This is a genomic window from Janibacter sp. Y6, from assembly GCF_040900765.1.
GTDB classification, from domain to species: domain Bacteria; phylum Actinomycetota; class Actinomycetes; order Actinomycetales; family Dermatophilaceae; genus Marihabitans; species Marihabitans melonis.
The window spans coordinates 393,197-449,011 of sequence record NZ_JAKLYZ010000003.1 but is presented as its reverse complement, the minus strand read 5'-3'; the positions used below and the strand labels follow the sequence as shown (position 1 = coordinate 449,011).

General features: G+C 72.9%; 55 protein-coding genes (2 of these 55 only partly in view). 23 read left to right on the top strand and 32 right to left on the bottom strand.

The features are described 5' to 3' along the window. The 3 genes in view from L6241_RS09735 to L6241_RS09725 are tightly spaced (each overlapping or abutting the next) and all read left to right on the top strand, a layout consistent with a single transcriptional unit that may run on beyond the window. Nucleotides 1-460 carry the 3' portion of a metal ABC transporter ATP-binding protein gene (locus tag L6241_RS09735; RefSeq protein WP_368245961.1) on the top strand. It extends 344 nt beyond the left edge of the window, so the window shows 460 of its 804 coding nt (coding positions 345-804); its start codon lies beyond the left edge, outside the window; it ends in the stop codon at nucleotides 458-460. Further along, nucleotides 457-1,497 (top strand): metal ABC transporter permease, encoded by a 1,041-nt coding sequence (locus tag L6241_RS09730; protein ID WP_368245960.1) that lies wholly within the window; start codon nucleotides 457-459, stop codon nucleotides 1,495-1,497. Before L6241_RS09735 ends, L6241_RS09730 begins: the two co-directional genes overlap by 4 nt. Beyond that, nucleotides 1,494-1,889 (top strand): Fur family transcriptional regulator, encoded by a 396-nt coding sequence (locus L6241_RS09725; RefSeq protein WP_123090836.1) that lies wholly within the window; start codon nucleotides 1,494-1,496, stop codon nucleotides 1,887-1,889. Before L6241_RS09730 ends, L6241_RS09725 begins: the two co-directional genes overlap by 4 nt. Nucleotides 1,890-1,898: 9 nt before the next feature. On the opposite strand, the gene L6241_RS09720 is transcribed toward L6241_RS09725, so the two are convergent. Together L6241_RS09720 and recO are read right to left on the bottom strand one after the other, a co-directional pair. After that, complete coding sequence (locus L6241_RS09720) at nucleotides 1,899-2,684, bottom strand: isoprenyl transferase (RefSeq protein ID WP_068274039.1); 786 nt, start codon at nucleotides 2,682-2,684, stop codon at nucleotides 1,899-1,901. Continuing rightward, nucleotides 2,681-3,460 carry a DNA repair protein RecO gene (gene recO, locus L6241_RS09715; protein WP_368245959.1) on the bottom strand — a complete coding sequence of 260 codons (780 nt, stop codon included), beginning with the start codon at nucleotides 3,458-3,460 and terminating at the stop codon, nucleotides 2,681-2,683. Before recO ends, L6241_RS09720 begins: the two co-directional genes overlap by 4 nt. A gap of 176 nt (nucleotides 3,461-3,636) precedes the next feature. On the opposite strand from recO, the gene L6241_RS09710 reads away from it, so the two are divergent. After that, entirely contained in the window at nucleotides 3,637-4,248 is a 612-nt protein-coding gene (locus L6241_RS09710; RefSeq protein ID WP_224766814.1) for an alpha-ketoglutarate-dependent dioxygenase AlkB, read from the top strand. A 61-nt stretch (nucleotides 4,249-4,309) separates the two neighbouring features. Here the strand turns inward: L6241_RS09710 and leuA are convergent, their stop codons facing one another. The 10 genes from leuA to hrcA all read right to left on the bottom strand — a co-directional run bounded on the left by leuA (nucleotide 4,310) and on the right by hrcA (nucleotide 16,273). After that, on the bottom strand, nucleotides 4,310-6,046 hold the full coding sequence (gene leuA / locus L6241_RS09705; protein ID WP_368245958.1) for a 2-isopropylmalate synthase: 1,737 nt from the start codon (nucleotides 6,044-6,046) through the stop codon (nucleotides 4,310-4,312). Between the two features lie 234 nt (nucleotides 6,047-6,280). Then, entirely contained in the window at nucleotides 6,281-7,315 is a 1,035-nt protein-coding gene (locus L6241_RS09700; RefSeq protein ID WP_368245956.1) for an aspartate-semialdehyde dehydrogenase, read from the bottom strand. Between the two features lie 43 nt (nucleotides 7,316-7,358). Further along, nucleotides 7,359-9,128, bottom strand: a complete 1,770-nt coding sequence (locus tag L6241_RS09695; RefSeq protein ID WP_368246078.1) for a BCCT family transporter — start codon at nucleotides 9,126-9,128, stop codon at nucleotides 7,359-7,361. 362 nt (nucleotides 9,129-9,490) lie between these two features. Further along, nucleotides 9,491-10,432 (bottom strand): GTPase Era, encoded by a 942-nt coding sequence (gene era / locus L6241_RS09690; protein WP_191563476.1) that lies wholly within the window; start codon nucleotides 10,430-10,432, stop codon nucleotides 9,491-9,493. Continuing rightward, entirely contained in the window at nucleotides 10,429-11,718 is a 1,290-nt protein-coding gene (locus L6241_RS09685; protein ID WP_191563477.1) for a hemolysin family protein, read from the bottom strand. Before L6241_RS09685 ends, era begins: the two co-directional genes overlap by 4 nt. Continuing rightward, on the bottom strand, nucleotides 11,715-12,197 hold the full coding sequence (gene ybeY, locus L6241_RS09680; RefSeq protein ID WP_068274024.1) for an rRNA maturation RNase YbeY: 483 nt from the start codon (nucleotides 12,195-12,197) through the stop codon (nucleotides 11,715-11,717). Before ybeY ends, L6241_RS09685 begins: the two co-directional genes overlap by 4 nt. Then, a complete protein-coding gene (locus L6241_RS09675; protein ID WP_368245954.1) occupies nucleotides 12,194-13,264 on the bottom strand; it encodes a PhoH family protein in 1,071 nt (356 codons plus the stop codon). The genes ybeY and L6241_RS09675 overlap by 4 nt, the downstream gene beginning before the upstream one ends. A gap of 54 nt (nucleotides 13,265-13,318) precedes the next feature. Continuing rightward, nucleotides 13,319-14,062 carry a 16S rRNA (uracil(1498)-N(3))-methyltransferase gene (locus tag L6241_RS09670; RefSeq protein ID WP_368245952.1) on the bottom strand — a complete coding sequence of 248 codons (744 nt, stop codon included), beginning with the start codon at nucleotides 14,060-14,062 and terminating at the stop codon, nucleotides 13,319-13,321. A 4-nt stretch (nucleotides 14,063-14,066) separates the two neighbouring features. Continuing rightward, a complete protein-coding gene (gene dnaJ, locus L6241_RS09665; RefSeq protein ID WP_354587909.1) occupies nucleotides 14,067-15,188 on the bottom strand; it encodes a molecular chaperone DnaJ in 1,122 nt (373 codons plus the stop codon). Between the two features lie 53 nt (nucleotides 15,189-15,241). Next, nucleotides 15,242-16,273, bottom strand: coding sequence for a heat-inducible transcriptional repressor HrcA (hrcA, locus tag L6241_RS09660; protein WP_201466372.1), 1,032 nt, complete (start codon nucleotides 16,271-16,273; stop codon nucleotides 15,242-15,244). A 171-nt stretch (nucleotides 16,274-16,444) separates the two neighbouring features. Here hrcA and L6241_RS09655 point away from each other — a divergent pair, with 171 nt between their 5' ends. After that, entirely contained in the window at nucleotides 16,445-17,323 is an 879-nt protein-coding gene (locus L6241_RS09655; protein WP_123090847.1) for a DUF3097 domain-containing protein, read from the top strand. A gap of 101 nt (nucleotides 17,324-17,424) precedes the next feature. Here the strand turns inward: L6241_RS09655 and fabG are convergent, their stop codons facing one another. From fabG to hemW, 3 genes are all read right to left on the bottom strand, one after another. Beyond that, complete coding sequence (gene fabG, locus L6241_RS09650) at nucleotides 17,425-18,180, bottom strand: 3-oxoacyl-ACP reductase FabG (protein WP_123090848.1); 756 nt, start codon at nucleotides 18,178-18,180, stop codon at nucleotides 17,425-17,427. A 92-nt stretch (nucleotides 18,181-18,272) separates the two neighbouring features. After that, nucleotides 18,273-18,950 carry a trimeric intracellular cation channel family protein gene (locus L6241_RS09645; protein ID WP_240341633.1) on the bottom strand — a complete coding sequence of 226 codons (678 nt, stop codon included), beginning with the start codon at nucleotides 18,948-18,950 and terminating at the stop codon, nucleotides 18,273-18,275. Then, on the bottom strand, nucleotides 18,947-20,194 hold the full coding sequence (gene hemW, locus L6241_RS09640) for a radical SAM family heme chaperone HemW (protein ID WP_251719460.1): 1,248 nt from the start codon (nucleotides 20,192-20,194) through the stop codon (nucleotides 18,947-18,949). Before hemW ends, L6241_RS09645 begins: the two co-directional genes overlap by 4 nt. Nucleotides 20,195-20,288: 94 nt before the next feature. Here hemW and L6241_RS09635 point away from each other — a divergent pair, with 94 nt between their 5' ends. Beyond that, on the top strand, nucleotides 20,289-20,735 hold the full coding sequence (locus tag L6241_RS09635) for an SRPBCC family protein (RefSeq protein WP_251719459.1): 447 nt from the start codon (nucleotides 20,289-20,291) through the stop codon (nucleotides 20,733-20,735). A 68-nt stretch (nucleotides 20,736-20,803) separates the two neighbouring features. Then, nucleotides 20,804-21,562, top strand: a complete 759-nt coding sequence (locus L6241_RS09630) for a tyrosine-protein phosphatase (RefSeq protein WP_368245949.1) — start codon at nucleotides 20,804-20,806, stop codon at nucleotides 21,560-21,562. Between the two features lie 21 nt (nucleotides 21,563-21,583). Here the strand turns inward: L6241_RS09630 and L6241_RS09625 are convergent, their stop codons facing one another. After that, entirely contained in the window at nucleotides 21,584-22,060 is a 477-nt protein-coding gene (locus L6241_RS09625; RefSeq protein WP_368245948.1) for a hotdog fold domain-containing protein, read from the bottom strand. Nucleotides 22,061-22,088: 28 nt separating this feature from the next. Next, on the bottom strand, nucleotides 22,089-23,936 hold the full coding sequence (gene lepA, locus L6241_RS09620) for a translation elongation factor 4 (protein ID WP_191563488.1): 1,848 nt from the start codon (nucleotides 23,934-23,936) through the stop codon (nucleotides 22,089-22,091). A 105-nt stretch (nucleotides 23,937-24,041) separates the two neighbouring features. Here lepA and L6241_RS09615 point away from each other — a divergent pair, with 105 nt between their 5' ends. From L6241_RS09615 to L6241_RS09605, 3 genes are read left to right on the top strand one after another with little or no spacing between them, the layout of a single operon-like run. Beyond that, on the top strand, nucleotides 24,042-24,836 hold the full coding sequence (locus L6241_RS09615; RefSeq protein WP_368245946.1) for a CPBP family intramembrane glutamic endopeptidase: 795 nt from the start codon (nucleotides 24,042-24,044) through the stop codon (nucleotides 24,834-24,836). A gap of 49 nt (nucleotides 24,837-24,885) precedes the next feature. Continuing rightward, nucleotides 24,886-26,043 carry a M48 family metalloprotease gene (locus tag L6241_RS09610; protein WP_368245945.1) on the top strand — a complete coding sequence of 386 codons (1,158 nt, stop codon included), beginning with the start codon at nucleotides 24,886-24,888 and terminating at the stop codon, nucleotides 26,041-26,043. A 10-nt stretch (nucleotides 26,044-26,053) separates the two neighbouring features. Further along, the gene (locus L6241_RS09605) at nucleotides 26,054-26,593 is read left to right on the top strand and encodes a type II toxin-antitoxin system PemK/MazF family toxin (protein ID WP_368245944.1); all 540 of its coding nucleotides are present in this window, start codon (nucleotides 26,054-26,056) and stop codon (nucleotides 26,591-26,593) included. Nucleotides 26,594-26,678: 85 nt separating this feature from the next. Here the strand turns inward: L6241_RS09605 and rpsT are convergent, their stop codons facing one another. The 3 genes from rpsT to L6241_RS09590 form a co-directional block, all read right to left on the bottom strand. Further along, nucleotides 26,679-26,945, bottom strand: a complete 267-nt coding sequence (gene rpsT / locus L6241_RS09600; RefSeq protein WP_068273994.1) for a 30S ribosomal protein S20 — start codon at nucleotides 26,943-26,945, stop codon at nucleotides 26,679-26,681. Nucleotides 26,946-27,120: 175 nt separating this feature from the next. Continuing rightward, nucleotides 27,121-28,101, bottom strand: a complete 981-nt coding sequence (gene holA / locus L6241_RS09595; RefSeq protein WP_368245943.1) for a DNA polymerase III subunit delta — start codon at nucleotides 28,099-28,101, stop codon at nucleotides 27,121-27,123. Beyond that, nucleotides 28,098-30,254, bottom strand: a complete 2,157-nt coding sequence (locus L6241_RS09590; protein ID WP_368245942.1) for an ATP-dependent DNA helicase — start codon at nucleotides 30,252-30,254, stop codon at nucleotides 28,098-28,100. Before L6241_RS09590 ends, holA begins: the two co-directional genes overlap by 4 nt. Between L6241_RS09590 and L6241_RS09585 the strand changes: the two genes are divergently transcribed. Then, a complete protein-coding gene (locus L6241_RS09585) occupies nucleotides 30,241-30,756 on the top strand; it encodes an N-acetyltransferase family protein (protein WP_368245940.1) in 516 nt (171 codons plus the stop codon). The two genes, L6241_RS09590 and L6241_RS09585, sit on opposite strands and share 14 nt — an antisense overlap. A 3-nt stretch (nucleotides 30,757-30,759) precedes the next feature. Here L6241_RS09585 and L6241_RS09580 read toward each other — a convergent pair whose 3' ends face one another. From L6241_RS09580 to L6241_RS09570, 3 genes are read right to left on the bottom strand one after another with little or no spacing between them, the layout of a single operon-like run. Beyond that, nucleotides 30,760-31,569, bottom strand: a complete 810-nt coding sequence (locus L6241_RS09580) for an SDR family oxidoreductase (RefSeq protein ID WP_368245939.1) — start codon at nucleotides 31,567-31,569, stop codon at nucleotides 30,760-30,762. Continuing rightward, nucleotides 31,566-32,927, bottom strand: coding sequence for a uracil-xanthine permease family protein (locus L6241_RS09575; RefSeq protein WP_368245938.1), 1,362 nt, complete (start codon nucleotides 32,925-32,927; stop codon nucleotides 31,566-31,568). The genes L6241_RS09580 and L6241_RS09575 overlap by 4 nt, the downstream gene beginning before the upstream one ends. 11 nt (nucleotides 32,928-32,938) lie before the next feature. Continuing rightward, nucleotides 32,939-33,961, bottom strand: coding sequence for a GNAT family N-acetyltransferase (locus L6241_RS09570; protein ID WP_368245937.1), 1,023 nt, complete (start codon nucleotides 33,959-33,961; stop codon nucleotides 32,939-32,941). Between the two features lie 167 nt (nucleotides 33,962-34,128). Between L6241_RS09570 and L6241_RS09565 the strand changes: the two genes are divergently transcribed. The 4 genes from L6241_RS09565 to L6241_RS09550 all read left to right on the top strand — a co-directional run bounded on the left by L6241_RS09565 (nucleotide 34,129) and on the right by L6241_RS09550 (nucleotide 39,391). Further along, complete coding sequence (locus L6241_RS09565; protein ID WP_368245936.1) at nucleotides 34,129-36,738, top strand: DEAD/DEAH box helicase; 2,610 nt, start codon at nucleotides 34,129-34,131, stop codon at nucleotides 36,736-36,738. A gap of 74 nt (nucleotides 36,739-36,812) precedes the next feature. Beyond that, nucleotides 36,813-38,321, top strand: a complete 1,509-nt coding sequence (locus L6241_RS09560) for an ABC transporter substrate-binding protein/permease (protein ID WP_368245935.1) — start codon at nucleotides 36,813-36,815, stop codon at nucleotides 38,319-38,321. Then, a complete protein-coding gene (locus L6241_RS09555) occupies nucleotides 38,308-39,111 on the top strand; it encodes an amino acid ABC transporter ATP-binding protein (protein WP_368245934.1) in 804 nt (267 codons plus the stop codon). Before L6241_RS09560 ends, L6241_RS09555 begins: the two co-directional genes overlap by 14 nt. 4 nt (nucleotides 39,112-39,115) lie before the next feature. Further along, a complete protein-coding gene (locus tag L6241_RS09550; RefSeq protein ID WP_068273982.1) occupies nucleotides 39,116-39,391 on the top strand; it encodes a DUF4031 domain-containing protein in 276 nt (91 codons plus the stop codon). Here the strand turns inward: L6241_RS09550 and L6241_RS09545 are convergent. Then, complete coding sequence (locus L6241_RS09545; protein WP_368245933.1) at nucleotides 39,357-40,007, bottom strand: hypothetical protein; 651 nt, start codon at nucleotides 40,005-40,007, stop codon at nucleotides 39,357-39,359. The genes L6241_RS09550 and L6241_RS09545 overlap by 35 nt on opposite strands. 112 nt (nucleotides 40,008-40,119) lie before the next feature. Between L6241_RS09545 and L6241_RS09540 the strand changes: the two genes are divergently transcribed. The 3 genes from L6241_RS09540 (at nucleotide 40,120) to L6241_RS09530 (ending at nucleotide 43,527) form a co-directional block, all read left to right on the top strand. After that, entirely contained in the window at nucleotides 40,120-41,349 is a 1,230-nt protein-coding gene (locus tag L6241_RS09540) for a hypothetical protein (protein WP_368245932.1), read from the top strand. A 94-nt stretch (nucleotides 41,350-41,443) separates the two neighbouring features. Next, nucleotides 41,444-42,952, top strand: coding sequence for a cytosine permease (locus L6241_RS09535; RefSeq protein ID WP_368245931.1), 1,509 nt, complete (start codon nucleotides 41,444-41,446; stop codon nucleotides 42,950-42,952). Next, the gene (locus tag L6241_RS09530; protein ID WP_191681933.1) at nucleotides 42,949-43,527 is read left to right on the top strand and encodes an isochorismatase family protein; all 579 of its coding nucleotides are present in this window, start codon (nucleotides 42,949-42,951) and stop codon (nucleotides 43,525-43,527) included. The genes L6241_RS09535 and L6241_RS09530 overlap by 4 nt, the downstream gene beginning before the upstream one ends. 27 nt (nucleotides 43,528-43,554) lie before the next feature. On the opposite strand, the gene L6241_RS09525 is transcribed toward L6241_RS09530, so the two are convergent. The 3 genes from L6241_RS09525 to L6241_RS09515 form a co-directional block, all read right to left on the bottom strand. Beyond that, nucleotides 43,555-43,938 carry a hypothetical protein gene (locus tag L6241_RS09525; RefSeq protein ID WP_368245930.1) on the bottom strand — a complete coding sequence of 128 codons (384 nt, stop codon included), beginning with the start codon at nucleotides 43,936-43,938 and terminating at the stop codon, nucleotides 43,555-43,557. A 1-nt stretch (nucleotide 43,939) separates the two neighbouring features. Then, nucleotides 43,940-45,409: a GTPase HflX gene (gene hflX / locus L6241_RS09520; RefSeq protein WP_191564640.1), complete on the bottom strand. Its 1,470-nt coding sequence runs from the start codon at nucleotides 45,407-45,409 to the stop codon at nucleotides 43,940-43,942. Nucleotides 45,410-45,666: 257 nt separating this feature from the next. Further along, entirely contained in the window at nucleotides 45,667-47,373 is a 1,707-nt protein-coding gene (locus L6241_RS09515; protein ID WP_123090865.1) for a glycerol-3-phosphate dehydrogenase/oxidase, read from the bottom strand. Between the two features lie 44 nt (nucleotides 47,374-47,417). On the opposite strand from L6241_RS09515, the gene glpK reads away from it, so the two are divergent. From glpK to L6241_RS09500, 3 genes are all read left to right on the top strand, one after another. Next, the gene (glpK, locus tag L6241_RS09510; protein WP_368245929.1) at nucleotides 47,418-48,950 is read left to right on the top strand and encodes a glycerol kinase GlpK; all 1,533 of its coding nucleotides are present in this window, start codon (nucleotides 47,418-47,420) and stop codon (nucleotides 48,948-48,950) included. Between the two features lie 4 nt (nucleotides 48,951-48,954). Further along, complete coding sequence (locus tag L6241_RS09505; protein WP_368245927.1) at nucleotides 48,955-49,554, top strand: class I SAM-dependent methyltransferase; 600 nt, start codon at nucleotides 48,955-48,957, stop codon at nucleotides 49,552-49,554. Nucleotides 49,555-49,778: 224 nt separating this feature from the next. Continuing rightward, on the top strand, nucleotides 49,779-50,600 hold the full coding sequence (locus L6241_RS09500; protein WP_368245925.1) for a type IV toxin-antitoxin system AbiEi family antitoxin domain-containing protein: 822 nt from the start codon (nucleotides 49,779-49,781) through the stop codon (nucleotides 50,598-50,600). 315 nt (nucleotides 50,601-50,915) lie between these two features. On the opposite strand, the gene L6241_RS09495 is transcribed toward L6241_RS09500, so the two are convergent. The 5 genes from L6241_RS09495 to L6241_RS09475 all read right to left on the bottom strand — a co-directional run bounded on the left by L6241_RS09495 (nucleotide 50,916) and on the right by L6241_RS09475 (nucleotide 55,006). After that, complete coding sequence (locus L6241_RS09495; RefSeq protein WP_368245924.1) at nucleotides 50,916-51,977, bottom strand: FUSC family protein; 1,062 nt, start codon at nucleotides 51,975-51,977, stop codon at nucleotides 50,916-50,918. Nucleotide 51,978: 1 nt separating this feature from the next. Then, on the bottom strand, nucleotides 51,979-52,857 hold the full coding sequence (gene dapF / locus L6241_RS09490; RefSeq protein ID WP_368245923.1) for a diaminopimelate epimerase: 879 nt from the start codon (nucleotides 52,855-52,857) through the stop codon (nucleotides 51,979-51,981). A 21-nt stretch (nucleotides 52,858-52,878) separates the two neighbouring features. Further along, nucleotides 52,879-53,814, bottom strand: coding sequence for a tRNA (adenosine(37)-N6)-dimethylallyltransferase MiaA (gene miaA / locus L6241_RS09485; RefSeq protein WP_368245922.1), 936 nt, complete (start codon nucleotides 53,812-53,814; stop codon nucleotides 52,879-52,881). Further along, a complete protein-coding gene (gene def, locus L6241_RS09480) occupies nucleotides 53,811-54,395 on the bottom strand; it encodes a peptide deformylase (protein WP_123090871.1) in 585 nt (194 codons plus the stop codon). The genes miaA and def overlap by 4 nt, the downstream gene beginning before the upstream one ends. 68 nt (nucleotides 54,396-54,463) lie before the next feature. Then, the gene (locus L6241_RS09475) at nucleotides 54,464-55,006 is read right to left on the bottom strand and encodes a YceI family protein (RefSeq protein WP_368245920.1); all 543 of its coding nucleotides are present in this window, start codon (nucleotides 55,004-55,006) and stop codon (nucleotides 54,464-54,466) included. A 219-nt stretch (nucleotides 55,007-55,225) separates the two neighbouring features. On the opposite strand from L6241_RS09475, the gene L6241_RS09470 reads away from it, so the two are divergent. Together L6241_RS09470 and L6241_RS09465 are read left to right on the top strand one after the other, a co-directional pair. Beyond that, nucleotides 55,226-55,411, top strand: coding sequence for an antitoxin (locus tag L6241_RS09470; protein WP_068273955.1), 186 nt, complete (start codon nucleotides 55,226-55,228; stop codon nucleotides 55,409-55,411). Nucleotides 55,412-55,492: 81 nt separating this feature from the next. Then, nucleotides 55,493-55,815, top strand: partial view of a hypothetical protein gene (locus tag L6241_RS09465; protein ID WP_368245919.1) — the 5' portion only. Its footprint extends 301 nt past the window's final position; the window shows 323 of its 624 coding nt (coding positions 1-323); it begins with the start codon at nucleotides 55,493-55,495; its stop codon lies off the right edge, out of view.

Genomic DNA, 55,815 nt, shown 5'->3' with positions numbered 1-55,815 from the left:
GCCGTGGCGGGCCCTGGCTCCCGAGCACCGCACGGCCGTCCGCGAGGCGATCGAGGTCGTCGGCCTGAGCGAGCAGCGCACCCACGAGGTCTCGACCCTCTCGGGCGGCCAGCAGCGCCGGGTGCTCATCGCCCGGGCTCTCGCCGCCGGACCCGAGCTCTTCGTCCTCGACGAGCCGACCGCCGGCGTCGACGTCGGCAACCAGCGGGTGCTCGCCGCCGTGCTGCGACGCCTCGTCGAGCGGGGCGCGACCCTCGTCGTCGTCACGCACGAGCTCGACGCCCTGCGCGACCTGGTCACCCGGGCCGTCGTCGTGCGCGACGGCGCGATCGCCTACGACGGGCCACCCTCGGCGCTCGACGACCTCGGCCACGTGCACCACCACCACGACGACGAGCTCGACCACGAGCCCGACCCCTCGCTCACCGGCGAGATCATCGCCCCCAGGAGGCGTGCATGAGCGACCTGCTCTCCCTGGACTTCATGCGCAACGCGCTGCTCGCGGCGCTGCTCGTCGGCGCTGCCGCGCCGCTCGTCGGGGTCTTCCTCGTCCAGCGGCGCATGTCGCTCATCGGCGACGGCCTGGGCCACATGGCCCTGGCCGGTGTCGGGGTCGGCGTGGTCACCTCGACCTCCCCCGTGTGGACCGCGCTCGTCGTCGCCCTCGTCGCGGCGGTGCTCATCGAGCTGCTGCGCTCGTACGCGCGCACGGGCGGCGACCTCGCGCTCGCCGTGATGTTCTACGGCGGCATCGCCGCCGGCGTCGTGCTCATCGCGCGTGCGCCGGCGGGTGCCCCGGTCAACCTCAACGGCTACCTCTTCGGCGCGATCAACACGGTCTCGCGCGCCGACCTCGTCGCCTTCGCCGTGCTCTCCGCCGTCGTCGTCCTCGTGACGACGGTGCTGCGCGGCCGCTTCTTCGCCGTGGCGCAGGACGAGGAGTACGCACGGGCCGTCGGCCTGCCGGTCGTCGGCACCAACGTCTTGCTCGCCGCGCTCACCGCCCTCACCGTCGTCGTCTCGATGCGCGTCGTCGGCCTGCTGCTCATCAGCGCGCTGATGATCCTGCCCAACGCGGCCGGTCAGCAGCTCGGGCGCAGCTTCCGCGGGGCCCTGCGGTGGGCCGTCGTCATCGGCATCGGGACGAGCGTCGGCGGGGTCGTCGCGAGCTTCTACGCGGACACCCCCTCCGGTGGCACGATCGTCCTCCTGCTCATCGCGATCTTCGTCCTCGCCGCGGCCGGCGGCGCGGCGGCGCGCACCCTGCGACGGCGCCGGGCGGCTCCTGCCGGGCACCCGCACGAGCACGTGCACTGGGACGAGTGCGGCCACGAGCAGGTGCTGCACGGCGACCACGTCGACTACGTCCACGACGGGCACCGTCACGCCGCGCACGGCGACCACTGGCACGAGCACGGCGACCACGAGCACGAGCACGGCGACCACGAGCACGACCACCGCGGTGACGACGCCCGCGACCACGAAGGGGCACGATGAGCACACCAGCACGCAGGCCGACCCGCCAGCGGGTCGCCGTCGCCGAGGCGCTGTCGCGCTCCCAGGCCTTCGAGTCCGCGCAGGAGCTGCACACCCGGCTGTCGACCGCCGGCGAGCGGGTGGGCCTCGCGACCGTCTACCGCGCCCTGCAGGCGATGGCCGACGACGGCGACGTCGACGTCGTGCGCACCGACGAGGGCGAGTCCCTCTACCGCCGGTGCAGCACCGGGCACCACCACCACCTCGTGTGCCGTGAGTGCGGTCGGGCCGTCGAGGTCGAGGGGCCGACGGTGGAGCGCTGGGCCGACCGGGTCTCCGCCGAGCACGGCTTCACCCAGGTCGAGCACACCCTGGAGATCTTCGGGCGCTGCGCGGACTGCTCGCGCGGCTGACCCCTTCGCTCAGCCGTCGACCGCGTCGACCGCTCCCCCGTAGCGCCGGTCGCGCCGGGCGTAGGTCTCGATCGCCTGCCACAGGTGGCGGCGGTCGTAGTCGGGCCACAGCGTGTCCTGGAAGACCATCTCGGCGTACGCGCTCTGCCACAGCAGGAAGTTGCTCGTGCGCTGCTCGCCGCTGGAGCGCACGAAGAGGTCGACGTCGGGCATCCCCGGCTCGGGCAGGTAGCGCGCGATCGTGCGCTCGTCGATGCCGTTGCCCTTGAGCCGGCCACGACGCACGTCCTCCGCGATGCGCTGCACGGCATCGGCGATCTCGGCCCTGCCCCCGTAGTTGACGCAGAAGTACAACGTCATCGCGTCGTTGTCCTTCGTCATCTCCTGGGCGATCTCGAGCTCCTTGATGACCGAGGCCCACAGCCGCGGGCGCCGGCCGACCCAGCGCATCCGCACGCCCCACGCGTGCAGCTGGTCGCGACGGCGCCGGATGACGTCGCGGTTGAAGCCCATGAGGAAGCGCACCTCGTCGGGCGAGCGGCGCCAGTTCTCCGTCGAGAAGGCGTACGCCGACAGATGGGTCACCCCGATCTCCAGCGCCCCGGCGACGACGTCGAGCAGCGCGCCCTCGCCGGCCTCGTGCCCCTTCGTGCGGGGCAGCCCGCGCTCGTTGGCCCACCGGCCGTTGCCGTCCATGACGACGGCGACGTGACCGGGCACGAGCTCGGCCGGGACCGGCGGCGCGGTGACCCCGGTCGGGTGCGCGAAGGGGGTCTCGTACCGTCTCGTCGTCATCGCGTCCTCGTCATCGGGTCGTCGGGGGCGGGCGCCCTCGGGGGCTGGGGGGTGCGGTCGACCAGGCCGAGGGAGCGCACGCCCCGCTCGAGGTGCCACTGGAGGAAGGCGGCGGTCAGGCCGCTCGACTCGCGCCGCGCCGGCATCGGCGAGGCGTCGGCATGGGCCCAGTCGCCGGCGAGGAGCGAGGCCATGAGCGCCGTCGTCGCCGGCGCGGGTGCGCTCGCCCCCGGCGTGCGGCACTGCGAGCAGACCGAGCCGCCCGCGGCGATCTGGAAGGCGCGGTGCGGGCCGTCGGCGCCGCACCGGGCGCAGTCGTGCAGGCTCGGCGCCCAGCCCGCGACGGCGAGAGCGCGCAGCAGGTAGGCGTCGAGGACGAGCGAGGAGTCGTGCTCGCCGGCCGTGAGTGTGCGCAGCGCCCCGCACAGCAGGTGGTACTGCTGGACGCTGACCTCGTGCTCCTCCGTGAGCCGGTCGGCGGTCTCGAGGATCGCGGCGGCCGCGGTCCAGTCCGAGTAGCGGCTGGCCAGGGTGTGGCCCCACGAGTCGACGCCGACCGCCTGGGTCACGGTGTCGAGATTGCGACCCTCGTAGCACTGGACGTCGACGTGCATGCCCGGCTCGAGGCGGGCGCCGAAGCGGGACTTCGTGCGGCGGACCCCCTTCGCCACCGCGCGGACCTTGCCGCGACCGCGGGTGAGCATCGTGATGATGCGGTCGGCCTCGCCGAGCTTGTGCGTGCGCAGCACGACACCGGTGTCTCGGTACAGGGGCATGCGTCCATTGTCCTACGAGCCGCCGACGGCGCCCGCCGCCGCGCCGCACCTCGTCGCTGGTCGAGGTGCGAGGGCGCTCAGCGCCCGAGCCTCGAGACCACCCGCGCCGTGAAGGGGTCGCGCAAGCACCTCGAACACCTGTTCGATGCACTTGCTATCCTCGTCTCGTGAGCGCGCTGCAGCCCAGCCTCTTCGACGACGCGGAGCGGCCGACCCTCGCCCCGGTCGACCCGCGCCGCACGACGCTGGACCGGGGGGCGTGGGTCGACCTGCACCCGGGCTGGGTGAGCGGGGGCGACACGGTGCTCGACGACCTCGTGCGTGACGTGCCGTGGCACGCCGAGCGCCGCCAGATGTACGACCGCGTGCTCGACGTGCCCCGCCTGACGAAGTTCTACGGCGAGCACGAGCCGCTCCCCCACCCCCTCGTCGCGCAGGCGCGCACCGCCCTCAGCGCGCACTACCGCGACGAGCTGGGCGAGGACTTCGTCACGGCGGGCCTGTGCCTCTACCGCGACGGGCGCGACTCCGTCGCCTGGCACGGCGACCGCATCGGGCGCAGCCGCGAGCAGGACACGATGGTCGCGATCATCTCCCTCGGCGCGCAGCGTGTCCTCGCCCTGCGCCCGCGCGACGGCGGCCCGTCGACCCGGCTGCCCCTCGGCCACGGCGACCTCGTCGTCATGGGCGGCTCGTGCCAGCGCACGTGGGACCACAGCGTCCCGAAGGCTGCCGCCGTGAGCGGCCCCCGGATCTCGATCCAGCTCCGCGTGCGCGGGGTGCGCTGATCGACGCGAAGGGGGCGTGACCGGATGACCGGTCACGCCCCCTTCGTCGTCGGCCGACGGGTCAGACGGTGTCGCGCTCCGCGCGGTTGACCGCCGAGAGGATCGCGCGCAGCGAGGCCTTGACGATCGACTCGTGCAGGCCGACGCCCCACAGGACGCGGTCGCCGACGGCGCACTCGACGTACGCGGCGGCGCGGGCGTCGCCACCTGCCGACAGCGCGTGCTCGTGGTAGTCGAGGACCCGCACGTCGACGCCGATGGTGCCGAGGGCGTCGGTGAAGGCGTCGATCGGGCCGTTGCCGCGGCCGTGGACTGTGATCTCGCCGCCGCCGTCGGTGAGCACGGCCTCGATCTGGTCCAGGCCGTCCTCGCTGCCCGAGATCGTCGAGCGCACGGGCGCCAGACGACCCCAGCGGATCTCGGACTCCTCGGAGTGGAGGTACTCGTCGGAGAAGATGCGCCACAGCTCGGCGCCGCTCACCTCGCCGCCCTCGGTGTCGGTCTTGCGCTGGATGACCTGGCTGAACTCGACCTGCAGACGACGCGGCAGCTCCATGGCCCGGTCGGTCTTCAGCAGGTAGGCCATGCCGCCCTTGCCGGACTGGCTGTTGACGCGCACGACGGCCTCGTAGCTGCGGCCGATGTCGTGCGGGTCGATGGGCAGGTAGGGCACGCCCCAGTCGATGCCGTCGGTGTCGGTGCCCGCGGCCTTGGCGCGGCGCTCCATGTCGTCGAAGCCCTTCTTGATGGCGTCCTGGTGGGACCCGGAGAAGGCCGTGTAGACGAGGTCGCCGCCCCACGGGTGCCGCGGGTGCACCGGCAGCTGGTTGCAGTGCTCGACGGTGCGCCGGATCTCGTCCATCTGCGAGAGGTCGACCTGCGGGTCGATGCCCTGGCTGAAGAGATTCATCCCGAGGGTGACGAGGTCGACGTTGCCCGTGCGCTCGCCGTTGCCGAAGAGGCAGCCCTCGATGCGGTCCGCGCCGGCGAGGTAGCCGAGCTCGGCGGCCGCCACCCCTTCGCCCCGGTCGTTGTGCGGGTGCAGGCTGACGACGACCGACTCGCGCCGGTCGAGGTGGCGGATCATCCACTCGATGGAGTCGGCGTAGACGTTCGGCGTGGCCATCTCGACCGTCGCCGGCAGGTTGATGATCATCTTGTGGTCCGGCGTCGGGTCGATGACGTCGATGACCTCGTTGCAGACCCGGACGGCGAACTCGAGCTCGGTGCCGGTGTAGGACTCCGGGCTGTACTCGTAGTAGACGTCGGTGTCGGGGATCGTCTCCTCGAGCTTCTTGCACAGCCGCGCGCCCTGGAGCGCGATGTCGACGATGCCGTCCTCGTCGGTGCCGAAGACGACGCGGCGCTGCAGGACCGAGGTCGAGTTGTAGAAGTGGACGATCGCCTGGCGGCTGCCGGCGATGGCGTCGAAGGTGCGCTCGACGAGCTCGTCACGGCACTGGGTGAGCACCTGGATCGTCACGTCGTCGGGGATGTGCCCGCCCTCGATGAGCATCCGGCAGAAGTCGTAGTCGGTCTGGCTCGCGCTGGGGAAGCCGACCTCGATCTCCTTGTAGCCCATCTTCACGAGCAGCCGGAACATCGTCAGCTTGCGCTCGGAGTCCATCGGGTCGATGAGGGCCTGGTTGCCGTCGCGCAGGTCGACCGCGCACCAGCGCGGGGCCTTGGTCATCACGGCGTCGGGCCACGTGCGGTCCGGCAGCTCGACGCGGATCTGGTCCTGGAAGGGCAGGTACTTGTGGGTCGGCATCCCGGAGGGGGCCTGGGAGTGGATCATCGTCTCTTCTCGTCTCGTCTCGGGTGGGTCGGCCGGACGCACCGAACTCCGCGACGAGGGGGGCCGTCTAGGCCTCGCCGCGGCAGAGAAGGAGGAGTCGCGCCTGCATGGCGACCACCCTAGACCCGCCTGCGCGACGCCACCCAGGGGGTCCCGTACTGCGGACACCCATGGCGAAGGGGGCCCGCCGACATCTCGTCGGCAGGCCCCCTTCGTCGTGGGTACGGCTCAGCGTCAGCGACGCGCGAGCAGCTCCTCGGCGACCTGGACGGCGTTGAGCGCCGCGCCCTTGCGCAGGTTGTCGCCGACGACGAAGAGCACGAGGCCCTTGCCCTCGGGGGCGGCCTGGTCGGCGCGGACGCGGCCGACGAAGACCTCGTCGCGGCCGGTCGCCTCGAGCGGGTTCGGGTGGTCGGTGACGACGACGCCGGGCGCGGCCTCGAGCAGCTCGAGCGCGCGCTCGACGTCGATGTCGCGCTCGAACTCGGCGTGGATCGCCAGGGAGTGGCCGGTGAAGACCGGGACGCGCACGCACGTGCCGGAGACCCGCAGGTCGGGCGCGTGGAGGATCTTGCGCGACTCGTTGCGCAGCTTCTGCTCCTCGTCGGTCTCCAGCGAGCCGTCGTCGACGACCGAGCCGGCGACCGGCACGACGTTGAAGGCCACGGGGACGACGTACTTGTGCGGGGAGGGCAGCGTCAGCGCGCCGCCGTCGACGGCGAGGTCCTTCGGGTCGCCGCTGGCGTACCCGGCGCGCAGCTGGCTGTCGAGCTCGTCGAGCCCGGCACCGCCGGAGCCGGAGACGGCCTGGTAGCTCGCGACGTGGAGGCGGACGAGGCCGGCCTCCTCGTGCAGCGGGGCGAGGACCGGCATCGCGGCCATCGTCGTGCAGTTGGGGTTGGCGACGATCCCCTTCGGGATCGTGTCGAGGTCATCGGCGTTGACCTCCGAGACGACGAGCGGGACCTCGGGGTCCTTGCGCCAGGCGCTGGAGTTGTCGATCACGGTCGCGCCGGCCGCGGCGACCTTCGGCGCCCACTCCTTGCTCGTCGACCCGCCGTTGGAGAAGAGGGCGATGTCGAGGCCCGAGAAGTCCGCCGTCGCGGTGTCCTCCACGGTGACCTCGCCGTCCCGCCAGGGCAGGGTCGTCCCCGCCGAGCGGGCCGAGGCGAAGTACCGCATCTCCTCGACGGGGAAGTCGCGCTCCTGCAGGAGGGCACGCATGACGGAGCCGACCTGCCCCGTGGCACCAAATACACCGATTCGCATGGCACCCAGGATAGGTCGGCTCCGTCGTCGAGCTCGTGAGGGACTACCTCGTGGACATCTCCGAGCTGTCGTCGCGCCCGACGCGCTCGTCGACCGGGCGGTCGACGGGCTCGCCCGAGCCCTGCGGCTCCTGCTCGGAGGAGTCGGTGGTGTCAGGCGTCGGCACGGAGTGACCGATGCCCTCACCGGGCTCGGACTGCTGGATGCGCAGGTTGAAGTCGTCACCGTGGTGGGTGACGCCCTCGACGACTGCCGCCTCGACGGCCGCGACGGCGTACTTGCGCCGCACGACCATCGGGTCGGTACGCAGGTCCTTGAGGAGCGAGACGGCCATGCCGATCATGATGACCACGAAGGGCAGCGCCGCGACGATGGTGATCGTCTGCAGCCCCGCCAGGCTGTCCTCGCCTCCGAGGATGAGCATGATCGCCGCGACGGCACCCGTCGCGACGCCCCAGAAGATCACCGTCTTCTTCGAGGGCTCGAGCGTGCCGTTCTCGCTGAGCGTGCCCATGACGATCGAGGCGGCATCCGCCCCGGAGATGAAGAAGATCGCCACGAGGACCATGACGAGGATCGAGGTGATCGTCGCCAGCGGCATCGTGTCGAGGAGGTTGAAGAGCGTCGCCTCGAGCGACTCGGCGCTCGACAGGCCCGCGCCGTCCTGCTCGGCCTTGATCGCGGCGCCGCCGAAGATCGCGAACCACACGAGCGAGACCGCGCTCGGCACGAGGAGCACGCCGGTGACGAACTCACGGATGGTGCGACCGCGCGAGATGCGCGCGATGAACATGCCGACGAAGGGGGTCCAGCTGACCCACCAGGCCCAGTAGAAGATCGTCCAGCCGCCGAGCCAGGCCTGGATGCCCTCTTCGCCCTGGGCGTCCGAGCGGGCCGAGTACTCCATGAAGTGCTGGAAGTACGTGCCGAGCGTCGTCGGGAGCAGGTTGAGGATGAAGATCGTCGGTCCGACGACGAAGACGAAGAGCGCGAGGACGAGCGCGAGCACCATGTTGGTGTTCGACAGCCACTGGATGCCCTTCTCGATGCCGGAGACGGCGGAGATGACGAAGCAGATGGTGAGGACGACGATGATGCCGACGAGCAGGTTGTTGCCCGTCTCGCCGGTCCAGCCGACGATCTGCGCACCGGTGGCGATCTGCAGCGCGCCCAGGCCCAGCGAGGTCGCCGAGCCGAAGAGGGTCGCGAAGATCGCGAAGCTGTCGATGACCTTGCCCGCGGGGCCGTGGACCCGGCGCTTGCCGAGGATCGGCTCGAAGACCGCGCTGATGGTCAGGCCGCGGCCCTTGCGGAAGACGCCGTAGGCGATGGCGAGGCCGGCGACGGCGTAGATGGCCCACGGGTGCAGCGACCAGTGGAAGAAGGTCGTCGCCATGGCGTTGCGGCCGGCGGCGGGGTTGCCCGCCTCGCCGGTCCCGGGCGGCGGGGTGACGAAGTGGGTCAGCGGCTCCGAGGCGCCGTAGAACATCAGGCCGATGCCCATGCCGGCGGAGAACATCATCGCGATCCACGACACGGTCCGGAACTCCGGGCCCTCGTCGTCGCGGCCGAGCGGGATGCGGCCGTACTTGCTGGCGGCGAGCCAGATGACGAAGAAGACGAAGCCGGTGGCGGTGATGCTGAAGAGCCAGCCGGCGTTCGTCAGCACCCAGGCCAGGCCGGCGTCGGAGGCGCTGGCCAGCGAGGTCGTGCTCACCGCGCCCCACACGACGAAGGCGATGGTGGCCACGGCGGTGACGCCGAAGACGACGGTGTCGAGGCGACCGGGCTGCTCGTGCTCGGGGGCGTCGATGACCGGCTCGAGAGCGGGGTGGTTCGGCTCGACCGGCAGGTCGAGCAGACCGGCGTCCCCGGTCAGGCGGGCCGCTCCTGCGGGGCCGGAGGTGCCGACGCGGCTGCGTGGCGTGCCCTGCTGGACGACATCTCCCCGGCGGGTGGTCTCGTTCTTGTCTGGTGTCTCTTTCACGTCAGTCCGAGGCGGCCGAGGCCGCCCCTCCCTTCGGTTGCGTAACGGTGGCGACGGCCAAGATCGCGCTCGGCCGACCATCCACCATCACCCCTAGGGGTGTCGACGGACAAGTTACGAGGGGGGTCCGTGCAGATCGAGACCCACGTGTGACCTCTCCCCGGGCACTCCCGCAGGGGGCGAGGGGGTCAGAAACCGAGCCGTTGGAGCTGCTTGGGGTCGCGCTGCCAGTCCTTGGCGACCTTGACGTGCAGGTCCAGGTAGACGCGGTGGCCGAGGACCCGCTCGATGCCCTCGCGGGCGGTCGTGCCGACCTCGCGCAGGCGCGACCCGCCGCGCCCGATGATGATCGCCTTCTGGCTCGGCCGCTCGACGAAGACGTTGACCCGCACGTCGGTCATCGGGTCGTCGTCCGGGCGGTCCGCGCGCGGCACCATCTCCTCGACGACGACGGCCAGCGAGTGCGGCAGCTCGTCGCGGACCCCTTCGAGCGCGGCCTCGCGGACGAGCTCGGCGATCATCGTCTCGGCGGGCTCGTCGGTGAGGACGTCCTCGGGGTAGAGCGGCGCGGGGGCGGGCGGCAGCCGCTCCGAGAGCAGCGCGAGCACCTCCTCGACCTGGTCGCCGGCGACGGCGGAGCACGGCACGATCGCGGCCCAGTCGCCGAGCTGGTCGACGGCGATGAGGTGCTCGGCCAGGCGCTGCCGGTCGACGCGGTCGCTCTTCGTCGCGATGGCGACGACGGGCACCCGCTTCGCACGCTGCAGCTCGACGAGCTCGGCGGCGATGTAGCTGTCGCCGGGGCCGATCCGCTGGTCGGCCGGCAGGCAGAAGCCGATGACGTCGACCTCGAGGAGGGTCTCTCGGACGAGGTCGTTGAGCCGCTCCCCCAGCAGGGTGCGCGGCTTGTGCAGGCCCGGGGTGTCGACGAGGATCAGCTGGCTGCCGGGCCGCGAGACGATGCCGCGGATCGTGTGCCGGGTCGTCTGCGGCTTGCTCGAGGTGATCGCGACCTTGTCGCCGACGAGGGCGTTGGTCAGCGTCGACTTGCCGGCGTTGGGGCGCCCGACGAGGCAGGCGAAGCCCGCCCGGTAGGTCGTCTCGTCCGTGCTCGTGCCGTCCTGGCTCATGACGCCTCCTCCTGCTCCTGGTCCTCGCTCGGCTCGGGGAGCCGCTCGACGACGACGCTCGCGACGCGATGGCGTCGCCCGGACATCTTCTCAGCCGTGAGGGCCAGGCCCGCCACCTCGGCGCGGGACCCGACGATCGGCACGCGGCCGGCGATCTTGCCGATGAGACCGCCGACAGTGTCGACCTCGTCCTCCTCGATGCTCACGTCGAAGAGCTCGGCGAGGTCGTCGACGTGCATCGTCGCGGGCACGCGGACGAGCCCGCCCTCCATCGGCTCGACGCCGGGGGTCTCGCGGTCGTACTCGTCGTCGATCTCCCCGACGATCTCCTCGAGGATGTCCTCGATCGTCACCAGCCCGGCGGTGCCGCCGTACTCGTCGACGACGACCGCGGCGTGGGTGTGGTCGCGCTGCATCTCGCGCAGCAGGTCGTCGACCGGCTTGCTCTCGGGGACGAAGGGGGCGGGCCGCATGATCGCGGTGACCGGCAGGGTCGCGCTCTCCGGGTCGGCCGTCACCCGTCGGATGACGTCCTTGAGGTAGAGCAGCCCGACGATGTCGTCGGTGCTCTCGCCGACGACGGGCACCCGCGAGAAGCCGGAGCGGATGAAGAGGTTGACCGCCTTGCGGGCCGTCTTGTCGGCCTCGATGGTGATCATGTCGGTGCGCGGCACCATGACCTCACGGGCGAGCGTGTCGCCGAGGTCGAAGACGGAGTGGAGCATCCGGCGCTCGGTCGCCTCGATGAGCGAGGACTCCCCGGCGAGGTCGACGAGGTCGCGCAGCTCGGCCTCGGAGCGGAAGGGGCCGTCGCGGTAGCCCTTGCCCGGCGTCACGGCGTTGCCGAGCGCGATGAGCAGCCGCGCGACGGGCCCGAGGACCCGGCGCAGGCCGACGACGACCGGGGCGACGGCCAGCGCGACCGCCGTCGAGTGCTGCCGCCCGAGGGTGCGCGGCGAGACCCCGACGATGACGAAGGAGACGAGCACCATGATCGCGATGGCGATGAGCAGCGGGCGCAGCAGCCCGTCGAGCGCCTCGACGGCCGCCACGGCGACGAGCACGCCGGCCGTGGACTCGGCCATCGCGCGCACGAAGTTGAGCACGGCGACGTAGCCGGTCGAGTCGGCGAGGATGAGGCGAAGGGGGGCCGCCCCCCGACGTCCCTGCTCCTCGGCCTCCTCGGCGGCGACCCGGGAGGTCGTCGAGATCGCGGACTCCGCGAGGACGAGGACGAAGGCGAGCACGGTCGCGGCGAGGGCCGCGAGGACGAGCGGGAGGTTCACGAGCGGCCGGCGGGCGGGTTCGCGCTGCGTCCGCGGCCGGCGAGGAAGGTGAGCAGGAGGCGGCGCTGAAGGTCGAACATCTCGCGCTCCTCGTCGACCTCGGCGTGGTCGTGGCCGAGGAGGTGGAGGATGCCGTGCGTCGTCAGCAGGAGCAGCTCGTCGGCGGGGGCGTGCCCGGCCGCGGCAGCCTGCCGCTCGGCGACGCTCGGGCACAGGACGATGTCGCCGAGGATGCCCTGGGCGGGCGCACCGGGACGGCCCGGGCGCAGCTCGTCCATGGGGAAGGACATGACGTCGGTCGGGCCGGGCAGGTCCATCCACTGCTCGTGCAGCTGGGCCATCGTCGGCTCGTCGACGACGCGGACGTAGAGATCCGCGCCCGGGTGCACGTGCATCTCCTGCAGGACGTAGCCGCACAGCTCGCGGATCTCGTCGAGGTCGACCTCGTGGTCGGTCTCGTTGCCGAGCTCGACGCTCACCGACGCTCCCCCTTCGCCCGTCGGCCGCCCGTGCGGGCGTCGTAGCGCCCGTACGCGTCGACGATCTGCCCGACGAGGCGGTGGCGCACGACGTCCTCGCTCGTCAGCTCGGAGAAGTGGATGTCCTCGATGCCCTCGAGGACGCGCTGGACGACCTTGAGGCCGGAGTCCGTCCCGCCGGGCAGGTCGACCTGGGTCGTGTCGCCGGTGACGACCATCTTGCTGCCGAAGCCGAGACGGGTGAGGAACATCTTCATCTGCTCGGGCGAGGTGTTCTGCGCCTCGTCGAGGATGATGAAGGCGTCGTTGAGGGTGCGCCCGCGCATGTACGCGAGCGGCGCCACCTCGATCGTGCCGGCGGCCATGAGCCGTGGGATCGACTCGGCGTCGATCATGTCGTGCAGCGCGTCGTAGAGCGGGCGCAGGTACGGGTCGATCTTGTCGTTGAGCGAGCCGGGCAGGAAGCCCAGGCGCTCGCCGGCCTCGACGGCCGGGCGGGTGAGGATGATCCGGGTGACCTGCTTGGCCTGGAGCGCGGCGACGGCCTTGGCCATCGCGAGGTAGGTCTTGCCGGTGCCGGCCGGGCCGATCCCGAAGATCACCGTGTGGTCGTCGATCGCGTCGACGTACTCCTTCTGGCCCAGCGTCTTGGGGCGGATCGTGCGCCCGCGGTTGCTCACGATGTTCTGCGTGAGGACGTCGGCGGGGCGCTGACGGCTCGCGCCACGCAGCATCGAGATCGAGCGCTCGACGGCGTCGCGGTTGAGCGGCTGCCCCGCACGGACGATCTCGACGAGCTCGCCGAGCAGGGCGTCGACGACGTCGACGTCCTTCTTCGGGCCGGAGATCCGGAACTCGTTGCCCCGCACGAGGATCTCGGTGCGGGGGAACTGGCGCTCCATCGTGCGCAGCAGCTCGTCGCGCGGCCCCAGCAGGGCCACGGGGGTGACCGAGTCGGGCAGGACGATCACCTCGTCGACGGTGCGCTCCCCGAGCGTGTCGGGGGCGGGCGCGGCGTCGGGCAGGGAGTCGAGGGCGGAGAGGTCGGGACGAGAGTCGTCAGTCATCAGGCCTGCAGTCTACGGGGGCGGGCAGTGCGGGTGGGCTCGAGCGGGACCGGGTCAGCGCCACCGCGAGCGGGCGCTGAGCACCGCGATCGCGGCCGGTCCGGCGGTCGAGGCGCGCAGCACGCCCGGCCCGAGCCGCACGGGGGTGGCGCCGGCGGCGACGAGCTGGTCGACCTCGACCGGGCTGATCCCACCCTCGGGACCGACGAGGAGCAGCACGTCGCCGTCGGCCGGCAGCTCGACGGCGGCGAGCGGGGTCGCCGCGTCCTCGTGGAGGACCAGCGCAACGGCACCCTGCTCGACGCGGGCGAGGAGCTGCTTGGTCGAGACGGGCTGGGCCACCTCGGGGGTGCGGGCGCGACGGGACTGCTTGGCCGCGGCCGTGACGACGTTGACCCACTTCTGGTGCGACTTGGCGACCTTCGGGCCCCGCCAGCGCACGATCGCGCGCTCGGACTCCCACGGCACGACCTCGTCGACGCCGAGCTCGGCGGCGGCCTCGACCGCGTCCTCGTCGCGGCCCCCCTTCGCCAGGGCCTGGACGAGGACGAGACGAGGGCTCGGCTGCGGCTCGTCCCGGCGGGCCTCGACGCGCACGACGAGCTCGGCGGCGTCGGCCGCCTCGACCGTGCCGAGGACCGCCTGGCCGGCGCCGTCGGCGACGATGATCTGCTCGCCCGGGGCGATCCGGCGCACCGAGACCGCGTGCCTGGCCTCGGCGCCGCCGACGCTGACGTGCGCGCCGGGGGCCAGGTCCTGCAGGCTCCCCCGCTCGACGTGGAAGAGCGGCGCGGTCATCGGCTCAGCGGCCCTTGAAGGCGTGGCGCAGCTTGCCCATGAAGCCGGAGTCGACGTCGGCGAGCTGGCCGCTGGGCTCGGTCTCCTCGCGGGCGACGGCGAGGTCGCGCAGCAGCTGCTCCTGCTCGGCGTCCAGACGGGTGGGGGTGCGCACGTCGGCGTGGATGACGAGGTCGCCGCGGCCGCTGCCGCGCAGGTGGGTGACGCCCAGCCCCTCGAGGACGATCGTGTCGCCGGGCTGGGTCCCCCGGGCGATCTCGACCTGGCGGTCGCCGTCGAAGGTCGCGAAGTTGAGCGTCGTGCCGAGCGCGGCGGCCGTCATCGGCAGCTGGACGGAGGCGTGCAGGTCGTCGCCCTGACGCGTGAAGGTCGGGTGCGGGGTGACGCGCAGCTCGACGAAGAGGTCACCGGCGGGGCCACCGCCGATGCCGACCTCGCCCTCGCCGGAGAGGTGGATGCGCGTGCCGGTGTCGACGCCCGCGGGGATGCGGATGCTCATCGTGCGGCGGGTGCGCACGCGACCCTGGCCGGAGCACTCGTGGCAGGGGTGCGGGATGACCTCGCCGAAGCCCTGGCAGGCCGCGCACGGGCGCGACGTCATGACCTGGCCGAGGAAGCTGCGCTGGACCATCTGGACCTCGCCGCGACCGCCGCACACCTCGCAGACCTTGCGGCTCGTGCCGGGCTGGGCGCCGTCGCCGGAGCACGTGCTGCAGCGCTCGGCGGTGTCGATCGTCAGGTCCTGGGTGCCGCCGAAGACCGCGGTCTCGAGGTCGACGGACAGGGCGACGAGACCGTCCTGGCCGCGGGTCTGGCGCGGCCGCGGACCGCGACCGCCGCCGGCCGCCTGGCCGAAGAACTGCTCCATGATGTCGCTGAAGGAGAAGCCCGCGCCGAAGCCCTCGTGCGCGCCGCCGTAGGGGTCGGAGCCCATGTCGTACTGGCGGCGCTTGTCCTCGTCGCCGAGGACGTCGTAGGCCTGGCTGACGCGCTTGAACTGCTCCTCGGCCTCCTCGCCGGGGTTGACGTCCGGGTGCAGCTTGCGGGCGAGCTTGCGGTAGGAGCGCTTGATCTCCTCCGGCGTGGCGGAGCGGTCGACGCCCAGGTCGGCGTAGTAGTCGTTCACAGCGGTGGGGGTCCTGTCGATCAGGGGTCGGGGGACGAAGGGGGTGCCCGGCGTCAGCCGGTCGTGATGATCCGGGAGAGATAGGTGGCGACGGCCCGGACCTGGCTGATCGTCGCCGGGTAGTTCATCCGGGTCGGGCCGAGCACGCCGACGTGGCCGACGAGCTCGTCGCCGGCGCCGTAGCCGGTCGAGACGACCGAGGTCGTCTGCAGGCCCGAGACGGGGTTCTCGCTGCCGATGCGCACGGCGACCTCACCGGTCTGCTCGGCCTGGGTGCCGAGCAGGCGCAGCAGCACGACGTGCTGCTCGAGGGCGTCGAGCACGGGCTCGAGGGTGAGCGGGAAGTCCGAGGGGGTCCGCGCGAGGTTGGCCGTGCCGGCGAGGGTGACCCGGCTCGCGCTCTCCTCGCGGGCGGCCTCCTCGATGGCGGCGAGCACCCCGTCGGTGAGGCTGGAGCGGGTGCGCTCGTCGTCGTCGAGGGTGCGCAGTGCGGTGACGGCCTCGCCGAGCCGGCGCTCGGCCACGACGGCGTTGATCTGGGTGCGCGCGGTCGCGAGCTCGTCGGCGCCCGCGGGCGTCGTGTAGTCGGTCTCGGTTGTGATGACCCGCTGCTCGACCCGTCCGCTGCCGGTGATGACGACGACCATGAGCCGGCTCGAGGACATCGGCACGAGCTCGACGTGGCGCACCGTGCTGCGGGTGAGCGAGGGGTACTGGACGACGGCGACCTGCCGGGTGAGGGTCGCGAGGAGGCGCACGGTGCGGTCGAGCACCTCGTCGAGCGCGTCGGCGCCCTCGAGGAACTGGGCGATCGCGGCCCGCTCGGCCCGCGACATCGGCTTGAGCGTCGAGAGCTGGTCGACGAAGGTCCGGTAGCCCGCGTCCGTCGGGATGCGGCCCGCGCTCGTGTGCGGGGCCACGATGAGCCCCTCGTCCTCGAGCGCGGCCATGTCGTTGCGCACGGTCGCTGCGCTCACGCCGAGCTGGTGGCGCTCGAGCAGCGCGCGCGAGCCGACGGGCTCGCTCGTGTGGACGTAGTCCTCGACGATCGCGGAGAGGACGGCCATGCGTCGCTCGGTGCTCACGGGCTCTCCCTTCGCTCATCCGGTCGGTACGGGCCCGCCGCCGCGACGGGCTCCCCCGCCCTGGCACTCTCGGGCACTGAGTGCCAAGTCTACGGGCGAGGACGGCATTCCCCAATCGCGCACGCGTGTTGCGGCGAGCACGGGCGCCGCGGCCGACTAGCCTCGCCCGACGTGAGCGACCGCTACGGATCCGACGTCCTGTCCGGCGACTGGCGCAGCGCGGGCAAGCCCCGCAGCCGCGAGGTCGAGGCGACCCCCGACCTCGTCGTCGAGGACGTCGAGACCGGCTGGGTGGGCGCGGTCGTGCGGGTCGAGAAGGCCGGCGGCATGCACGTCGTGCACCTCGAGGACCGCCGCGGGGCGGTCAAGGCCTTCCCCCTCGGGCCGGGCTTCCACCTCGACGGCGCCCCGGTCGTCCTCACCGCGCCGAAGGGGGCCGGGCGGGCCGCCCTGGCCCAGCAGCAGCAGGCCTCGGCCCGGACCGCCTCGGGCTCGGTGGCCGTCGCCGACCGCACCGCGCGCGTCGCCCGCGGGTCGCGGATCTTCGTCGAGGGGCGTCACGACGCCGAGCTCGTCGAGAAGGTGTGGGGCCACGACCTGCGCGTCGAGGGCGTCGTCGTCGAGATGCTCGACGGCGTCGACGACCTCGCCGGGGCGATCCGGGACTTCGCGCCCGGGCCCGGCCGCCGGATGGGCGTGCTCGTCGACCACCTCGTGCCCGGCTCCAAGGAGTCGCGCATCGTCGCGAAGGCCTCCGGGATCTCCCCCTTCGCCCCCCACGTCCTCGTCCTCGGTCACCCCTTCGTCGACGTCTGGCAGTCCGTGCGACCGCAGCGTCTCGGGATGGAGGCCTGGCCGACCATCCCCCGCTCCGTGGAGTGGAAGCGCGGGATCTGCGCCCACCTCGGCTGGGCCCACGACGACCAGGCCGACATTGCCCGCGCGTGGAAGCAGATCCTCGGCACCGTGCGCAGCTACGCCGACCTCGAGCCCTCGCTGCTGGGCCGGGTCGAGGAGCTCATCGACTTCGTCACCGCCCCCGACGCCTGAGCCGGTTTATCGGGTGACCCGATAAACCCCGGGTCCGCAAGAGTAAGAAACTCATGCGAAGCCGGGGTTTCTCGGGTCACCCGAGAATCTTGTGACTCGGGTCAGTCCCGTGGGCCACCCGCGACGTAGATGACCTGGCCCGAGACGAAGCCGGCCTCGTCGGAGCACAGGAAGGACGCCGTCGCGGCGATGTCCTCGGGCTGGCCGACGCGCTGGACGGGGATCTCCTTGGCCGAGTAGGCGATGAAGTCCTCGAAGGGGACGCCGACGCGCTCGGCGGTGGCCGCCGTCATCTCGGTCTGGATGAAGCCCGGGGCGATGGCGTTGGCGGTGACGCCGAACTTGCCGAGCTCGATCGCGAGGGTCTTGGTGAAGCCCTGCATGCCGGCCTTGGCGGCCGCGTAGTTGGCCTGACCGCGGTTGCCCAGCGCCGAGGTCGACGAGAGGTTGACGACGCGGCCGTGCTTCTCCTGCGTCATGTACGCCTGGCACGCCTTGGTCATGAGGAAGGCACCGCGCAGGTGCACGCCCATGACGGCGTCCCAGTCGTCGAGGGTCATCTTGAAGAGCAGGTTGTCGCGGATGATGCCCGCGTTGTTGACGAGCACGGTCGGCGCGCCGAGCTCGGCGGCGATGCGCTCGACGGCCGCGGCCACCTGGGCCTCGTCGGAGACGTCGGCGCCGACGGCGATCGCCCGGCCGCCGGCCGCGGTGATCTCCTCGACGGTGCCGGCGCAGGCGCTCTCGTCGAGGTCGACGACGGCGACCTGGTGCCCGTCGGCCGCGAGACGGACGGCGACGGCCCGTCCGATGCCTCGGGCGGCTCCGGTGACGACGGCGGTGCGCTGGGTGCTCATGGGCGTGGTGTCCTCCTGGTCGTGGGTGGGTGCGCCGCGGCCACGGGGGCGACGGTGCGCCCTATGCATAACAGACACCGCGGGCGAAGGGGTCAGCCGCGCCGCCGGAAGCGGTTGATCGCCTTGCCCCGGATCTGGGGGACGAGGATCGCGGGCTCGGTCGGCAGGACCCAGCCCAGACGGCGGGCCAGCAGGCACACCCCGGCACCGACGAGCACCCCGCCGGGGGCGGAGTAGGGCCCGACCACCTCGCGCAGGAAGAGGTAGACCAGGGCGCCGGCGAGCGCAGCCGTCGCGTAGAGCTCCGAGCGGCGGAAGATGCTCGGCACCTGGCCGAGCATGACGTCGCGCACTGCCCCACCGCCGACCGCGGTGAGCACGCCGAGCAGGACCGCGGGCAGCGGGCTGATGCCGGTGAGGAGCGCCTTCTGCGTGCCGGCGACTGCCCACGCCCCGAGCGCCAGCGCGTCGACGTAGGGGAAGACCTGACGCCAGCGCCGCCCCTCGAAGCGGACGAGGAAGGCCAGCCCCGACGCGACGAGCGCGCACCCCAGATAGGCCCCGTCGGTGAGCGCGATCGGGGTCTGGTTGAGCAGCACGTCGCGGATCGCCCCGCCACCCAGCGCCGAGATCATCGAGATGATCGCGAAGCCGACGGGGTCGAGGTTGAACTGGCGCGCCACAGCCGCCCCGAGCAGGGCGTTGGTGACCACCCCGAGCAGGTCGATGCTGCGCAGCACCTGGGCGATGAGCTCCTGCTGCTCGCTCACGCCGCTCCCCCGAGCAGCGTGTGCACGACGGTGTCGGCGAGCAGCCGGCCCCGCCGGGTGAGCACGACGCGGCCGCCGACCGCGGCCCGGCCGTCGACGAGGCCGCTCGCGACGAGACCCGCGACGGCACGGCGGGCACCGGGCTCGAGCGCGCTCGTCGCGACCCCGTCGACGAGCCGCACCCCGAGGAGGAGCTCCTCGTCGGCGCGCTGCGCGTCGGTGAGCACCTCGCGGGCCGCCGCGGGCGACGAGCCGTCGTCGAGGCGCCCGGCCCACGCGGCGGGGTGCTTGACGTTCCACCACCGCGTGCCGGCGACGTGGCTGTGGGCACCGGGCCCGACGCCCCACCAGTCGTCGCCGCGCCAGTAGGCGAGGTTGTGCCGGCAGCGGTCCTGCGGCGTGCGCGCCCAGTTGCTGATCTCGTACCAGTCGTAGCCCGCGCCGGCGAGCAGCTCGTCGGCGAGCTCGTACTTGTCGGCCTCGTCGTCACCGGTCGGCAGGGGCAGCTCGCCGCGGCGCACGCGCGCGGCGAGCCTCGTGCCGTCCTCGACGGTGAGGGCGTAGGCCGAGACGTGGTCGGGCTCGAGGGCGAGCGCGGCCTCGAGCGAGGCGCGCCAGTCCTCGAGGGTCTCCCCCGGGGTGCCGTAGATGAGGTCGAGGCTCACCGCGAGACCCGCGTCGCGCGCGCCCGCGACGGCCCGGGCGACACCCTCGGGGTCGTGCGTGCGGTCGAGGGTCTGCAGCACGCCGGGACGGACCGACTGCATGCCGACCGAGACCCGGGTGACCCCGCCGCGGGCGAGCTCGGCGAGGGACGAAGGGGTGACCGAGTCCGGGTTCGCCTCGGTCGTCACCTCGGCGTCGGCAGCGAGCCCGAAGCGCTCGCGGATGCCGTCGAGCACGACGACGAGATCCGCCGACGGCAGCAGGGTCGGGGTCCCCCCGCCCAGGAAGACGGTGCTCACCGGACCCGGCGCAGCACCTGCCGAGCCGAGCACGTCGCGGGCGAGGTCGAGCTCGCGCAGCGCGCCCTGCGCGAAGGTGGCCCGGCTCGACCCGGGCGGGCCGTCCTGGCCGCCGAGCTCGGAGGCGGTGTAGGTGTTGAAGTCGCAGTACCCGCAGCGCACCGCGCAGAAGGGCACGTGGACGTACATGGCGAGCGCGCGCCGCCCGACCGCCTCGGCACTGGCGTCGGGCAGCCGGCCGTCGCGGGGCGCGGGGTCGCCGTCGGGGAGCTGTGGCACGGGGTCCATCGTCCCCCACCGCGGCCGGTGCTCGCGCCCGCGCCCGCCCCTGCGGGTGGTCCGCACCCCGGGCCGGGCGACCTACGGTCGGCAGATGAGGACGGTCAGCCGCTGGACACCCGCCGGGCCGGACGCCGTCTGGTCCGTGCTGGCCGACGGGTGGACCTACCCGGGCTGGGTCGTCGGCGCGTCACGCATGCGGGCGGTCACCCCCGGGTGGCCGGGAGCAGGTGCCCGGCTCCACCACTCCGTGGGCAGCTGGCCCTGGCTGCTCGACGACGAGACGTCCGTGCGAGAGGTCGACCCCGGCCGCCGCCTCGTCCTGCGTGCTCGTGCCATGCCCCTCGGTGCGGCACGCGTCGAGATCACCCTCCACCCGCAGGCCCAGGGCACCCGGGTCGAGATGCGCGAGGACGCCGAGAGCGGCCCCTCGCTCCTCCTGCCCTCACCAGCGCGCCAGCTCGGCATCGTGCTGCGCAACCGCGAGGCGCTGCGCCGTCTCGCCCTGCTCGCCGAGCGGGCGGGGCGGGCCACGGGCTAGCCGCGGCCGCCCCCCGGGGCGGCCTGCCGGCGTGAGGGCGCGGCGCGCTCCCCCCGTAGGGTGGCGGCATGACGCAGCCCCGCTGGATCGAGCTCGACGGTGTCGTCAACATGCGAGACGTGGGCGGCCTGCCGACCCGGGACGGCGGGCGGCTGCGCGAGCGCCGCCTCATCCGCAGCGACAACCTCCAGGACCTCACCGAGAGCGACGTGGCGCACGTCGTCGACGTGCTCGGCGTCACCGACGTCGTCGACCTGCGCACCCACGACGAGCTCGACGAGACCGGCCCGGGTCCGCTGCGGCGCACGGCGGTCGCCCATCACCACCACACCTTCTTCCGCACCGTCGGCGGTGACCTGCGCGACCTCATGGTCCTGCGCGAGGAGGAGCAGCCGGTCAAGGACGCCTCCTACTGGAGCGCCCACTACCGCGGCTACCTCGAGCACCGGCCCGACTCAGTCGCGGGGGCTCTCGGCCGGGTCGCCGACGCGAAGGGGGCGGCGCTCGTGCACTGCGCCGCGGGCAAGGACCGCACGGGCACGGTCGTCGCGCTCGCCCTGTCCGTCGCGGGCGTGCCCGACGAGGAGATCGTCGCCGACTACGTGCTCACCGCCGAGCGCCTGCCCCGGATCATCGAGCGGCTCCAGGGCACCGGCTTCTACAGCCGCCTGCGCGACCGACCGATGAGCGAGCAGGAGCCGGCCCCGGAGGCCATCACCGGTCTGCTCGACTCCGTCGCGGAGCACGGCGGGGCGCGGGCGTGGTTGCGCGACCAGGGGTGGAGCGCCGAGCAGGTCGAGCGGCTGGCCGCCCGCCTGCGCGACTGAGCGCCCCGACGACCGGGAGGGTCACCCCTTCGCGGGCTTGTCCGAGACGTAGATCGGGATGACGCCCTGCACGACGACGACGCCGTCGGTGCGCACGGCCTTGACCCGCACGTCGATGTCGAAGGGGGCCTCGCGCTCCCAGTCCGAGGGCGTCGTCTCGGCGACGCACAGCAGGTCGGTCGTCGACTTCTGCAGGTACTCGACCTGCAGGCCGCGCGGGAGCCACCGCTGGTGGTCCGGGCAGGTCGCCTCGGCGACGAGACCCATCGCCGCCTCGAGCCCGTTGCACACGGCGATCGCGTGCAGGGTGCCGATGTGGTTGTGCACCCGGCGGCGGTTCTTGATCGTCAGCTCGGCCCGGTGCGGACGCACCTCGCGCACCTGCGGACGCACCGTCCAGAAGTACGGGGCGAAGCGGGCGTACGCGAGCGAGAAGAGCCGCGTGCCTCCCGGGTAGCGGGTCAGGCGTCGGTAGAGGGCGTAGGTCTGCTGGGCCACGGGGGCACCCTACGTGCTCGCCCGGCGGCTACTTCTTCGCCTTGTCCTTCGTCGGCTCGTCGGAGGACAGCGCGGCGACGAAGGCCTCCGGCGGCACCTCGACGCTGCCGATGTTCTTCATCCGCTTCTTGCCCGCCTTCTGCTTCTCGAGCAGCTTGCGCTTGCGCGAGATGTCACCGCCGTAGCACTTGGCGAGCACGTCCTTGCGGATCGCGCGGATCGTCTCGCGGGCGATGACCCGGGCACCGATCGCAGCCTGGATCGGCACCTCGAACTGCTGGCGCGGGATGAGGTCCTTGAGCTTGCCGGCCATCATCGTGCCGTAGGAGTAGGCCTTGTCCTTGTGGACGACGGCGCTGAAGGCGTCGACGCCCTCGCCCTGGAGGAGGATGTCGACCTTGACGAGGTCGGCCGCCTGGTCGCCGGCCTCCTGGTAGTCCAGCGAGGCGTAGCCGCGGGTCTTGGACTTCAGCTGGTCGAAGAAGTCGAAGACGATCTCCGCGAGCGGCAGGGTGTAGCGCATCTCGACGCGGTCCTCGGAGAGGTAGTCCATGCCGCCGAGCTGGCCGCGCTTGCCCTGGCACAGCTCCATGATCGCGCCGATGAACTCGCTCGGGGCGAGGATCGTCGCCTTGACGACGGGCTCGCGGACCTCGGCGACCTTGCCGTAGGGGAACTCGCTGGGGTTGGTCACCTCGATCTCGGTGCCGTCGTCCATCGTCACCTGGTAGACGACGTTGGGCTGGGTCGAGATGAGGTCGAGGTCGAACTCGCGCTCGAGGCGCTCGCGGACGATCTCGAGGTGGAGCAGACCGAGGAAGCCGACGCGGAAGCCGAAGCCGAGGGCCGCGGAGGTCTCCGGCTCGTAGACGAGCGCCGCGTCGTTGAGCTTGAGCTTGTCGAGCGCGTCGCGCAGGTCGGGGTAGTCCGAGCCGTCGATCGGGTACAGGCCCGAGAAGACCATCGGCTTGGGGTCCTTGTAGCCCCCGATGGCCTGGGTCGCCGGCTTGGCCATGTTCGTCACCGTGTCGCCGACCTTGGACTGGCGCACGTCCTTGACCCCGGTGATGAGGTAGCCGACCTCGCCGACGCCCAGGCCGTTCGAGGGCTTGGGCTCGGGGCTGATGACGCCGATCTCGAGCAGCTCGTGCGTCGCCTTCGTGCTCATCATCGCGATGCGCTCGCGGGGGTTGAGGTTGCCGTCGACGACGCGGACGTAGGTGACGACCCCGCGGTAGGTGTCGTAGACGGAGTCGAAGATCATCGCGCGGGCCGGGGCATCGGGGTCGCCCACCGGTGCGGGCAGGTCGCCGACGACGCGGTCGAGGAGGGCCTCGACCCCTTCGCCCGTCTTGCCCGAGACCTTGAGGACGTCCTCGGGGTCGCAGCCGATGAGGCCGGCGAGCTCGGCGGCGTACTTCTCGGGCTGAGCGGCCGGCAGGTCGATCTTGTTGAGCACCGGGATGATCGTCAGCTCGTTCTCCATGGCCAGGTAGAGGTTGGCCAGGGTCTGCGCCTCGATGCCCTGCGCGGCGTCGACGAGCAGGACGGCGCCCTCGCACGCGGCGAGGCTGCGCGAGACCTCGTAGGTGAAGTCGACGTGCCCGGGGGTGTCGATCATGTTGAGGCAGTAGGTCTGGCCCTCGAGCTCCCAGGGCATGCGCACGGCCTGGCTCTTGATGGTGATGCCGCGCTCGCGCTCGATGTCCATGCGGTCGAGGTACTGCGCGCGCATCTGCCGCGCCTCGACGACGCCGGTGATCTGCAGCATGCGGTCGGCCAGGGTGGACTTGCCGTGGTCGATGTGGGCGATGATGCAGAAGTTGCGGATCTGCTGCGGCGGGGTCGCGTGCGGCTGCAGCGCCTTCGTGGCCATGGGTGACACGGGGGAGACTCAACCTCGTCGATGGGCGGCGATGGACCAGCGCTCATCATCGCACCTCCCAGCCGACCCACGAGAACGCGACCTAGGCTCGCCCCCGTGACCGCAGCCGCCGAGCCCGCCGTCGACGGGGTGCCCGCCTCTCCCTTCGGCCGTCGCACCCTCCTCGCCGAGACCGCGCTCGTCTTGCTCGTCTCGCTCGGCGCCAGCGCCATCTGGTCGCTCCTGCGCATCGTCTCGCTGCTCACCCAGGGCGGGCTGTCGGGGGTGACGACGACGATGAACTCCTCGGCCTACCCCGACCGGCCGTGGCTCGACCTCGTCCACCAGCTCGTCGGCGTCGGGCTCGGCGTGGTGCCCGCCCTGCTCGCCCTGCACCTGCTCACCCGGGAGGACCGGCACGCGCCGCACCGGATCGGCGCCGACCTGCGCCGCCCGGGCAGCGACCTGCTGCGCGGCGTCCTGCTCACCGCTGCCGTCGGCATCCCCGGGCTCGCCTGGTACCTCGGGTCGCGGGCGCTCGGCATCAACACGACGGTGGCCGCCGCGGACCTCGCGCCGGTGTGGTGGGCCGTGCCGGTGCTCGTCCTCGCCGCGCTGCAGAACGCCGTGCTCGAGGAGGTCGTCATGGTCGGCTACCTCTTCACCCGGTGGACCCAGGCGGGGTGGGGCCGGTGGCCGGTGATCGTCGTCAGCGCGCTCGTCCGGGGCAGCTATCACCTCTACCAGGGCTTCGGCGGCTTCGTCGGCAACGTCGTCATGGGCCTGCTCTTCGGCTGGCTCTACACCCGCACCCGGCGGGTCGGCCCGCTCGTCGTCGCGCACACGCTGCTCGACGTCGTCGCCTTCGTGGGGTACACCCTGGCCCGCGACCACCTGGGGTGGCTGCGATGATCCTGCCCGGAGCGGCCTGACACCGGCCGCCGACGACAGGGGAACCTCGATGAGCTCGCAGTGGCCGCCCGCGCCGGGGACTCCCCCGGCCGCCTACCCGCCCGCCGGACGACGCCCGCGCGGCCCCGCCGACCCCCGCGGCCCCCGGCACGCCCAGCGCCTCGCGGTGCGCCGCGGCGTGCGCCACCCGCTGGAGATCCTCTGCCTCGTCGTGGCGGTCGTCGCCTCGCTGCTCTACCTCGGCTTCGCGATCTTCGAGATCGTGCAGGCGATCGGTGACCGGCGCGAGCCGAGCACCTACGCCGTGATCCTCGTGCTCGCCCCGGTGCTCGTGTGGTTCGCCCGTGGTCTGCTCTTCGCGCAGATCCGCCTTCGTGGCGTGCAGATCACCCCGACGCAGTACCCCGAGGCCTACGAGATCCTCGTGGAGGCGTCGGCGACCTTCGGGCTCGAGGAGCCGCCGCGGGCCTACGTCGTCGGGGGCAACGGGCTCATCAACGCCTTCGCCTCCGGGCACGGCTTCCGCCGCTTCGTCGTCGTGTACTCCGACCTCTTCGAGGTGGGTGGGCGCGCGCGCCAGCCGGACTCGCTGCGCTTCATCATCGGCCACGAGCTCGGCCACATCGCCGCCGGGCACACGTCGTACTGGCGTCAGCTGGGCACCTTCGCCTCGGCCTACTTCCCGCTCGTCGGGCCGGTCCTGTCACGCAGCCAGGAGTACACGTCGGACAGCTACGGGTACCACCTGTGCCCGCAGGGAGCGATGGGCGCGATGGCCACCCTCGGCGCCGGCAAGTACCTCAACGCCTCCGTCGACACGACGCAGTACTTCGGGCGGGTCGGTGACGAGCGCGGCTTCTTCGTGTGGTGGGCCAACGCCATCGCCTCGCACCCGGTGCTGCTGTGGCGCGGGCACGCGCTGCGCGACCGCACCCAGCGCGGGCGGCTGCTGTGGCGCCCGCGGCCGGACCGCTGGGGCCCGCCCCCGGTGAGCCCTTACGTGGGCACCCTCCCGCCGAACGCCGCCGTCGCGGGCGGGACGCACCCCTCGCAGCGCCTGGCGGCGATCGGTGCACCGCAGATCGGCATGCCCGAGGCCCGGCCGACCCCGCCCACGACGCCGCAGGGCGGCCCCACCCCGCCGTCCCCCGGGCAGGCCCCGTCGTGGGGGCCGCCGACGACGCCACCCGCGGGCCCGGCTGCGTAACCTCGCAGACATGCTGCGCTCGCTCGTGCGCCGGCTGCTGCGCACGACGCCGCGGCCGAGCACCGCCTCGACGTCGACCCCGCCGACGGCTCCCCCGCCGACGACCCCGCCGCCCGGGCCGGCCTACCCCGGTGACTTCTCGGGCGAGGCGGGCTCCCCCTTCGCCACCCCGACCGGCTCGGTGGGCGCAGGCGAGGTCGTGTGGGCCTGGGTGCCCTTCGAGGAGGACCACCGGCGGGGCAAGGACCGGCCGGCGCTCGTCATCGGTGCCGACGGGCCGTGGCTGCTCGGGCTGCCCATGACGAGCCAGGACCACGACCTCGACGAGACCCAGGAGCGCCGGGTGGGGCGGCAGTGGATCGACGTCGGCTCCGGCGACTGGGACCGCCGCCGTCGGCGCAGCGAGGCCCGTCTCGACCGCGTCGTGCGGCTCGACCCCGCACAGGTCCGGCGTGCCGGTGGGTCCGTCGACCGCGCGGTCTACGACGCCGTCCTCGTCGCCCTCGAGGCCGTGCGTCGCGGCGAGCCCTACGACGACGACCCGGTCTGAGCGAGCCCAGGAGGGCACCCCGGGCACGCGAAGGGGGCCCGCACCGTCGAGACGGTACGGGCCCCCTTCGCGGGTCAGGCGCGGGTCACTTGGACAGCGCGTTGACCTTCTTCGCCAGGGCCGACTTCTTGTTGGCCGCCTGGTTGGCGTGGATAACGCCCTTGCTGACGGCCTTGTCGAGGCGCTTCGAGGCGGCCTGCAGGGCGGTGCCCGCAGCGGTCGCGTCGCCGGCGGCGACAGCCTCACGGACCTTGCGGATCGAGGTGCGCAGCTCCGACTTGTGCGCACGGTTGCGCTCGGTGCGGGCCGCGTTGGTCTTGATCCGCTTGATCTGGGACTTGATGTTTGCCACGTGTATGTCTTCCTAGAGGTCGATGATGTGCCGTTGAGGGCGGCAGGACGTCTCGGGACCGGCGTGGGGAGACCGTTGGGAGAGACGCCCTGGGTGGTGCTGCGGTGCGCGCACGACCGCAGCGCGCACGCAAGGATCGACGATATCAGCGGGCGGTCGTGCCGGGCAAAACCGGTCAGCCGGACTCGTGCTCGCGCACGACGGTGAGCACCGCGTGCTCGACCGCGTAGACCGGGTCGCGCCCCCCGCCCTTGACCTCCTCGTCGGCCGCGGCGACGGCCTGGATGGCCCGGCCGAGGGCCGGCCCGGACCACCCGCGCAGCGCGCGGCGGGCCTTGTCGACCTGCCACGGGGCCATGCCGAGGTCGCGGGCGAGGTCGGCCGAGCGGCCGCGCCCCGCTCCCCCGACCTTGGCCAGCTGGCGCAGCTGGCCGGCGAGGACGGCGACGATCGGGACCGGGTCGACCCCGACGGCCACGGCATGACGCAGCAGCCGCAGCGCCTCGCCGGCCTCGCCGGTCACGGCCGCGTCGGCCACGCGGAAGCCCGTGGCCTCGACCTTGCCCCCGTGGTAGCGGTCGACGACGTCGTGGTCGACGACACCGGTCGTGTCGTCGACGAGCTGGGTGCATGCCGAGGCGAGCTCGCGCAGGTCCTTGCCCACGGCCTCGACGAGGGCCTGGACGGCGTCCGGGGCGATCTTGCGCCGCGCCCGGCGGAACTCGCCGGTGACGAAGTCGGCCTTGTCGCGGTCGGACTTGATCGCGGGGCACTCGACGACGCGGGCGCGCGACTTCTTCATCGTGTCGAGGACCTTCTTGCCCCGGTTGCCCGAGGAGTGCAGCACGACGAGCGTCACGTCCTCGGCCGGCTGCTCGAGGTAGGCCAGGACGTCCTGCTGCAGCGCGTCGGAGGCCTCGTGCAGCCCGCGCACGACGATGACCTTGTCCTCGCCGAAGAGCGACGGGCTCGCGTGCATCGCGAGCGCGCCCGCCTCGTAGCCCGCGGTCTCGACGGCCACGAGCTCGATCTCCGGGGAGGCGACGCGTAGGTCGGCGAACACCTGGTCGACGGCGCGCTCGGCGAGCAGCTCCTCGGGGCCCGTGACGAGCACGAGGGGCGGGACGCCGGAGCGGACGTCGACGAGATCGGTCACCGGGACACCTTCGCACCGGGGGCCGACACCGGTCGCGGGTGCTCCGCCCCGTCCTCGTCCAGACTGGCGGCGACGGCTCCCTCGACGACGGCGCCGGTCAGGCCGCGTCGGGCGGGGTCGGCGACGGGCAGCGGGGGCGGCGCGGTCTCGTCGAGGCGGCGCAGGGCGCCGAGCACGAGGGACTTGTCGGTCGTGGGCCAGAAGGGCGGCAGCGAGCGCTGCAGGAAGCCGGCGTAGCGCGCCTTGACCATGCGGTTGTCGAGGAAGGCGACGACCCCGCGGTCGTCGGAGCGCCGCACGAGCCGACCCGCCCCCTGCGAGAGCCGCAGCGCGGCGTGGGTCGCCGACACCGCCATGAAGCCGTTGCCGCCGCGCCGCCCGATCTCCTCGGTGCGCGCGGACGACAGCGGGTCGTCCGGCCGCGGGAAGGGGATGCGGTCGATGAGGACGAGCTGGCAGCTCGAGCCGGGCACGTCGACGCCCTGCCACAGCGTGAGCGTGCCGAAGAGGCAGGTCGTCGGCTCGGCGGCGAACTGGCGCACGAGCGTGGTGATCTGGTCCTCGCCCTGGCAGAGCACCTCCATCTCGCTGCCCAGCCGCTCGCGCATCGCCTCGGCGGCCTCGCGGGCCGCGCGCATCGAGGAGAAGAGACCGAGGGTGCGCCCGCCGGCTGCGCGCACGAGCTCTTCGATCTCGTCGAGGGTCTGCGGGGCGAGCCCGTCGCGACCGGGCGCGGGCAGGTGCTCGGCGACGTAGGCGATCGCCTGCTCGGGGTAGGCGAAGGGGGACCCGACGTCCAGACCGCGCCACGGCGGTGCGCCGTCCCCGCGCAGCCCGAGGGTGCCGGCGACCGCGTCGAAGGTGCCGCCGAGCTCAAGGGTCGCCGACGTGAGCACGACCGTGCGGTCGGTGCGGTTGCCGTCCTCGTCGGTCGAGTCGTCCTCGAAGACCTTGTCCCGCACGAGCATCGCCACGCTCATCGGCGCGACCCGCAGGACGGGACCGCGCCGGGGGTCCTTGCTCACCCACAGCACGTCGAGCTCGCGCTCCTCGAGCACCCGGCCCGCGGTGTCGAAGAGGTCCTCCATCGCGGCCATCGCGATCTGCCGGCCCCCGTCGACCTCGGCGCCCTTCTCCGGCTTGAGCTCGGTGAGCAGGGTGCGGGTGACCTCGCGCAGCCGCGAGACCGTGAGCGCCAGCGCGTCGGGCATGCCCCCGCGCAGCCGACCCTCCGGTACGTCCTCGAGCTGGGCCTCGAGCGCCACCGCGAGGTCGTCGAGCTCCTCGGTGGACTGGACGAGGCGGCCGGCACGCTTGCTCGCGCCGCGGACCGCGCCCGGGGTGATGTCGTCGGTGATCGTCGAGGTGACGCGGTCGACGAGCTCATGGGCCTCGTCGACGACGAGCACGTCGTGCGGCGGCAGCAGGTGGCGCCCCTCGAAGGCGTCGATGGCCATGAAGGAGTGGTTGGTGACGACGACGTCGACCTCCTTGGCCGCCGTGCGCGAGCGCTCGACGAAGCAGTCGCCGAACTCCGGGCACTTGCTGCCGAGGCACTCGTCCGCGCTCACCGACACCTGCCGCCAGGCCCGCTCCGAGACACCGGGCACGAGCTCATCACGGTCACCGGACTCGGTCTGCTCGGCCCACTCGCGCAGCCGCACGACCTCCTGGCCGAGCCGGCCGGCCGCCGCGTCGACCTCGCCGACGTCGAGCAGCCCGTCCTCGTCGTCGGGGAAGCCGCCGACGAGCTTGTGCTGGCAGACGTAGTTGCGCCGGCCCTTGACGAGGGCGTACGTCGGGCGCCGGCCGAGCGGCCCGGTGAGCGCGTCGGCGAGCCGGGGCATGTCGCGGTCGACGATCTGCGCCTGCAGGGCGAGGGTCGCCGTCGCGACGACCGCCGGCCGTCCGCTGCGCATCGCGTGGGCGATCGCGGGCACGAGGTAGGCCAGCGACTTGCCGGTGCCGGTGCCCGCCTGGACGAGGAGGTGCTCGCCCGTCGTCACCGCCCGCTCGACGGCCTGGGCCATCTCGACCTGACCGGGACGGGTGCTGCCGCCGACCCCGTCGACAGCGGCGTTGAGCAGGTCGGTCAGGGAGGGCACCGGCCCTAGGTTAGCGCTCGATATCCTCGCCGCCGTGACGATCCACATCCGCACCGCCACCGCGCAGGACTGGCCCCAGATCTGGCCGGTCGTCGCCGAGGTCGTGCGCGCCGGCGAGACCTACGCCTACCCCCTCGACCTCACGAGCGAGCAGGCCCAGCAGCTGTGGCTGGAGGGCCCGCCCGGCGAGAGCGTCGTGGCCGTCGACGACGACGGCACGATCGTCGGCACGGCGAGGATGGGCCCAAACCGCCCCGGCCACGGGGACCACGTCGGCACGGGGTCCTTCATGGTCGCGGGCAGCGCGCGGGGTCTCGGGGTCGGCCGAGCGCTCGGCGAGCACGTCGTCGCGTGGCACCGCGAGCGCGGCTTCCACGCGATCCAGTTCAACGCCGTCGTGGAGACCAACGCTGCGGCGGTCGCGCTGTGGCGCTCGCTGGGCTTCGAGGTCGTCGGGACCGTGCCGGAGGCCTTCCGCCACCCGACGCACGGTCTCGTCGGGCTCCACGTCATGCACCTCCCCCTTCGCACCGGTCGTGCGCAGGGCTGAGCCTCAGACGGCTCCCGGCTTCTGCATGAGCCCGCCGTCGGCGAAGATCGTCGTCGCGGTGATGTAGCTCGCCGCGTCGGAGGCGACGAAGCAGGCGAGCTTGCCCATCTGCTGCGGGGTGCCGATGTAGCCCAGCGGGATCGCCGCGCGCAGGGCGTCCTGCTCGGCCGGGTCGTCGTCGGCGTTGATGGGGGTGACGATCGCGCCCGGCGCGATGCTCACCATCCGGATGCCGTGCTCGCCGAGCTCGACGCCCGCGGTGCGGGTGAGCATGCGCATCCCGCCCTTGCTCACGCAGTACGTGAGGTCGCTCGGCATCGGCCAGTCCTCGTGGGTGCTCGAGGTGTTGATGATGACCCCGCCGCCGCCCTGCTCGACGAAACGCTCCGCGGCGACCTTCGCACCGAAGACCGCGCCGCGCAGGTTGATCGCGAGCTGCCGGTCGAAGCCCTCCTCGGTGAGGGTGAGCAGCGTCTCCTTCAGCTCGATGCCGGCGTTGCTCACCCACACGTCGATCCGCCCGAAGGCGTCGACCGCCGCGTCGCGCAGCCGCTCGAGGTCGGCGACCGAGGAGACGTCGGCCTCGACCGCGACGGCCCGCTCGGGCCCGCCGAGCTCGGCGACCATCGCCCGGGCGTGGTCGGCGTCGCTCACGTAGTCGATGACGACCCGCGCGCCCTGGGCGCTGGCCTCGCGCACGATGCCCTCGCCGATCCCGGAGTTGCCTCCCGTGACGACGACGACGCGGTCCTCGAGGGGGCGGGGCGAGGCCCCGGCGGGCAGGTCGGGCGCGGTCGGGGGCTGCTCGGTCATGCAGGCAGCGTAGGACCGTCCGCCCGGTCGTGGTCGGCTGCGCGAAGGGGGATGAGTGGGTCGGCGACCGCGCCCGTCACCGAGTTGAGGGCCCGCAGTCCGTGGAAGCCGACGAGGGCGGCGATCGTGCCGAGCGCGATGCCGGCGAGCTGGACGTCGCCGATGCTCCACGTGAAGTCGGCGATGCCGATGATGAGCGCGACGGCACCGGTCATGAGGTTGATCGGGTTGCCGAGGTCGACGCGGTTCTCGATCCAGATCTTCACGCCGAGCAGGCCGATCATCCCGTAGAGGGCGACCGCTGCGCCCCCGAGGACGCCCTTGGGCACGGTGTAGATGAGCTCGCCGAACTTCGGGCTCATAGACAGGAGCACGGCGGTGACCGCCGCGACCCAGTACGCGGCCGTCGAGTAGACGCGGGTCGCCGCCATCACCCCGATGTTCTCGGCGTAGGTCGTCGTGCCCGAGCCACCGCCGGAGCCGGCGAGGGTGGTCGCGAGACCGTCGGCGATGAGCGCCCGACCCATGTAGGGGTCGAGGTCGTCACCGGTCATCGCCGCGACGGAGCGGACGTGCCCGACGTTCTCGGCGACGAGGACGAGGACGACGGGGACGAAAAGACCGAGGACGGAGATGTCGAAGGTCGGTGCGGTGAGGTCCGGCAGGCCGAGCCAGTCGGCCTCGCCGACCTTGGTGAAGCTCAGCTCGCCGCGGATCGCGGCGGTGGCGTAGCCGGCGGCGACGCCGCCGAGGATCGCCAGGCGCGAGATCATCCCCTTCGTCGCGACGCCGAGCACGACGATGACGACGAGGGTCACGACGCCGGTGACCGGGGAGATGATGAAGTTGTCCTTCGCCGCCGGGGCGAGGTTGAGGCCGATGAGGGCGACGATCGCGCCGGTGACCATCGGGGGCATGAGCGCCCGAAGCCAGCGGTCGCCGGAGAGCTGCACCGCCAGGCCGACGAGCGCGAGCGCGATGCCGGCCATGACGACGCCGCCGAGGGCGGTCGGGATGTCGTGGCTCGCCGTGGCAGCGCCGATCGGGGCGATGAAGGCGAAGGAGCTGCCGAGATAGCTCGGCACCCGGCCGCGGGTGATGAGCAGGAAGATCATCGTGCCGACGCCGGAGAAGAGCAGGGTCGTCGCCGGCGACAGGCCGGTGATGAGCGGCACGAGGAAGGTCGCGCCGAACATCGCGACGACGTGCTGCATGCCCAGCCCGACCGTCAGGTCCCAGGACAGACGCTCACGAGGGCGGACGACCTCGCCCGGCGCGACCCTGCGGCCGTCGCCGTGGAGGGTCCAGCCGCGCTGGGTGTCGTCGAGGTCCGGGGGCGTCGGTGCGGGTGCGCTCACGGACCGCAAGGCTATCGCCGCTCGGGCTCCTCCGGCGCACCTGTCTGGTCCGGGGCGGGCGTCTCGGCGAGGCGACGCCACAGCAGCACGGAGTCGCGGTCGTCGCCGGGCGCGACGCGGATCACCCCGGGCTGGCGGCCGACCTCGGTGTACCCGACCTTCGCGTAGAACTGGCCGAGCCCGACGCCGTCCCGGTAGTCGAGGGTGAGGATCTCGACCCCTTCGTCCCGCGCGGCCCGGTGCACCCCGGCCATGAGATGCCGGCCGAGGCTGGCACCGCGGCGCTGCGGGTCGACCATGACGCTCTCGACGCTGCGGATGTGGGCCTGGAGGGGGGTGGTCGGGGTGCGCAGGAAGGCGGCACCGACGAGGTCGCCCGCCGGGGTCATCAGGCCCACCCCGCGCAGGTGGCCGGAGGCCAGGCCGTCCTCGCGGCGCTCCACCTCGGCTTCGACGTCCTCGCGCGGTGCCCCGGCGACGAAGCCGACCGCTCCCCCGGCGTCGTTGACCCGCACCCAGAGGTCGACGAGGCTGCGCCGGGCTCGGGGCGGCAGGGTCGTGAAGGTGCGCACGTAGGGGCTCTCGAGGACCTGCCACCGCGTGCCGCGTGCCTCGTGGTCGTCCTCGGGGACGTGGACCAGGCCCGAGGACTCGGCGACCGCGCGGGTCGTCGGGTCGTCCTCGGCGACACGGAGGCGAAGGGGGACGTCGGGCAGCCACTCGATCGCGTCGGCGACCGCGAGGCGCAGCGCGGCCCGGGCGCGACCGTCGGCCGCGACGGCCGGGGTGGAGCGCACCGTGAGCGCGATGTCGTCCTCGCGGGGGCGCACCCCGACGAAGCCGACCGGCTCGTCCTCGACCGCGACGACCCAGCTGCCGAAGCCGTCGCGCTCCCAGCGCCGGACCCAGCCCGCGACGACGTCGTGCGAGCGGTCGACGTCACCGACGAGCTGCCCGAGCGCGTCCGCGTCCTCGGCCCGCGGCGGCCGCAGGGCGAGTCCCACCCCGGCGATGGTCGTCGGCCGCGTCGTCATCGCCCCATCCTGTCCCACCCCGCCCCTGCATGCTGTGAGGCCACGCGGCCCGTGGTCTCGAGGCTCCTTCGTCGCACCTCGACCACCAACGACCCCTTCGTCGCACCTCGACGGCCACGGAGCACCGCACGACCGGGGCACCTCGGGCGGGCTGCGAGGATGGGTCGGTGAGCCAGCCCCAGACCCTCGACGTGCGTACCGGCTCGACCCCCGACGAGGTCTTCGACGCGCTGGAGCGGTGGGCGGCGGGGCGCGGGATCACGCTCTACCCCCACCAGGAGGAGGCAGCGCTCGCGCTGCTCGCCGACGAGCACGTCGTCATCTCGACCCCGACCGGGTCGGGCAAGTCGCTCGTCGCGACCGCCGCCATCGCCCACGCCCTCTCGCAGGACAAGGTCGCCTTCTACACCGCGCCGATCAAGGCGCTCGTCAGCGAGAAGTTCTTCGACCTCTGCGCGACCTTCGGGGCGCAGGACGTCGGCATGCTCACCGGCGACGCGTCGGTCAACCCCGACGCCCCGATCATCGTGTGCACGGCCGAGGTGCTCGCCAACATGGCGCTGCGCGAGGGCCGGGCCGCCGACGTCGGCCTCGTCGTCATGGACGAGTTCCACTACTACTCCGAGCCCGAGCGCGGCTGGGCCTGGCAGGTCCCGCTGCTCACCCTCGTCGACGCGCAGATGCTCCTCATGTCGGCGACCCTCGGCGACACCTCACGCTTCGTCGAGGACCTCGAGGCGCGCACCGGCCGCGACGTCACCGTCGTCTCGGACGCGCCCCGCCCGGTGCCGCTCACCTTCACCTGGTCGACGACCCCGCTGCAGGACACCATCGAGGACCTCGTCGAGTGGGACCGCGTGCCGGTCTACGTCGTGCACCAGACCCAGGCCAACGCCGCCGAGCACGCGCGCACCCTGTCGTCGACGAAGCTGCTCACCCCCGCCGAGCGCGACGCCGTCGCGGCCGAGATCGCCGGCTTCCGCTTCTCCGCCGGCTTCGGGCGCACCCTCTCGGCGCTGCTGCGCAAGGGCATCGGCGTGCACCACGCCGGGATGCTCCCGCGCTACCGCCGGCTCGTCGAGCGCCTCGCCCAGCAGGGCAAGCTCAAGGTCATCTGCGGGACCGACACCCTCGGCGTCGGCATCAACGTGCCGATCCGCACCGTCCTCTTCACCTCGCTGACGAAGTTCGACGGGCGCCGCCACCGGGTGCTCCGCGTGCGCGAGTTCCTCCAGGTCGCCGGTCGCGCCGGTCGCGCCGGCTACGACACGCAGGGCTTCGTCGTCGTCCAGGCCCCCGAGCACACGATCGAGAACGAGCGCCTCGTCGCCAAGGCCGGTGACGACCCGAAGAAGCTGAAGAAGATCCAGCGCAAGAAGCCCCCGGAGGGCTTCGTCGTGTGGACCGAGGACACCTTCACCAAGCTGACGACCGCCCCGGCCGAGCCGCTCGCCAGCCGCATGCGGGTGGAGAACTCGACGATCCTCAACGTCGTCGCCCGGCCCGGCGACCCCGTCGCCGCCCTGTCGGCCCTCACCCGCGACAACCACGAGGACCCGCGCGGCCAGGCCCGCCTGGCCAAGCGGGCGATCCGGCTCGGCCGCTCCCTGCTCGACTCCGGCGTCCTCGTGCGCCTCGACGAGCCCGACGACAGCGGGCGCACCGTCGCCCTCACCCTCGACCTGCCGAGCGACTTGGCGCTCAACCAGCCGCTCGCCCCCTTCGCCCTGGCCGTCCTCGAGCTGCTCGACCGCGACGCCGACACCTACGCCCTTGACGTCGTCTCCGTCGTCGAGGCGGTCCTCGACGCCCCCCGACCGCTCCTGCTCGCCCAGCAGCACGCCGCCCGCGGCGAGGCCCTGGCCGAGATGAAGGCCGACGGCGTCGAGTACGAGGAGCGGATGGCGCGCCTCGACGAGATCACCTGGCCCGAGCCGCTCGCCGAGCTCCTCCGCCCGGCCTACGAGGAGTACCTCGTCGCCCACCCGTGGCTGCCCGTCGACGGTCTCGTGCCGTGCAGCATCGTGCGGCACATGTGGGAGGACGGCATGTCCTTCAGCGACCTCGTGCGCCGCTACGACCTCGCACCGCGCGAAGGCCTGCTGCTGCGCTACCTCTCCGACGCCTACCGCACGATGGCGCACACCGTGCCGGCCGAGCACCGCAGCGAGGCGCTCGAGGAGATCATCGCCTGGCTCGGCGAGACCATCCGCCAGACCGACTCCTCCCTCCTCGACGAGTGGGAGGCGCTGGCTCATCCCGACGCCCACCTCGCCGAGGTCGTCTCGCACCACGACGCGGGCGACCTGCGCCCGCCGTCGCGCCCGATCAGCGCCCAGCCCCACGCCTTCACGCCCATGGTCCGCGGCGCGATGTGGCAGCGCGTGGCTCGCGCGGCCCGCGACGACGTCGACGGGCTCGCCGCGATCGAGCACGCCGCCGCGGCCCTCGCCGACGACGGGCGCTCCGCGGTGATGACGCGCGACGCCTGGGACGAGGCGCTCGGCGAGTACTGGCAGGAGCACGACGAGATCGCGACCGATGCCGACGCCCGTGGGCCGCACCGCATCTCGACCGAGGACGTCATGGCGCCGGCACCCGGCATGCCCGACGAGGGCGACGAGGCGATCGCCGACGTGCGGGTCCGCCGGGTACGTCAGGTGCTCGCCGACCCCGCGGGTGACGGCGACTGGGTGGTCGAGGCCGAGGTCGACCTCGACGCGTCCGACCGCGTCGGCGAGGCCGTCGTCCTCGCGACGGCGATGCGGCGGCTCTGAGGCGCCACAGGCACCGCGCCGAGGCCTGGACGCCGCGAGGGCGCCCGCCGGGTCACCGACCTAGGCTGTGGGGCATGCCCGTCACCACGCCGCGCCCTGCGCCCGGCCCGCTCGCAGCCCGGCTGCGGGTGCTCGCCGCGCTCCTGCTCGCGCTGCTCCCCGCCCTCGCGCTCGCGGCACCCGCCGGGGCGCAGACGGACGCCGAGCAGGGTCCGACCGCCCGCCAGATGGCGCAGCAGGCCGAGATCCCCGACCCCCTGCGTGTCGGGACCGAAGGGGTGTACGCCCCCTTCTCGATCCGCAAGGGCGATGAGTTCACCGGCTTCGACATCGAGGTCATGGACGCCGTCGCGGAGCGGCTCGGCGTCGAGGTCGAGTACGTCCCGACCCAGTGGGACTCGATGTTCGCCGCCCTGGACGCGGGTCGCTTCGACGTCGTCGCCAACCAGGTCACCTCCAACCCGGAGCGAGAGCAGCTCTACGACCTCTCCGACCCCTACGTCGAGACCGGCGGGGTCCTCGTCGTCGCCGAGGACAACCCGGAGGGCATCGAGTCCCTGGAGGACCTGCGGGGCAAGCGCTCTGCGCAGAACATCACGAGCAGCTGGGCCGAGGTCGCCAAGGAGTACGGCGCGAAGGTCGTCGGCGTCGACGGCATGACGGAGGCGATGGCCAGCCTCAAGGAGGGCCGGGTCGACGCCCTGGTCAACGACAAGCTCGCCGTGCGCAACTACATCGCGACCAACCCCGAGCCGGGCGTGAAGATCGTCGCCGAGACCGAGGAGAAGTCCGAGTCGGTCTTCGCCGCGAAGAAGGACTCCGGCTACATGCCGGCGATCAACAAGGCGCTCGCCGAGATGGAGGACGACGGCACCACCCAGGCGATCTACGACACGTACTTCGCTGCGGATGTCCAGGCGCCCACGTGGTGGGAGCTGGTGAAAGAGAACGCCTGGCCCATCGCGTGGAAGGGCATCTCGGTGACCATCCCGCTCACCGCGCTCTCCTTCACGCTCGGCCTGGCGATCGCGTTGCTCGCAGCCGTCGGCCGGATGTCTCAGGCCGCCGTCCCGAGGGCCGTGGCCCGCTCGTACATCTCGATCATCCGCGGGACGCCTCTCCTGGTCCAGCTCTACCTCATCTTCTTCGCGCTCCCCCAGGTCGGGATCGACCTCAACCCCTTCCCCGCTGCCGTCATCGCGCTGTCGCTCAACGTCGGCGGCTACGCGGCGGAGGTGATCCGCTCGGCGGTCGAGTCGATCCCCCGAGGTCAGTGGGAGGCCGCCCGGACCATCGGCATGAGCCAGCGGACCGCGCTACGGCGGATCATCCTGCCGCAGGCCGCCCGCACCGCGGTCCCACCCCTGTCGAACACCTTGATCTCGCTCGTCAAGGACACCTCGCTGACGTCGATCATCCTCGTCGTCGAGATGGTGCGGCAGGCGCAGTTCGCCGCTGCCCCGACCTTCCAGTTCATGGCGATGTACGGTCTGGCCGCCTTCTACTTCTGGGTGATCTGCCTCGTCGTCTCCTTCGTCCAGGACCGCACCGAGGAGAGGCTGAGCCGCTATGTCGCCCACTGAGCACCCCACCACCCCCGTGCTCGCCGCACAGGGAGTGCGCAAGAGCTTCGGCGAGAAGGAGGTGCTGCGCGACATCTCCTTCCAGGTCGGTGCGGGCACCGTCACAGTCGTCCTCGGCCCGTCCGGGTCCGGCAAGACGACGCTCCTGCGCGCCCTCGGCGGGCTGGAGACCCCCGACGCCGGGGTCATCACCATCGGCGACAGCACGGTGGACTTCGCCGAGCTCACCCCCAACCGGCGCGGCCGGCTCCCCCGCGCTCAGCGGGAGCAGGCCGACCAGCTCGCCTCGCACACGGGGTTCGTCTTCCAGGGGCACGACCTCTTCGCGCACAAGAGCGCGATCGACAACGTCGTGGAGGGCCCGGTCGTCGTCCAGGGCGAGGACCCGGCGGCGGCTCGCGAGCGGGGCATGGCCCTGCTCGAGCAGGTCGGGCTCACCGAGCACGCCGACAAGTACCCCTACCAGCTCTCCGGCGGTCAGCAGCAGCGCGTCGGCATAGCCCGGGCGCTCGCCCTGCGCCCCGACGTCGTCCTCTTCGACGAGCCGACCTCGGCGCTCGACCCCGAGACGGTCGGCGAGGTGCTCGCGGTGATGCGCGACCTCGCGCAGCAGAGCTGGACGATGGTCGTCGTCACCCACGAGATCCGCTTCGCGCGGGAGGTCGCCGACGACGTGCTCTTCATCGACGGCGGGGTCGTCGTCGAGCGGGGCGCGCCCGAGCAGGTGATCCTCGCGCCGCGCGAGGCCCGCACCCAGGCCTTCCTCAAGCGCATCCTCGAGCCGATCTGAGCCGATGATCCTCGTCGACCCGCCGACCTGGCCGGGCTGGGACACGGTGTGGAGCCATCTCGTCTCCGACACCTCGTTGGCCGAGCTCCACGCCTTCGCCGAGGGCGTCGGCCTGCCGAGACGGCTCTTCGACGAGGACCACTACGACGTCCCGCGCAGCCGCTACGCCGAGGTCGTCGCCGCCGGAGCCCACGAGGTGAGCGGTCGCGAGCTCATCGTCGCGCTGCGCACCTCCGGGCTGCGGGTCACCGCCGCTCAGCGCCGCCCGCACCGCCGCTGAGCCGGTCGAGCTCACGGCGCACGTTGGTCCGCGCGGCGTCGGTCCAGCGCTCGTGGGCCACGGTGGTCGCGTAGAGCCGCGGACGGGTGGCGAAGGGGGCGAGGACCGCCGTCCTCCCCCGCGCGAAGTCCTCGGCGGGGACGTGCGCGTACTCCCCGCGGACCTGGGCGCAGTACTCGTCGAAGCGCTGCGGCGGGGCTGAGAGCACCCACAGGTCGGCGTCGTGGAGCACCGCCTCGGGCCCAGGCGTCCCCGGGAGGTGGTGCTCGAGCGTGGCCCGCACGAGCCCCCCGACCGCGGCGACGGCGCCCGGGTCGCACCCGGCCGCGGCGAGCTCGCGCTCGGTGAGGACGGCGCTCGCCTCCTCGTTGGCCCCTGGGGCCGCGGCGGGGTCGTACACGGCGTCGTGGTACCACGCGGCGATCACGACGAGCGCACGCTCGCGGGAGTCGAGGTCGCCGCCGAGCAGGTCGACGGCGGTGAGCACCTCGGCGAGATGACGGCCGTCGTGATAGCCGCGCTGGGGCTCGGAGTAGCGGTCGAGCACGGACGTCGCCATCTCCCCCGGGGCACCCCCGAGCCGGGTCACCGCGTCGTCATACGAGCTCGTGTCCACCGCGTCATCCTCGCAGCCCGGGGGTCCCGGACCGCCCGGCGTCGGTGCACCGGGCTAGCCTCGAGATGCCCCCTTCGCCCGCCCGCCGCACCGACCGCAGACCTGGAGGACCATGCCGACCACCCGCCGCGCCGTCGTCGTCGCCGCGCTGTGCGGCGTGCTCGCGGCCGGCTGCCAGGGCGGTCAGCGCGAGGACGGGGGCACCACCTCGGCGACCCCGACGGGCGCCGAGGAGCCGAAGCCCTCGCAGACGCGCTCCCCTGCCCCGGAGCAGACCTACCGGCCGGTCCGCTTCGACGACGGGCCCGTCTTCAACGAGCCCCTCTCCGACGACGTGACGGCCACCCAGCTGCAGCGCCTCGTCGACGAGGAGCGCGTGCCGGTCGCACCTACCCACGGGGGCGCCTTCGAGACGATGACGAACTCCCTCCGGGCCCTCGACAAGGCCCCCGACGTCATGATCTTCGGTGACTCGATGACCCAGCAGGGCATCGACCCCGAGGTACTGGGTGAGCAGCTCGCCGAGCGCACCGGGTCACCGGTGAGCGTCTTCAACGCGGCGAGCAGCCGCGCGAGGTGGGGCGTCAACCGCATGGTCGCGCGCTACGCCCGGTCCGTCGACCGGCTGCCGCGGGTGGCCGTCCTCAGCATCTCGACCCGGGCCGCGGAGGACGACGGCTTCTACACGAGCACCGTGCAGCGCACGCCCTTCTCGCACGTCGTCGAGGGGTGCGACCGCCCGAGCAGCCCCGTGTGGGACGCCGCGGAGCGCGCGGACTGCGAGGCCGACCGCACCGACCTGCGGCACCGCTTCGCGCTCGGCGGTGGGCAGGTGCGCCGCGCCCTCGAGGGCAGACCGCTCCAGACCACCCTGCAGATCGCGCCGGGCTCGCGGCTGCGGGCCGACGGCATGATCGAGCACCCGTCGATGACCCGGGCTGAGGTCGAGGAGCGTTCCCGCACCCGGCTCGCCGAGCGCGGCTTCCCCGGGTTCCCGACCATCCTGCAGAGCTCGATCGACGAGTACACCGAGCTCGTCGACCTGCTCGAGGCCGAGGGGGTCACGGTCGTCTCGACCGAGATCCCCTACAGCCCGGCCCACCAGGCGGGCCTGGAGCGGATCGGGCGCGACTACGACGCGAAACGGCAGAAGGCCGCGGCCCGGCTCGCCCGCGAGGGCGGGACGCAGCACTTCCCCGTCGCCTCCTACGGCGACTGGTGGGGCGACGGCTCGAGCCGCGACGAGATCCACCTCGCCCCCCAGGGCGCCGCCGACTTCACCGAGCAGCTCGTCGACGACACCCCGGGCCTCGCCGACGCGATCGAGGCCGGGCTGCGCTGAGCCGTCTGCCGTGCCCGGGCGTGACGGCGTGCACGCCCGTGCCGCTCGCGTCGTGGTGCGCCCCGGCGGGGCGCGGATGTGGGACATTGCGAGCATGACCAGCACCCCGGTGAGCGACACGGACGGCTCGCGGATCGACGCCGTGCGGCGACGCGGCGTCGAGACCACAGGCATCGAGATCATCGCCGAGTCCGAGCGCACCGCCCGGCCCCGCGACCTCTTCTGGCCGTGGTTCGCGGCCAACGTCAGCGTCTTCGGCATCTCCTACGCCGCCTTCGTCCTCGGCTTCGGCATCTCCTTCGTCCAGGCGGTCGTCGTCACCGTCCTCGGCGTCGTCATCTCCTTCGCGCTGTGCGGCGTCATCGCGCTCGCCGGCAAGCGCGGGTCGGCCCCGACGATGGTGCTCTCGCGGGCCGCCTTCGGCGTCACCGGGCAGAAGGTGCCCGGCGTCATCAGCTGGCTGACCTCGATCGGCTGGGAGACCTTCCTCGCGATCCTCGCCACGCTCGCGACGGCGACGATCTTCGAGCGGCTCGGCTGGGGCGGTGGCACCGGGACGAAGGTCGTCGCCGCGGTCGTCGTCGCCGGGCTCGTCGTCGCCGCCTCGGTCGCGGGCTACCACGTCATCATGCGGATGCAGTCGGTGCTCACGTGGGTCACCGGGGCCATCACCGTCCTCTACGTCGTCATGACGGTGCAGCACGTCGACTGGGGCGCGGTCACCTCGCTGCCGTCCGGGTCGATCGGCGCGATGACGGGAGCCCTCGTCATGGTGATGACGGGCTTCGGCCTGGGCTGGATCAACATCGCCGCCGACTGGTCGCGCTACCAGCGCCGTGATGCATCGGGCGCCGCGATCGTCGGGTGGAACACCCTCGGCGGCGCGATCGCCCCGGCCCTGCTCGTCTGCTACGGCCTGGCGCTCGCCGGCTCGGACGAGGCGGTGCTCACCGGCATCGGCGGCGACCCGATCGGCACGCTGGCGACCCTCCTGCCGACGTGGGTGCTCGTGCCCTTCCTCGTCGCGGCGGTGCTCGCGCTCGTCTCGGGGGCCGTCCTCGGCATCTACAGCTCGGGCCTGACGCTGCTCTCCCTCGGGGTGCGCATCCCCCGGCCGGCGGCGGCCGCGGTCGACGGGGTCATCCTCACCATCGGCACCTTCTACGTCGTCTTCGTCGCCGAGAGCTTCATCAACCCCTTCCAGTCCTTCCTCATCACCCTCGGGGTTCCGCTCGCGAGCTGGGCGGGGATCATGATCGCCGACATCGCCCTGCGCCGCCGCGACTACGACGAGGAGGCGCTCTTCGACCCGCGCGGCCGGTACGGCGCGTGGGACTGGACCTCGATCGCGACGATGGTCGGCGCGTCCGTCCTCGGCTGGGGCCTCGTCGTCAACTCCTTCGCCGCCGACGCGAGCTGGAACAACTGGCAGGGCTACCTGCTCGAGCCGCTCGGCCTCGGCACGTGGGACGCGGCCGGCGGTTTCTGGGAGGGCACCTTTGCCTACGCCAACCTCGGCGTCCTGCTCGCGCTCGTCCTGTCCTTCCTCGTCACGCTCGTCGCCCGGCGCGGCACGGTCGCCCGGCAGGAGGGACGGGCGTGACCTCGGCACCGCTGCCGGACCTCGCGGGGGCCTGGCTGCTCGTCGTCGACCCGCAGCGGATCTTCGCCGACCCGGAGTCGCAGTGGGGCTCGTTGATGTTCGGCGACATCATCGCGCCGGTGCACCACCTCGCCGAGCGGCTCGGGCCGCAGCGCACGGTCGTCACCCGCTGGGTGCCCGGACGCTCGCGGGTGGGGTCGTGGGCCGACTACTTCGCGGCCTGGCCCTTCGCCGACCGCCCCGACGACGACCCGATGTTCGCCCTCGTCGGCCAGGCCGAGGAGATCTCGGCGCACCCGACGGTCGACGTGCCGACCTTCGGCAAGTGGGGCGAGGACCTCGTCGACGTCGTCGGCCCGACACCGACCCTGCTCGTCACCGGGGTCTCGACGGACTGCTGCGTCGTCTCGACGGTGCTCGCCGCCGCCGACGCGGGCGCGAGGGTCGTCGTCGTCACCGACGGCTGCGCCGGCTCGAGCCGCGAGCACCACACGGCGGCGCTGCACGTCATGGGTCTCTACCCGCCGCAGGTCGTCCTGGCCACCTCGGCCGAGGTCCTCACCGCGCTGGGCTGACTCCCCCTTCGCCCCCGAGGGGACGGCTCAGCCGCGCCCCCCGCGGCTCTCGGGCACGCTCACCGCGACGACGACGCTGCTCATCACCCACAAGGTGATGCCGGCGGTCCCGCCGAGCACGAAGAGGGCCGGGCCGAGCCCGGCCCCGACGAGCGCGGCGACCGCGCCGATGACGGACAGGCCGAGCACGACGAGCGCGCGCCGCACGACGGTGCGGCTGAGGTGGCCCTGCGGGCCGGCGAGGCGCAGCGCGTTGGCGACGAGGAAGACGCCGATGCCCAGGCCGACGACGGCCCAGACCGTACGGCTCTCGACCGAGCCGCCGGCGAGCGCGAGCAGCCACACGAGCGACCCGGCGACGGCCAGGACGACCCCGCCCCGGCGGCCGCCGAGGTCCTCGAGCGCGCGCACGTCAGGCGGTCTTCGCCGCGAAGGGGGCGAGCTCGGCGGCGAGGTCACCCATGACCTTCGCGCGGACCCGGGTGCCCTCGGCGAGGTGGTCCTCGCCGAGGATGTCGGCCTCCTCGTAGATCCGCGAGACGAGGTCGCCGCGGTCGTAGGGCAGGACGACGTCGACCTCGATGTCGGGCTGGGGCAGCTCGACGCTGATGAGCTCGCGCAGCGCGTCGACGCCCAGGCCCGTGCGGGCCGAGACGGCGATGGAGTGACGCTCGTGGCGCAGCAGCCGGTCGACGACCTCGGGGTCGGCGAGGTCGGCCTTGTTGATGACGACGACCTCCTTGACGTCGGTCGCGTCGACGTCGGCGAGCACCGCGCGGACCGCGCTGATCTGACCCTCGGGGTCGGGGTGGCTGCCGTCGACGACGTGGAGGAGCAGGTCGGCGTCGGCGACCTCCTCGAGCGTGCTGCGGAAGGCCTCGACGAGCTGGTGGGGCAGCGCCCGCACGAAGCCGACGGTGTCGGCGAGGGTGAAGTCGCGGCCCTCGGGGGTCTCGGCGCGGCGCACCGTCGTGTCCAGCGTCGCGAAGAGCTGGTTGTCGACGAGGACGCCGGCGTGGGTGAGCCGGTTGAGCAGGGTCGACTTGCCGGCGTTGGTGTACCCGGCGATGACGACGGCGGGCACGCCGTGGGCGTCGCGGGCCCCGCGGCGGGTGTCTCGGTGGGTCTTCATCGACGACAGCTCGCGGCGCAGCTTGGCGATGCGCGAGTTGATCCGGCGGCGGTCGAGCTCGATCTTCGTCTCACCCGGTCCGCGCGAGCCCATGCCCTGGCCACCGGCGGCCTGTCCACCGGCCTGACGGGACATCGACTCGCCCCAGCCGCGCAGGCGCGGCAGGAGGTACTGCAGCTGGGCGAGCTCGACCTGGGCCTTGCCCTCCTTGGACTTCGCGTGCTGGGCGAAGATGTCGAGGATGAGGGCGGTGCGGTCGATGACCTTGACCTTGACGACGTCCTCGAGGGCACGACGCTGGCTCGGGGCGAGCTCGGTGTCGCACACCACGGTGTCGGCGCCCTCGGCGATGACGATGTCGCGCAGCTCGATGGCCTTGCCGGACCCGAGGTAGGTGCCCGGGTCGGGGCGCTGGCGGCGCTGCAGGACGCCGGCGAGGACCTCGGAGCCGGCGGTCTCGGCGAGCGCGGCGAGCTCGCGCATGGAGTTCTCGGCGTCCTGGGCGGTGCCCTCGGACCACACGGCGGCGAGGACGACGCGCTCGAGGCGCAGCTGGCGGTACTCGACCTCGGTGATGTCCTCGAGCTCGGTGGAGAGCCCGGAGACGCGGCGCAGCGCGGTGCGCTCCTCGCGGTCGAGCTGGTCGCCGTCGAAGCGGTCTGCGTCGTCGAAGAAGCCGTCGTCGTCGGCCAGGGCGCTCGCCCTGCGGGCCAGGATGTCGTCGGTCGCGGTGCTACGTGGTTCGGTCATGTTCTCCTCAGGGTCTCACCTCAGAACGCCCCGGGGCCACCGAATACTCCCGTCCGCACGGTGGACGGCCGCGGCGGCTCCCCCTTCGCCCCCGGCTACCCCTCCGGCTACCACGCCGTATGTGTGGTGATCACGACCACTACGGCGTGGTAGGTGGGTGTAGAGCGGGGTGGGTCGGCGGGTTGGCGGGTCGGCGGGGCGGAGGGGTGGACCAACGGGCGATGGGCGAAGGGGGGTGCGCGCGGGGGGCCGGCGGGTCAGCCGTGGGCGCGGGTGCGGATGTCGCTCGCGTGGAGCCGCTCGGCGTCGGCGCGCTCGTCGTCGGTCATCTGCTGGCTGTCGAGCTCGGCCTGCACGCGGCGCCGGTAGTGCTCGACCTCGGCCGCGACCTGCGCGTCGTCCCACCCGAGCTCGCCGGCCATGAGGGCGGCGGCCGTCTCGGCGGCGGCCGCGCCCCGGTCGGGCGTCTCGATGGAGATCCGGGTGCGGCGGGTGAGCACGTCGTTGAGGTGCAGGGCCGCCTCGGCCCGCACGGCGTAGACGACCTCAACGGCGAGGTACTCCTCGGCGCCGACCAGCGGCTCGGCGAGCTCGGGGCGCTGCGCCATGAGCTCGAAGAGGTCGACGACGAGCGAGCCGTAGCGGTCGAGCAGGTGGGTGATCCGCCACACCGGCAGGCCGTGCCGACGGCTCAGGGTGTCGAGCTGGTTGACGAGCGCCTGGTAGCCCTCGGCCCCGACGAGCGGGATGTGCTCGGTGACGCTGTCGGGCACGCCGGGCGGCAGGTCCTCACGGGCCGCGTCGACGGCGTCGGCGGCCATGACGCGGTAGGTCGTGTACTTGCCCCCGGCGATCGAGACGAGCCCCGGCTGCGGCCGGGCGACCGCGTGCTCGCGGCTCAGCTGCGAGGTCTCCTCGCTCTCGCCCGCGAGCAGGGGGCGCAGGCCCGCGTAGACCCCCTGGATGTCCTCGCGCGTGATCGGGGTGAGCAGGACGTCGTTGATCTCGCCGAGGAGGTAGTCGATGTCGGCCGAGGTGGCGGCCGGGTGCGCCCGCGAGAGCTCCCACGGGGTGTCGGTCGTGCCGACGATCCAGTGCGTGCCCCACGGGATGCAGAAGAGGACGGAGGTCGCCGTGCGCAGGATGAGCCCGGTCTCGGAGTTGATCCGGTCACGCGGCACGACGATGTGCACGCCCTTGCTCGCGCGCACGTGGAAGCGGCCGCGCCCACCGGCCATGCGCTGGATGTCGTCGGTCCACACCCCGGTGCAGTTGACGACGACGGAGGCGCGCACCTCCACCTCCGCACCGGTCTCGACGTCGAGGACCCGGGCGCCGACGACGCGCTCGCCCGCGTGGAGCAGGCCGACGACCTTCGCCGAGCTGAGGACGGTGGCCCCGTAGGACGCGGCGGTGCGCACGACGGTGAGGGTGTGACGGGCGTCGTCGCACTGGGCGTCGTGGTAGAGCAGACCGCCGTGGTGGCTCTCGGGCTTGAGGGCGGGCGCGATGCGCCGCACGCCCCCCTTCGTCAGCTGCTTGGTCCGCGGGACCGAGCGGGCGCCGCCCATCGTGTCGTACATCGTCAGGCCGGCGGTGACGTAGGGGCGCTCCCACACCGCGTGCTCGAGCGGGTAGAGGAAAGAGACCGGCTTGACGAGGTGCGGCGCGATCCGGGTGAGCATGAGCTCGCGCTCCTTGAGCGCCTCGCGCACGAGGGCGAAGTTCAGCTGCTCGAGGTAGCGCACCCCGCCGTGGAAGAGCTTGCTGCTGCGCGAGGAGGTGCCCGAGGCGAAGTCGCGCTGCTCGACGAGCGCCACCCGCAGGCCGCGGGTCGCGGCGTCGAGCGCCACCCCGGCCCCGGTCACCCCTCCCCCGACGACGAGCACGTCGAGCTCGGCCGAGGCGAGGTGCTCCCACGCCGCGGCTCGCTGGGCGGGGTCGAGCTGAGCGGGTCCGCGCATGCCGCCACGATATCCGCCGCCTCTCGCCTGCCAGACTGCCGCCCATGACTCCTTCGCGCACCTACGTCCTGGCCATCGACCAGGGCACGACGAGCACCCGGGCGATGATCTTCGACGCGGCGGGAGAGGTCGTCGCGCAGGACCAGATCGAGCACGAGCAGATCTTCCCGCGGGCCGGGTGGGTCGAGCACGACCCGATGGAGATCTGGGAGAGCACCCGCCGGGTCATCGGCGGGGCGCTCGGCAAGGGCAACCTCAACAGCCGTCACGTCGAGGCGATCGGCATCACCAACCAGCGCGAGACCGTCGTCGTGTGGGAGCGCGCCACCGGGCGGCCGATCCACAACGCCGTCGTGTGGCAGGACACCCGCACCCAGGCGATGGTCGACGAGCTCGCCGCCGACGGCGGGATCGACCGCTTCAAGGACGTCTGCGGCCTGCCGCTCGCCACGTACTTCGCCGGGCCGAAGATCGCCTGGGTCCTCGACCACGTCGAGGGGGCGCGCGAGCGGGCGGCGAAGGGGGAGCTGCTCGCCGGGACGATCGACAGCTGGCTCGTGTGGAACCTCACCGGCGGTGGGGAGCACGACGGCGAGCACGTCACCGACGTCACCAACGCCTCGCGCACGATGCTCATGGACCTGCGCACGCTGCAGTGGAGCGAGGAGCTGTGCGAGGCGATCCGCGTGCCGATGGAGGTGCTCCCCCGCATCTGCAGCTCCTCGGAGGTCTACGGCGAGTGCACCCCCGGCGTCCTCGCGGGCACCCCCGTCGCCGGCATCCTCGGCGACCAGCAGGCGGCGACCTTCGGGCAGGCCTGCCTCGCCCCGGGCACGGCGAAGAACACGTACGGCACGGGCAACTTCATGCTGCTCAACACCGGCACCGAGATCGTCGAGAGCGAGAACGGCCTGCTGACGACGCTGTGCTACCAGCTCGGCGACGACGCGCCGGTCTACGCGCTCGAGGGGTCCATCGCCGTCACCGGGTCGCTCGTGCAGTGGGTGCGCGACAACCTCGGGCTCATCCGCAGCGCCCCGGAGATCGAGCAGCTCGCGTGCTCGGTGGAGGACAACGGCGGCGTGTACTTCGTGCCGGCCTTCTCGGGTCTCTTCGCGCCGTACTGGCGACCCGATGCCCGCGGCGCGATCCTCGGGCTCACGCGGTACGCGAACAAGGGGCACCTCGCCCGGGCGGTGCTCGAGTCGACGGCCTTCCAGACCCGCGACGTCCTCGACGCGATGCAGGCCGACGCCGAGCGGGCCGGCGGCCGGCTCACCGAGCTCAAGGTCGACGGCGGGATGGTCGCCAACGAGACGCTCATGCAGTTCCAGGCCGACGTGCTCGGCGTCGACGTCGTCCGACCGAAGATCGCCGAGACGACGGCCCTCGGGGCGGCCTACGTCGCCGGTCTCGCCGTCGGGTACTGGAGCTCGACCGAGCAGGTCGAGGCCAACTGGTCCGAGGACGAGCGGTGGACCCCACGGCTGGACCGCGCCGACGTCGAGCGGATGTGCCGCAACTGGGCCAAGGCCGTCTCGCGCACCCTCGACTGGGTCGACGAGGACGTGGACTGACGCCGTGACCGAGCACTACTTCAGCGAAGGGGTCCCCGCGACCGACGCCGAGCGGCGCCGGCTGAGCGTCCGCCTCGCCGGTCAGGACGTCGTCGTCGAGACCGCGGGCGGGGTCTTCTCCGCCGGGGCCCTCGACAAGGCCACGCAGGTGCTGCTCGAGGAGGTCGAGCCGCCGCCCACGACCGGGCAGGCGCTCGACCTCGGCTGCGGCTGGGGTCCGATCGCACTAGAGCTCGCCCTGCGCTCCCCCGAGCTCGACGTCACCGCCGTCGACGTCAACGAGCGCGCGCTCGACCTCGTGCGGCGCAACGCCGCGGCCCTCGGCTGCGAGCGCGTGCGTGCGGTGCGGGCCGACGCGGTCGACCCCGACGTGCGCTACGACGTCATCTGGTCCAACCCCCCGATCCGGATCGGCAAGGCCGCCCTCCACGAGCTCTTGAGGACCTGGCTGCCGCGCCTCGCGCCGCAGGGGCAGGCCTGGCTCGTCGTCGGCAAGAACCTCGGCGCAGACTCGCTCCAGCGCTGGGTCGAGTCCGAGCTCGACCTGCGCTGCGAGCGCACCGCCTCCTCGAAGGGCTTCCGCGTCCTGCGCGTCTCGCGCTGACTCCCCCTTCGCCCCCCCCTTCGTCGAGCCCACCGGCCCGTGCCCTGCGCTCCCCCGGCTCCGCGTCCGCCCCCCTTCGCCCCCCTTCGCCGAGCCCCGCTCGTGGTCCGTCAGACCCGCTCGTCGCGGTCCCGCGAGGAGCGTCCCTCGCGGACCACGAGCGGGGCTCAGCGGGCTGTGGATGACGAGGCAGGTAGTAGCGCCGGCTCTGCCACCGTGCACAGGTGGACGAACTGCTCACCACGATGCGCGCCCTGGCTGCCGACGGACTCTTCTCCGCGGCTGACGCGCGGGCCTGCGGTCTCGATCGCCGACTTCTCGCCGAGGCCGCTGCGAGAGGAGAGATCGAGCGGCTCGCGCGGGGTCAGTACCTCGTCAGCCCTGCGCCGGACCTGCGTGAGCTGCACAGGTCACGGTCGATCGCGGTCGTCGACGGGCTGGAACGCACGGGGCTGAGCCATGACAGCGGGCTCGTCGTGCGCGGGCTGCCGACCTTCGCCGCCGACCTGTCGCGGGTGCACGTGACGTCGACCCGGCGACGCAAACGGGTCCCCCCGCACGTGCACCACTGGGTGCGCAGGTCTGTGGTGCTCGACGAGGTCGTCGTCGGGTCGACGACGGTGCCGGCACTCCCGGTGGCCGACTGCGTCGTGCAGGTGGGGCTGCTGCGCGGGGGCGAAGCAGCACTCGTCCCCGCCGACGCCGCCATCCGACAGGGCTCGCTCACCGTCGACGACCTCTCGGCGGCCCTCGACCTCGTCGTCGGTCACCGGGGTGTGCGCTCGCTGCGGCAGATGCTCGCATGGGCCGACGGCCGCCACGAGACGCCGGGCGAGACCCGCACCGGTGTGTGCCTGCACCGTCTCGGGCTGGCGTACACGCCGCAGGTCTGGATCGGCCAGACCGCGTCGACGCGCTCCTGGACGACGAGCCGGTCGTCGTCGAGTTCGACGGCGCACTCAAGTACACGGACCAGGACGCTCTCGTCGCAGAGAAGATCCGCGAGGACCGGGTCCGCTCACGCGGCTACGGCTTCGTCCGGCTGATGTGGGCCGACCTCTACGACCTCGGCCTGGTTGCTGCGCGGGTGCGCCGAGCGATCGACGCCCTGCCCCGCCGGTCCTAGCCCCCGCCGCAGACCCCTTCGCCCGGCCCCGTCGCCAGGACGCACCTCGCCCGCACCCGCCCCCTTCGCCGAGACCCGCTCGTGGTCCGTGAGACCCGGTCATCGCAGCCCCGCGACGACCGGCCTTCGCGGACCACGAGCGGGTCTCGGCGGGGTGGGGGGCGGGTTGGGGAGGGCGGGTTGGGGGAGGCGAGGGTGCGGGGTGGGCGAAAAGGGGGCAGAGGGGTCGGGGAGGTCAGGCGGGGGCGGAGGGCGTGCGGCGGGCCGCGAGCATGGCGACGACCGCGACGAGCGAGACACCGGCGCCGACGGCGGTCGACCCGACGCGGTCGAGCAGGAGCGGTCCGACCGGCTGCTCGTGGGCAAGCTGGCTCATCATCAGCGCGAGCGGGGTGATGAAGAGCAGGGCGAGCGCGTAGTTGCGCCCGATGAAGAGCTCGGCACCGATCTGCGTCACGCACACGACGGCGACCGCGGCCAGACCACGCGGGTGGGCCGCGAGGAGGGGCCAGGCCACGAGCACCCCGAGGACGGTGCCGACGGCGCGGTGCACCGCGCGCACGAGACGGGTCCGGTGGTCGGCCCCGCCGAGTGCCGCGACGGCCGCGACGATGCCCCAGTAGGGGTGCTCGAAGCCGACGAGCAGGCACGCGCTGCCGCCGACGAGGGCACAGCCGAGGACGACGGCGACCCAGCGGCGCCGGGCCGGGGTGCCGAGCGCCGTGCGCACGGACATCGCCGGCAGGGTCGGCACCCGGTAGCCGGTGCGGTCCCGCAGCACCCCGACGTGACCGACGAGCAGCGAGAAGGCCGCGCTCAGCGCCGACACCGCGAGGGCCAGCGGCACGTCGAGCAGACCGAGCCCGGGGATCGAGGCGCACACGCAGAAGGCGAAGACGAGGAAGGTCGACCCGGGCGGGTGCCACGCCAGGGCGGCCGCGAGGACCTGGCCGGCGCCGGCGACGAGCGCCCCGACGAGGACGACGAGCCACGCGTGCTGGCCTGGCAGCACGGCGGCGAGCACGCCGAGCCCCACCGTGGCGGTGAAGGCGATCGCCGCCCCGAGCTGCATGCCGGACCGGTCGACGTGGCCGTGGTGACGGCCGTAGAGCGAGGTCATGGCGCCGAAGGCGGCGTACGGGGTGAGGTCGACCCGTCCGGCGAGCACGAGCACGGCGAGCGGCACGAGGACGGACACCCCGGCGCGAAGGGCGACTCGGTGGGCCCCGGCATGCGGCCCGACCTCGATGCTCGCGCGGGCGACCTCGCCGACCGCGGCACCGACCCGGCCGAGCACCTCAGACCCCGGCGAGCAGGTCCGTCTGGCCGTCGGCGACGAGCACGGCGCGCCCGGCGAGCTCGACCTGGTGGTCGGGCAGGGCCCGGACGGTGAGGGAGCCCCCGGGGACGTCGACGCGCCACGTGCCGGACCCGACGGAGTCGGACCAGATGCCGACGGCGAGCGCGGCCGCGCAGACACCGGTGCCGCACGAGCGGGTCTCGCCGACACCGCGCTCGTGGACGCGCATCGCGAGGTGGCCGGGACCGAGGACGCGGACGAACTCGACGTTGCTGCCCTCCGGCGGCACCGGGCGCACGACGGGCGCGCGGGTGAGGTCGAGCCCCTCGAGGCTCACCTCGGGCGGGAGGGCGACGACGGTGTGGGGGTTGCCGAGGTCGAGGGAGAGGGCGCTGTACGGGTCGTCGACGTCCTCGGCCTCGTCGACGTGCACGAAGGAGTCGACACCGCGCTCGGCGGCCTCGGTCGGGTGCACGAGAGACCACGTGCCCATGTGGGTGACGACCTCGTCGCCCTCGAAGCGCACGCGCCGGGTGCCGGCGCGGGTCGCGACGACGCTCTCGCCGTCGCCGATGAGCCCCTCGCGGCGCAGCCAGGTCGCGAAGACCCGGGTCCCGTTGCCGCACATCTGGGCCTTCGAGCCGTCGGCGTTGCGGTAGTCCATGAAGAACTCGGCCTCGTCGGCCTGCGCCCGCACCTCGGGCTCCTCGGCCTGGACCGTGCGCACGACGCGGATCACCCCGTCGCCGCCGATGCCGGCGTGCCGGTCGCTCAGCCGGGCGACCTGCGCCGCGGAGAGGTCGAGCCGGCCGTCGAGGTCGGCCAGGAGCACGAAGTCGTTCTCGGTGCCATGACCCTTGGTGAAGCGCACGCTCATGGCGCCATTGTGCTGCACGTCTCAGGCATGGCTGAGATCGCCCCGCGCGACGACCTCGTGCGCCCGCCCGAGCAGGTCCGGTGCCGACGCGTCGAGCCACACGACCCGGGGGTCGGGCCGCAGCCAGGACTCCTGACGACGGGCGTAGCGCCGCGTGGCCGCCTGGGTCGACGCGACCGCCTCGGCCGTCGTCAGCTCGCCGTCGAGCTCCGCGAGGGCCTGGGCGTAGCCGATGGCCCGGCTCGCCGTCCGTCCTCGCCGCAGCCCGGCCGTCTCGAGCCGGCGGGTCTCGTCGAGCATACCCTCGGCCCACATCCGCAGGACCCGCTGCTCGATGCGCGTCGTCAGCAGGTCCCAGTCGTCGCGCAGCCCGATGACGAGCGAGGGGCGCACGTAGGTCTTCGTCGGGGCGGTCGCGGAGAAGGGCCGCCCGGTGAGCTCGACGACCTCGAGCGCACGGATGATCCGCCGCACGTTCTGCTCCTGGATCGCCTCGGCCGCCTGCGGGTCGACCCGCCGCAGCTCCGCGCGCAGGGCGTCGTCCTCGCCGGCGGCGCTGCGGGCCTCGAGCCGGGCCCGCACCTCGGGGTCGGTCGGCGGGATCTCGAGGTGGTCCAGCGCAGCGCGGACGTACAGCCCCGACCCGCCGGCGAGCACCGGCAGGGCGCCCCGCGAGCGGATGCCCTCGATCGCCGACCGCGCACGCGTCTGGTAGGCCGCGAGGGTGGACTCGTCGGTGACGTCGAGGATGTCGAGGAGGTGGTGCGGGACCCCCCGACGCTCGGCCGGGGCCAGCTTCGCCGTCCCGACGTCCATGCCCCGGTAGAGCTGCATGGAGTCGGCGTTGACCACCTCGCCGCCGAGGGACAGCGCGAGGTCGAGCGCGAGCGCCGACTTGCCGGTCGCGGTCGCGCCGACGACCGCTACGACCTCGACGGGCTCCCCCTTCGCGCTCACTCGTCGTCGTCGTGACCGAAGGGGTCACGGTCCTCCCCCGGCATCCAGCTGTGGCCGGGCACGCCCCAGCCCTCGGCCTTGACGGCCTTGCGGGCCTTCTTCTGCCACCGCTCCCCGAGGCGGTCCACGTAGAGGAAGCCGTTGAGGTGGTCGTACTCGTGCTGCATGCACCGGGCGAACCACCCGGTCGCGGTGAAGTCGAGCTCGTTGCCGTCGACGTCGTAGCCCGTGACGTGCGCGCTCTCGCCGCGCCGCAGCGGGAAGGAGTAGCCCGGCACCGACAGGCAGCCCTCGGACTCGTCGTCGCGGCTGGGCTCGCCGACCGGCGCCTTGGTCGCCCGGACGAAGGGGTTGATGACGTGCCCGCGCGCGGGCACGCCGTCCTCGTTGTCCATCTGCCAGGTGTAGATGCGCAGCCCGACGCCCACCTGGGGGGCGGCCAGGCCGACGCCGTGCGCGGCGTCCTGGGTCTCGTACATGTCCTGCACCAGGGTGCGGATCTCGTCGTCGATCATCTCGACGGGCCGGGCCCGGGTGTGCAGGACGGGGTCGCCGGAGATGACGATGGGGCGGATGGTCATGGCGGGATTCTCTCCCATCACGACCACCCGCCCCATGTCAGGTGCTCCGGCCTGCCGGCCGCGTGTGCTCAGGCCTGCTTGATCGCGGAGATCTCGAGGTTGAGGGTGATCTTCTTGCTGACGAGGACGCCACCGGTCTCGAGCGCGGCGTTCCAGGTCAGGCCCCAGGTCTCGCGGTCGACCTCGGTCTTGGCGGTGAAGCCGACGCGGGTGTTGCCGAAGGGGTCCTGCGCGGTGCCCTCGTACTCGGTCTCGAGCTCGACCGGCTGGGTCGTGCCCTTGATCGTCAGGTCGCCGAGGAGGACGAAGCGGTTGCCGTCATGGTCCTTGACACCGGTGGAGACGAAGGTGATCTCCGGGTTGGTCTCGGCGTCGAAGAAGTCGGCCGACTTGAGGTGGCCGTCACGGTCGTCGCTGCCGGTGTCGACGGAGGCGACCTGCATGGTGGCGGTCGCGGAGGACTGGGCGAAGTCGTCGCCGACGACGATCTCGCCGGCCACGTCGCGGAAGTAGCCTCGGACCTTGGTGACCATCGCGTGGCGGGCGACGAAGCCGACCTCGCTGTGGCTGGGGTCGATGACGTAGGTGCCGGGGGTGATGTCGTGGGTCATGAGGGGCTCCTTGTGCGTGATGTCTGTGTCGACCAGGTGGTCGGGACGCCGTGGGGTGCGTCGCTGGGTCCCAACATAGTTGATGTTTTCACTATTCCGCAAGTTGAATCCTCAACTTCTTCGACCCGCCCCCTTCGCCCCCGTTCGCGACCGTCGCGCTGCCACGCTGAGAGCAGGGCCGCCCCCGCGACCCGTCCCCGCAGTAGAGGAGATCGACGCATGAGCATCTTCGACAACGCCAAGGACAAGGCCGGCGAGCTGAGCGAGAAGCACGGCGACCAGATCGAGGAGCACTCGGACACCGGGCTCGACAAGGCCGGTGACTTCGCCGAGGGCAAGGGTCTGGGCGCCGACCAGGTCCAGCAGGGCCGCGACGCCGCCGACGGGGCCATCGGCAACGAGTAGCCCCACCGTCGTCTGACGGAGGGGGGCGTCCCACCCAGCAGGTGGGACGCCCCCTTCGTCCTGCGCTGGCAGACTCGCGCCATGATCGCGACGACCGTCCTGCGCCCCGAGGACCTGCGCGCGCCGCACTACTCCCCGCGCCCGGATCACGCCCGGGTCCGCGCGCACGTCGACCACGCACGGCGCCTCGTGCTCGTCCGGGACCTCGACGGCAACGTCTGCGACTGGGCGTCTCACGGCTCGCTCGACGACGACGTCACGACGATCGGCGAGGTCGTCCTCGCGCTGACCTCCGAGCCCGCCGGGCGGCTCGTGTCGGACCGCCGCCGGGCCGAGCACCGTCTCGGGCTCGCCCCGCGCTCCCTGCACGACGCCTGGGGCCGGGTCGACGTCCAGGTGCACTC

What these genes read in the sequence shown, in the direction of transcription:
- L6241_RS09590 (WP_368245942.1), bottom strand. Translation starts at nt 30,254, where the DNA reads ATGTGGATCGTCACGGCGGCGAGGATATCGAGCGCTAACCTAGGGCCG.
- L6241_RS09555 (WP_368245934.1), top strand. Translation starts at nt 38,308, where the DNA reads ATGTCGCCCACTGAGCACCCCACCACCCCCGTGCTCGCCGCACAGGGA.
- L6241_RS09560 (WP_368245935.1), top strand. Translation starts at nt 36,813, where the DNA reads ATGCCCGTCACCACGCCGCGCCCTGCGCCCGGCCCGCTCGCAGCCCGG.
- L6241_RS09605 (WP_368245944.1), top strand. Translation starts at nt 26,054, where the DNA reads ATGCTGCGCTCGCTCGTGCGCCGGCTGCTGCGCACGACGCCGCGGCCG.
- leuA (WP_368245958.1), bottom strand. Translation starts at nt 6,046, where the DNA reads ATGATCCACTCCCAGGCCCCCTCCGGGATGCCGACCCACAAGTACCTG.
- L6241_RS09720 (WP_068274039.1), bottom strand. Translation starts at nt 2,684, where the DNA reads ATGACGACGAGACGGTACGAGACCCCCTTCGCGCACCCGACCGGGGTC.
- fabG (WP_123090848.1), bottom strand. Translation starts at nt 18,180, where the DNA reads ATGAGCACCCAGCGCACCGCCGTCGTCACCGGAGCCGCCCGAGGCATC.
- era (WP_191563476.1), bottom strand. Translation starts at nt 10,432, where the DNA reads ATGAGCCAGGACGGCACGAGCACGGACGAGACGACCTACCGGGCGGGC.
- L6241_RS09515 (WP_123090865.1), bottom strand. Translation starts at nt 47,373, where the DNA reads ATGCGCGGACCCGCTCAGCTCGACCCCGCCCAGCGAGCCGCGGCGTGG.
- L6241_RS09580 (WP_368245939.1), bottom strand. Translation starts at nt 31,569, where the DNA reads ATGACCGAGCAGCCCCCGACCGCGCCCGACCTGCCCGCCGGGGCCTCG.
- glpK (WP_368245929.1), top strand. Translation starts at nt 47,418, where the DNA reads ATGACTCCTTCGCGCACCTACGTCCTGGCCATCGACCAGGGCACGACG.
- L6241_RS09675 (WP_368245954.1), bottom strand. Translation starts at nt 13,264, where the DNA reads ATGACTGACGACTCTCGTCCCGACCTCTCCGCCCTCGACTCCCTGCCC.
- L6241_RS09550 (WP_068273982.1), top strand. Translation starts at nt 39,116, where the DNA reads ATGATCCTCGTCGACCCGCCGACCTGGCCGGGCTGGGACACGGTGTGG.
- L6241_RS09730 (WP_368245960.1), top strand. Translation starts at nt 457, where the DNA reads ATGAGCGACCTGCTCTCCCTGGACTTCATGCGCAACGCGCTGCTCGCG.
- lepA (WP_191563488.1), bottom strand. Translation starts at nt 23,936, where the DNA reads ATGGCCACGAAGGCGCTGCAGCCGCACGCGACCCCGCCGCAGCAGATC.
- L6241_RS09700 (WP_368245956.1), bottom strand. Translation starts at nt 7,315, where the DNA reads ATGCGAATCGGTGTATTTGGTGCCACGGGGCAGGTCGGCTCCGTCATG.
- L6241_RS09630 (WP_368245949.1), top strand. Translation starts at nt 20,804, where the DNA reads ATGACGCAGCCCCGCTGGATCGAGCTCGACGGTGTCGTCAACATGCGA.
- L6241_RS09540 (WP_368245932.1), top strand. Translation starts at nt 40,120, where the DNA reads ATGCCGACCACCCGCCGCGCCGTCGTCGTCGCCGCGCTGTGCGGCGTG.
- dapF (WP_368245923.1), bottom strand. Translation starts at nt 52,857, where the DNA reads ATGAGCGTGCGCTTCACCAAGGGTCATGGCACCGAGAACGACTTCGTG.
- L6241_RS09475 (WP_368245920.1), bottom strand. Translation starts at nt 55,006, where the DNA reads ATGACCCACGACATCACCCCCGGCACCTACGTCATCGACCCCAGCCAC.
- L6241_RS09610 (WP_368245945.1), top strand. Translation starts at nt 24,886, where the DNA reads ATGAGCTCGCAGTGGCCGCCCGCGCCGGGGACTCCCCCGGCCGCCTAC.
- L6241_RS09725 (WP_123090836.1), top strand. Translation starts at nt 1,494, where the DNA reads ATGAGCACACCAGCACGCAGGCCGACCCGCCAGCGGGTCGCCGTCGCC.
- hflX (WP_191564640.1), bottom strand. Translation starts at nt 45,409, where the DNA reads ATGACCGAACCACGTAGCACCGCGACCGACGACATCCTGGCCCGCAGG.
- def (WP_123090871.1), bottom strand. Translation starts at nt 54,395, where the DNA reads ATGACCATCCGCCCCATCGTCATCTCCGGCGACCCCGTCCTGCACACC.
- L6241_RS09670 (WP_368245952.1), bottom strand. Translation starts at nt 14,062, where the DNA reads ATGACCGCGCCGCTCTTCCACGTCGAGCGGGGGAGCCTGCAGGACCTG.
- recO (WP_368245959.1), bottom strand. Translation starts at nt 3,460, where the DNA reads ATGCCCCTGTACCGAGACACCGGTGTCGTGCTGCGCACGCACAAGCTC.
- L6241_RS09635 (WP_251719459.1), top strand. Translation starts at nt 20,289, where the DNA reads ATGAGGACGGTCAGCCGCTGGACACCCGCCGGGCCGGACGCCGTCTGG.
- L6241_RS09570 (WP_368245937.1), bottom strand. Translation starts at nt 33,961, where the DNA reads ATGACGACGCGGCCGACGACCATCGCCGGGGTGGGACTCGCCCTGCGG.
- L6241_RS09470 (WP_068273955.1), top strand. Translation starts at nt 55,226, where the DNA reads ATGAGCATCTTCGACAACGCCAAGGACAAGGCCGGCGAGCTGAGCGAG.
- L6241_RS09535 (WP_368245931.1), top strand. Translation starts at nt 41,444, where the DNA reads ATGACCAGCACCCCGGTGAGCGACACGGACGGCTCGCGGATCGACGCC.